The organism is Curtobacterium sp. 1544 (assembly GCF_040544915.1).
GTDB classification, from domain to species: Bacteria; Actinomycetota; Actinomycetes; order Actinomycetales; family Microbacteriaceae; genus Curtobacterium; species Curtobacterium pusillum_C.
In genome coordinates, this window is record NZ_JBEPKX010000029.1 from 1 (window position 1) to 52,663 (window position 52,663).

Genomic DNA, 52,663 nt, shown 5'->3' on the forward strand with positions numbered 1-52,663 from the left:
GGCGCCCGCCTTATCTTCCGGGGGGGGGTTGCGGTTTCCCCCCGGGGGCGGGGGGGGGGGGGGCCGCCCGGGGGGGGCCCCCCCCCCCCCGGCGGGGGGGGGGGGGGGCGCCCCCCCCCCGCGCCTCCAGTCCGTCGCGTGGTGACGGAAGACCGCATCCAGTGAGCAGCAATCGTCGGGTCACGTTCCGCGACTCGACGATTCCTGCTCACTCGATCGCTGCGCCGGCGGCGCCGCCGGCGAGCGCGATGCGGCCGCGGCCGGTGAGGGACACCGGGCCGGGGGCCGCGACGACCGCGTCGAACGGGGCCAGCGGGCCGTCGGGGCCGGTGACCGTGCCGTCGAGGACGACCGCGACCCCGTGCACTTCGAGGTCGCCGTCGAGGGACACCACCGTCAGCGACGGCGTGCCCCGGCCCCGACGCACCATGAGGTTCAGGTCGTACCCCGGGGTCGTGACGCCGACCGCGCGGACGGCGGCCTCGCCGGTGAACGGCACCGTGTCGAACTGCTCGAGCACCGTCCGGCCGCCGTCCACGTCGAGTGTCAGCGGGTGCGGCGAGAGCGACAGCAGCACGCGGTCCACGCCCGGGAGCGACGAGAACGGCGCGTCCGAGCCGATCGTCGCGATGCTGAGCCTGGCGTCGAACGGACCTGCGGCCGGCGTGCGCCAGAGCTCGACGGTCTCACCGAGCCCGTTCGCCCACCGGCTGCGGGGCACGTCGGCGAACCGGACGGTGCCCGTCACAGCTCGTCGTCGTCCATGCTCAGGTGCGCGGTTTCCGGCGCCATCAGGATCGACACGACCATCCCGATCGCCAGGATGCCGGCGAGCACGAGGAGCGTCGGCGTGATGCCCCAGGCGCCGAGGGTGAGCGGCAGCAGGAACGTGCCGATCGCCGAGCCGATGCGACTCACGCCGTTGACGAGCCCGACGCCCGCGGCCCGCACGTTCGTCGGGAAGAGCTCCGGCGGGTACACCTGGTCGAGGTTCGAGCTGGCGGACATCACGAACGTGAACACGAGGAACGCCGGCAGCACGATCCAGAGCGGGGCGTGCTCGCCGAACGAGACGATCGCCAGGGCCACGGCCATGATCCCGAACGTCCAGATGATGAGCGGTCGACGTCCGGACTTCGCGACGAGCCACAGACCGACGAGCCCGCCGAGCAGCAGGAAGACGTTGAGGAGCGCCCCGGCCGCGAAGCCGTCGGCGTCCATGCCGAGGCTCAGCAGGATGACCGGCAGGAAGCTGTAGACGGCGAAGTACGGGATGACCTGTGCGTTGTAGAAGACGGACCCGAAGACGGTGTTCCGGAGGTTCTTGCCGCGGAACAGGTCCCGGTAGCGACCGGGTGTCCGCCGTTCGTGGGCGGCGGCGACCGCGTCGACGTCGAGCCCCTCCGGCAGGAACTTCGCGACGATCGCCCGGGCCTCGGCGAGGCGCCCCTTGGTGATGAGCCATCGCGGGGACTCCGGGGTGCCGAGTCGCAGGACCAGCACGGCGGCCGCCGGGATCGCACCGCTCGCGAGCAGCCAGCGCCAGCCGTCGCCCGTGCCGAGCGTGCTCACCCAGGTGCCGATGAAGTACGCGGCCGTGTAGCCCACGGTCCACGCCACCGTCAGCGTCGCGAGCAGGCCACCGCGGAACCGCGCGGGCACGAACTCCGCCACCAGGGTCGGCCCGAGCGCGTAGTCCGCCCCGACGCCGAAGCCGATGAGCAGGCGCAGGACGAACAGCGTCCCGGGGTCGTGCACGAAGAACTGCGCGGCCGAGGCGACCACGATGAGCACGAAGTCGAGCATGTAGACGAGTCGACGACCGAACTTGTCGCCGAGCCAGCCGCAGGTGATGCTGCCGACGAAGATGCCGATGAGGACCGAGCTCGCGATGAGTCCCGACCAGACGTCGCTCACCGGGAAGGCCTGCGGGATGAGCGTCAGCGCGATGCCGATGCTCCCGAGGGCGTACCCGTCCGAGAAGTTCGCGCCGAACGTCAGCGCGGTGATCCGCAGGTGGAACCGGCTCAGGCGCTCCGGCGGGGCCGCGGTCCGGGGGGACGACGCTGTCATGGTGCTCCGATGGTGTGGGGTGGTCATTCGAGCGGGCCGGTGACGGACTCCGCGGCGGCGACGAGGTCGTCGGACGCCAGGAAGGTGCGGAGGGCCTCGATGTCCCGGCCGAACTCGCGGTCGACGGGGGCGGTGGGGACGAGTCGGCGGACGGCCTCCCGCACGGCACGGAGGGCGGGCGAACCGGACACGCCGACCTCGTCTGCGAGCAGGTCCGCCGCCTGCGCCGCCGCGAGCAGTTCGATCGCCAGCACGTACTGCAGGCGGTCCGCGCAACGGTACGCCTGCTGGGCGGCGAGGTGCGCGTTGCTCACCGGGTCCTCCTGGCCGGCCGACGTGGGGATCGACTCGACCGAGGCAGGAGAGACCTCGCCGCGCATCTCGAGCACGAGCGCGGCGGCCGTGTACTGCGGGATCATCAGGCCGTTGTGCAGCCCGGGCCTGGGCGCGAGGAACGGTGGCAACTCGCTGACGGTGCTGTTCACCATCCGGTCCGTCCGGCGTTCGCTGTGGTGGGCGAGCACGGCGGCGGCGGCCTTCACGGCGTCCATGGCGAGTCCGACCGAGGTGCCGTCGAAGTTGCCGGCCATGACCGCGTCGCCGTCCTCCGGGAACAGCAGGGGGTTGTCGCCGACGGACCCGAGGGACTCGTCGACGATCCGGGCGGCGTCGTCGAACGACCGCCGGACGGACCCGTGCAGCTGGGGGAGCGCGCGGAGCAGGTAGGGGTCCTGCACGCGGTGGTCGCGGTGCAGCTCGGCGATCGCGCTCCCGTCGAGCAGTCGGACGAGGTTCCGCGCGGACGCGGCCTGCTCCGGGTACCGGCGGAGCGCGTGCACCCGCGGGTCGAGGGCACGCGTCGTCCCGCGGAGCGACTCGAACGCCAGCGCCCCGATGACGTCGGCCTGGCGGGCCGCTCGCCGGACGTCGTGCGTGACGAGGGCGGCGACCGCGGTGATGCTCATGATGCCGTTGAGGAGCGTCAGCCCCTCCTTCGCCCGGAGCCGCACGGGAGTCAGTCCGCGGCTGCGCAGCGCCTCGGCGCCGCTCACCACGACACCGTCGACGGTCGCTCGTCCGCGGCCGGTGAGCACGAGGGCGATGTGCGCCTCGAGCGCCAGGTAGCCGAGTGAGCCGCGGCCGGGGACGACCGGCGTCACGTGCGCCTCGAGCAGCGCGCGGAGGAGTTCGAGCGTCTCCAGACGGGTGCCGGACCGACCGGCACCGAGGTGCGCGAGCATCACGACGAGGATCGCCCGGACCTGCTCCTCCGGGATCGGCGCGCCGACCGACACCGCGTGCGAGACGATGATGTTCTCCTGCAGCCGCAGGGCGTCCTCGGGTGCGATGGTCTCGGTGTAGTTGTCGCCGAAGCCGGTGGTCACGCCGTACACGACCGTGCGGTCGTCCAGGAAGCGGGTGACGAGGTCGGCGGCGGCGTCGACGCGTCGGGCGTAGGCGTCGGAGAACCGGACGACGGCGCCGTGCCGGGCGACGGCGACGACCTGGTCGACGGTGAGCGGGTCCTCGTCGAGGAGCACGTCCTCGACCAGCGCGCCGCCGCTCATGCAGGCACCGCCGGGTACACCGCGCGGGACTCCCGGACCAGGTGCTCGCCGATCCGGGCGACGTCGGCCGGGTCGGTGAGCCGGTAGCTCGGGACCAGGCAGGACATCGCGGCGACGACCCGGTGGCCGGCGCGCACCGGGGCGGACACCGCGGTCACGTCCCGCTCGGCACCCTCGGCGACGACCACGTACCCGTCCTCGCCGACGTCGTCGAGCAGGACCCGACCGACGGCGGTGTCGGTGAGCGGGATCGTGCGGCCGACCCAGCCGACGTGCCGGATGGACTGGGTGCCCTCGGCGATGGCGAGGTGCATCGCGGTGTCGCCGACGCCGAACACGCTGAGGTAGCAGGACTCGGTCGTGCCCTGGGCGACCCGGCGCATGGCGTCGCGGGTCTGGGCGACGAGCGCCGTGTTCGACAGGGCTGCGGCGCCCAGCTGCACCAGGTGCGGGCCGGCGGTGAACGCACCGTCGTCGTCACGGCGGACGAACTCGCGGTGCTCGAGTGCTCGGAGGAGGCGGAGCGCGGTGCTCGCCGACAGGTCGGCCCGCCGTGCGGCCTCGGTCAGCGAGATGCCGTCCGCGTCGCACACCAGGCCGAGCAGGACGAGGGCGCGGTCGATCGTCCGCATGCCCTGTCCGCCCGTGGATTGCTCGGTCATGGCTGCCACCCTACGGAACCTGGTTTTCATTGAGTAGCAATGCCGTGTTTCGTTCTCGTGAAATCTGCCGGACTGGAGGCGCGGGGCGGGCCCGCACCGTGCCTCCAGTCCGCTGTGTGGTCACGGGAGACCGCGTCGAGTGAGCAGAAGTCGTCGGGTCACGTCTGCCCACTTGACGATTCCTGCTCAGTCGACGGCGGCTGGGGCCGGCGCCGACGTGCCGAGCCGGCGGGCGAGCACGTCCGCGGTGCGACGGACCTCCGCGAGGAGCGACGGCGGCACGCCGCCGTCCGCGGTCGACGCGTACGTCGACCCGATGCTCGCGACCGGCCACCCCGTGGTGTCGAGCACCGCGACCGCGACCGACGACAGCCCCGGGGTCACGGCTCCGTCCTCCGTCGCGTACCCGGCGGCCCGGATCCCCTCGAGCTCGTGCCGGAGCGTCCGCAGGTCGCCGGGGCCGGTCTCGGTCCGTCGGACGAACGCGGTGCCGGGCGGGTACAGGGCTCGGAGCTGCGCGGTCGGGGTCGCGGCGAGCATCGACTTCCCGGTGGCGGTGAGGTGCGCGGGCAGTCGGACCCCGACGTCGGTGACGAGGGCTCCGCGGTGCCGGGCGCGTTCCTCGACGACGTAGACCACCTCGGCGCCGTGCAGCACGCCGAGGTGGGCGCTCTCGCCGGTGCGGTCGACGAGGGTGGCGAGCAGCGGGGCACCGAGCAGGGTGAGCGGCTGCTGCCGGGTGAAGCCGGAGCCCAGCTCGAACGCCGCGATCCCGAGTCCGTACTTGCGCGCCTCGACGAGGTGCAGGACGAACCCGTGCTCGGTGAGCGACGTCAGCAGTTGGTAGACCGTGGACCGCGGCAGGTCGAGTCGGGTGGCGATCGTGCTGGCGGCGAGCGGGCCGCGCTGTGTGGCGAGGAGTCCGAGCACCCGCAGTCCGGCGTCGAGTGCGGGGACCTTCGGCGAGGGGCTGGGCATGGTGCTCCGATGTCGGCGTCGTTTCCTGTCCGGTATCCCGGACACTATCTGGCGTCGTGGGGTCCGCGCACCCGGGCGTCTCATGTCAGATGGAGGAACGCCGACGGGCATGACCCGACGGATGCCGACGGACCGGCGCCCGGCCGGGCGGCGAGACCAGCGACGAAGGAGCCACCGTGACCGAGACAGCAGCAGACCACGCCGTGACCACCCCGGCCGGATCGGGCCCCCGGACGGTCCGCGCCGCTCGCGGGACGACCCTCTCCGCCAAGAGCTGGCAGACCGAGGCACCGCTGCGGATGCTCATGAACAACCTCGACCCCGAGGTCGCCGAGCGCCCCGAGGACCTCGTCGTCTACGGCGGCACCGGCAAGGCGGCGCGGAACTGGCAGGCGTTCGACGCGATCGTGCACGCGCTCCGCGACCTCGAGTCCGACGAGACCCTCCTCGTGCAGTCCGGCAAGCCCGTCGGGGTGTTCCGCACGCACGAGTGGGCGCCCCGCGTGCTCATCGCGAACTCGAACCTCGTCGGGGACTGGGCGACCTGGCCGGAGTTCCGCAAGCTCGAGGCCGAGGGGCTGACGATGTACGGCCAGATGACCGCCGGTTCGTGGATCTACATCGGCACCCAGGGCATCCTGCAGGGCACCTACGAGACCTTCGCCGCCGTCGCCGAGAAGCGGTTCGGGGGCACGCTCGCAGGGACGATCACGCTCACCGGCGGCTGCGGCGGCATGGGCGGCGCGCAGCCGCTCGCCGTCACGCTCAACGGTGGCGCCGCGATCGTCGTCGACGTCGACCGCGCCCGGCTCCAGCGTCGCGTGGACCACCGGTACCTCGACGAGCTGGCGGACGACCTCGACGACGCGGTCGCCCGGGTCACCGCCGCGAAGGCCGAGCGGCGTGCGCTCAGCGTCGGGCTGGTCGGCAACGCCGCCACGGTGTTCCCCGAGCTGCTGCGCCGCGGCGTCCCGATCGACGTCGTCACGGACCAGACGAGCGCGCACGACCCGCTGAGCTACCTGCCGGAGGGCTACGGCGTCGACGAGTGGGCGGCCCGAGCCGAGTCCGACCCGGAGACGTTCACCGCCGACTCCCGCCGGGCGATGGCGAAGCAGGTCGAGGCGATGGTCGGCTTCCAGGACGCCGGCGCCGAGGTCTTCGACTACGGCAACTCGATCCGCCGCGAGGCCGAGCTCGGCGGTTACGACCGCGCGTTCGCGTTCCCGGGCTTCGTGCCAGCGTACATCCGTCCGCTCTTCGCCGAGGGCAAGGGACCGTTCCGCTGGGCAGCACTGTCCGGCGACCCGGCCGACATCGCCGCCACCGACCGGGCGATCCTCGAGCTGTTCCCCGAGGACGAGAAACTCCGTCGGTGGATCACCGCCGCGGGCGAGAAGATCCAGTACGAGGGCCTGCCCGCCCGCATCTGCTGGCTCGGGTACCAGGAGCGACACCTGGCGGGCCTGAAGTTCAACGAGATGGTCGCGTCCGGCGAGCTCAGCGCGCCGATCGCCATCGGCCGCGACCACCTCGACTCCGGTTCGGTCGCGTCCCCTTACCGCGAGACCGAGGCGATGGCCGACGGCTCCGACGCGATCGCGGACTGGCCGCTCCTGAACGCCCTGCTCAACACGGCGTCGGGTGCGACGTGGGTGTCGATCCACCACGGCGGCGGTGTCGGCATCGGCCGGTCCATCCACGCCGGGCAGGTCATCGTCGCCGACGGCACGGACCTCGCCTCCGAGAAGATCGCCCGCGTGCTCGTGAACGACCCCGGCACCGGCGTCATGCGGCACGTCGACGCGGGCTACCAGCGCGCCGAGGAGGTCGCCCGCGAGCGCGGTCTGCGCGTGCCGATGTGGGAGGTCTGAGCGTGACGGACTCCGGCGCAACGGTCCTGCCCGGACTCGCGGAGATCGCCGAGGTCGGTCGCGACCACGTCCGCGGCGGGTACACGCGGCACCTGCTCGACGACGCCGAACGCACCCTGCGCGACTGGTTCGTCGAGCGCGCGACCCGACTCGGCCTCGACGTCGAGGTCGACCGCAACGGCAACACCTGGGCCTGGTGGGGCGCGGCCGGACCCGACGCCTTCGTCACCGGATCCCACCTCGACTCCGTGCCCGGCGGCGGCGCGTTCGACGGCCCGCTCGGCGTCGTGTCGGCCCTCGACGCGGTCGCCCGCCTGCAGGCCGAGGGACACCGTCCCTCGCGCCCGACCGCGATCGCCGTCTTCGCCGAGGAAGAGGGCTCGCGCTTCGGCGTCGCCTGCCTCGGCTCGCGCCTGCTGAGCGGCGCCATCAGCCCGGAGCGCGCGCTCGCGTTGACGGACGCGGACGGCACCAGCCTGGAGGCAGTGCTCGCCTCAGCGGGCATCGACCCGTCCGGCGTCGGTCCCGATCCGGATCGGCTGTCCGGCATCGGCACGTTCGTCGAGCTGCACGTGGAGCAGGGACGTGGGTTGGTCGACCTCGGTGCGCCGGTCGCCTTGGCGTCGAGCATCCTCGGGCACGGCCGCTGGCGGTTCCGGTTCACCGGGCAGGGCAACCATGCCGGGGCGACGCTGATGGCCGACCGGCGCGATCCGATGGTCGCCGCGGCCGCCGTCATCGCCGGGATCCCGTCGCTCGCCCGGCAGCACGGCGACGCGCGTGCGACCGTCGGTCGGCTCCGCTCGGTGCCGGGTGGGACGAACGTGATCGCGTCGGCGGTCGAGTTCTGGCTCGACGCCCGCGCCGGTGACGACACCGTCACGCAGACCCTGGTCGCCGAGATCAACGCCGCGGCCCGAGCGGCGGCCACCGCGAACGGCTGCGACGTCGAGGTCACCGAGGAGTCCTGGTCGGCCCGGGTCGACTTCCCGGACGGACCGCGCACGGCGATCGACCGGGTGCTCGTCGGTGCCGGCGGTCCCGCGGTCCCCGTGCTGCCGACCGGCGCCGGGCACGACGCCGGCGTGCTGTCCGCGCACGTCCCCTCGGCGATGATGTTCGTCCGCAACCCGACCGGGGTGTCGCACGCGCCCGAGGAGTGGTCCGACGCCGACGACTGCGCCGCCGGCGTGGACGCGCTCACCCGGGTGATGCGGGAGCTGACGTGACCGCCGCGGTGCGTCCGGTGCACTGCGCGACGGCGTTGGTCGACGGCGTGGCGGTGGACGACGTTCGTCTCGGGGTCGGGCCGGACGGGCGGATCACCGCCGTCGACCCCGGCGTCCCCGCGGCACCGGGCGACCTCCGGCTCGGCACCGTGCTCGCCGGGTCGGGGAACGCCCACTCGCACGCCTTCCACCGGGTGCTGCGCGGCCGGACCCACGGCGACGGCGGCGACTTCTGGCAGTGGCGCACGGCGATGTACCGCGCTGCCGGAGCCCTCGACCCGGACTCGTACCGTGCGCTCGCGGTCGGGGTCTTCGGGGAGATGCTCGCCGCCGGGTGGACCGCCGTGGGGGAGTTCCACTACGTGCACCACCGACCCGACGGCACCCCCTACGACGACCCGAACGCGATCGGGCTCGCGCTGGCCGACGCCGCCCGCGACGTCGGGATCCGCCTCACGCTCCTCGACACCTGCTACCTGACCGGTGTGCCCGGCGAACCGCTCGCCCCCGAGCAGCGACGCTTCGGCGACGGCACCGCGGTCGCGTGGCTCGACCGCTGGCACGCCCTCCGGGAGACCGTCGGCGACGATCCCCTCGTGACGGTCGGTGCGGCGGTGCACTCTGTACGGGCGGTGCGTCCCGACGACGTCGCCGTGATCGCCGGCGCACTGCCGGACGACGTCCCGCTGCACGTGCACCTGTCCGAGCAGCCGGCCGAGAACGCCCAGAGCCTCGCGGCCTGGGGTGCCCGGCCGACGCGGGTGCTCGCGGACGCCGGTGCACTCTCCCCGCGCCTGAGCGTCGTCCACGCCACGCACCTCGACGACGACGAGATCGCGCTCCTTGGGTCCGCCGGGGTCACCGCGGTCATCTGCCCGACCACCGAGGCCGACCTCGGCGACGGGATCGGTCCGGCCCGGCGCCTCGCCGACGCTGGCGCCGTGATCGCGCTCGGGTCCGACCAGAACGCCGTGGTCGACCCGTTCCTGGAGGTCCGCGGGCTCGAGGCCGGGGAACGCCTGGCCGCACGGCGGCGCGGCGTCTTCAGCCCCGCCGAGCTCGACGCAGCTCGGAGCACGGCCGGCTACCGGTCGCTCGGCCAGCGCGGCGGCATCGCCGTGGGTGCCTGGTGCGACCTCGTCGAGGTCGACCCGGCGAGCGTCCGGACGACGGGTTCGGCGGTGCCGCAGCTCGTGCTCACCGCGACCGCCTCGGACGTCCGGCGCGTGGTCGTCGGCGGGACCGTGCGCGCCGTCGACGGCAGACTGGCGGACGACCGCGCACCCGCGGACCTGCTGACGGCATGGACGGAGGACCACCGGTGACCAGCGAGCTCATCACCGACATCGGCGAAATGCGGACGCTCGACCCGACGCTCGCCGACGGAGCAGGCGACGCCGCGGCGGCCGCCGTCACCCGGCACGACCAGGCGCTCGTCGTCGAGGACGGCCGGGTGGCGTGGATCGGTGCGCGATCGGACGCCCCGGACGCCGACGTCCGCACGAGCGTGGGTGGGCGCACGGTCCTGCCCGGCTGGGTCGACCCGCACACGCACCTCGTGTTCGCCGGCGACCGCTCCACCGAGTTCGTCGACCGGATGGCCGGCCGGCCGTACGCCGCGGGCGGCATCATGACCACCGTCCGTGCCACCCGCGCGGCCTCGGAGTCCGACCTGCTCGCGGGTGCGCGTGCGAGCGTCGACGGTGCCGCGGCGCAGGGCACGACGACCATCGAGGCGAAGACCGGGTACGGCCTCGACGTCGTGACCGAGGAGCGGCTCGCCCGGATCGCGGCCCGGGTGGCGGACGTCGTGACCTACCTCGGCGCGCACGTCGTCCCGGAGGGGACCGACCGCGACGCCTACCTCGACCTCGTCACCGGACCGATGCTCGACGCGGCCGCCCCGCACGCGCAGTTCGTCGACGTGTTCTGCGAAGCGGGAGCGTTCACCCCGGACGAGTCCCGCCGGGTGCTGCTCGCCGGACGCCGGGCGGGCCTGGGGCTCCGGGTGCACGGCAACCAGCTCGGCGAGAGCGGCGGCGTCGCCCTCGCCGTGGAGCTCGGCGCCGCGAGCGTCGACCACTGCAACCACCTGTCCGACGCCGACGTCGACGCCCTCGCGGGGTCGTCGACGATCGCGACGCTGCTGCCGGCGTGCGACCTGTCGACCCGGGCGCCGTTCGCCCCCGCCCGGCGGCTCGTCGACGCCGGCGTCCGGATCGCCCTGGCGTCGAACTGCAACCCGGGGACCTCGTTCACGTCGTCGATGCAGTTCCAGGTGGCCACGGCCGTCCTGCAGCAGCACTTGATGCTCGAGGAAGCCCTCGCCGCCGCCACCCTCGGCGGCGCCGCAGCCCTCGGGCTCGACCACGGGGACGACGCCGTCGGCAGCCTGCGCATCGGGGGACCGGCCGACCTGCAGGTCCTCGACGCCCCGACCGCCGCGCACATCGCCTACCGCCCGGGCATGCCGCTGACGGTCGCGACCTGGCGCCGTGGTGTCCGGGTGCCGGCGCCGGTCAGCCCCGTGCGATCCGGGTCCGGCCGGTGAGGCCTCGACGAGCCCGCTTCCACCACGCACGCCACGGCAACGAGGTCGCGAGCGCCAGGCCGATCACCACGCTGCCGAACCATCCGACGACGGCTCCGGGGATCGGCACGAGCAGGCTCGTCCACAGCAGCACCGCGAGGATCCCGAGCACGTACGCGGCGCCGGCCTTGAGGTAGCGGAGCCGCTTCAGCCCTGCTGCCTCGTCCAGCCGCGAGGTCAACCGGGCCAGGAAGACCGCCCCGACCCCGATGGCGGCGACCGCGACCGCCGCCTGCTCGAGCGCGCCGAGCCCGTCGCCACCGAAGAGACCAGCGCCGAGGACCCCGGAACCGGACAGGCTGTACACCCCGTCGAGGATCTCGAACAGCATGAACACGACGAGCCCCCGTTCGAAGACCACCGTCGACGCGTAGGCGTGGATCCGCCAGGCGCCGCCCGTCCCCACCGACGCCGTGTCCGACGACGTCAGGCCGCCGAGTGCCCACGCCGCCACCCGCTTCGACAGCAGGTACGCGCCGATGCCCGCGACCCCGCCGAGCACCACCGGCAGGAGCCTCCCGGGGGCCCACCCGGCGTCGACCCCCACCAGCACCGCGGTGAGCACCACCCCGGTGCCGGCGGTGACCAGCGACCAGACGCGAGGGCGCGCGACCCGGGCGAGCCGTGCCTCCAGACGGCCCAGCCAGGACCTGCGCGACGCGCGGTCCGTGTTGAACAGGTACTCCGCGAAGACCAACCAGATGAAGGCGGCGCCGAAGGCGGCGAGGGCCGGCCGGACCTCGGCGAGGTGGGCCGAGAAGGAACCCGGCGCGAAGACCGCCTCGCCCACCGAGCTCGCCGGGTCGGTGGCGTCCCCGACCGCCACGGCGGCCGGTGGGAGCAGCAGGCGCATCGCCAGGACGCCCGCGACGATGCCGAGTGACAGGAACAGCCGTCGTGCGGGGGAGTGCAGGCGGCCGGCGATGCCGGCCATCGGCACGGACGAGTCCGCGGCCATCGCGATCTCGAGGAGCGCGAGCGCCACGAAGGCGAGTGCCGCGGCCGGCCCGAGCACGAACCAGGCGACGGCGGCCGCCGCGACGGTGAGCAGGAGCGGGACGGTCAGGAGCGATCTCGTGGCCATCACCCCATCCAGCACCGTCGGCCTGGGTGGGCAGTGGAGCGCTCCTGGGCATCGGCCTGGAGGCACGGGTCGGTTCCCGCAGAACGGGTGACGGCCCGTCCCCACTTGCGGGGACGGGCCGTCGGGTCACGCGGGCAGGCGGTCGCCTCAGTCGTGGAACGTCTCGATCGAGGCGCCGAGGGAGTTGAGGCGCTCCTGGAGCTGCTCGTACCCGCGGGCGATGATGCCCACGTTGCGCAAGACGCTCTCGCCCTTCGCGGCGAGCATCGCCAGCAGGATGACCACCGCGGGACGGAGCGCCGGCGGGCAGCTGACCTCGGCACCGGAGAAGTGCGTCGGGCCGGTGACGTCGAGGCGGTGCGGGTCGCGCAGGGTGACGCTCGCGCCGAGTCGGGTCAGGTCGAGCAGGTGGATCGCCCGGCCCTCGTAGACCCAGTCGTGCACGAGTGTGGTGCCCTCGGCCATCGCTGCGATGACGACGAAGAACGGCAGGTTGTCGATGTTCAGGCCCGGGAACGGCATCGCGTGGATCTTGTCGATCGGGGCGTGCAGCTCGGACGGGTGCACCGTGATGTCGACCAGGCGGGTGCGGCCGTTCGCGGCGGCGTACTCGTCGGAGACGTCGAAGCGCAGGCCCATCTCGGCCAGGGTCGCGAGCTCGATCTCGAGGAACTCGATCGGCGCGCGGGTCACGGTGAGCGTCGACGCCGTGACGATCCCGGCGGTCAGCAGGCTCATGGCCTCGACCGGGTCCTCGCTCGGCCAGTAGTCCACGACCTCGTCGATGCGGCTCTTGCCCGTGATGCGGAGCGTCGTCGTGCCGATGCCCTCGACCTGTACCCCGAGGAGCTCGAGGAAGAAGCAGAGGTCCTGCACCATGTAGTTGGGGCTGGCGTTGCGGATCACGGTCTCGCCGTCGCGGGCGGCCGCGGCCAGGATCGCGTTCTCGGTGACCGTGTCACCGCGTTCGGTGAGGACGACGGACTTCGCCGGGACGTCCTGGTTCGCCACGCCGACCTCGTACCAGCCGGAGGTCGCCTCGACGTCGACACCGAAGGGCCGCAGCGCGATGAGGTGCGGCTCGACCGTGCGGGTGCCGAGGTCGCAGCCACCGGCGTAGGGGAGCCGGAAGGACTCGTACCGGCCGCTCAACGGTCCGAGGAACATCAGGACGCTGCGGGTGCGACGGGCGGCGTCGGCGTCGATCGCGTCGAGCCGCAGGTCCGACGGGGCGACGATCTCGAGGGTCTCGCCGTCCTCCGACCACGTGACGCTCGCGCCGAGGCTGCGGAGCACGTCGATGATCCGGTCGACCTCGACGATCCGGGCAACCTTGTGCAGGCGGGTGACGCCGCGGTTGAGCAGCGAGGCGCAGAGGAGTGCGACGGCGGCGTTCTTGCTCGAGTTCACGGCGATCGAGCCGCTGAGCTTCCGGCCGCCCTGCACGCGCAGGTGGGCACGCTGCGGGGCGCCGCCGATCGAGACGATCTGCTGGTCGAGGGCATCGCTGATGCGGGTGAGCATCTCGAGGGAGAGGTTCTGCCCGCCCTGCTCGATGCGGTTGATCGCGCTCTGGCTGGTGCCGACGCGTTCGGCGAGCTGCGCCTGGGTCATGCTGCGGCCCTTGCGTGCGCCGCGGATGAGGGCGCCGACCTCGCGGAGGGGTGCGGCGGTGGTGACTGCCGTGGCGGTCGGCGTGACGACGGTGGTGGTGTCGGACATGGCGCCAACGTAACACGGTCATGAGATAAAGACGGGGGTACAACGCCCAGATTTCTCAGGGTTGGGGCGGGAATACACCATCGGTGAGAGTTCCGGCGGGTTGCGGCGGGGGCCGGGTCGGTGGTCGTTGCGCGTGCATCGTGCGACAAGACGGTCGTCGTACGACAGCCGCGGTGTCGCTTCTTGCGTGCGCAACGGTTGCGCGTGCATCGTGCGACAAGACGGTCGTCGTGCGACAAGCGCGGTGTCGCTTCTTGCGCGCGCATGCGCCGGACTGAGGGGCGTGTGGCGGCGAGCGGCGGGCCAGCGGTCGTTGCGCGTGCAACGTGCGACAAGGAGGTCGTCGTGCGACAGCCGCGGTGTCGCTCCTTGCGCGCGCAACACTTCGGTGCGACCGACGCCCCGCCGCGACCGGCACTAACGGCACCGCAGCGCGCGCCGATAGTCCTCAGTGCAGGCCCACGGACGGGCCGCATCCCGCCCCACGGACGGCGGCGGGACGATCGAGAACCAGGACGGGCCATGATCGTCGTCACACGACTGAACGGCAGCGGATTCGCTGTCAACCCCGATCTCGTGGAGCGCATCCAGGAGACGCCGGACACGACGCTCATCATGGTCGACGGTGCCAAGTACATCGTCCGCGAGTCCTTGGCCGACGTCATCGACCTCATCGCCGCGTACCGCGCCCGCATCGTCGGGATGGCCTACGGCACCGACCTGCCGACCACCCGGAACGCGACGGGCCCCCAGCCGACGCTCGCCGCGGTCGCGCCCCTCCGCACGCAGGACGGGGGTCGTTGACGTGGACATCGCAACGATCATCGGCATCCTCGTCGCGTTCGGCGCACTGTTCGGCATGGTCGAGATGGAGCACGTCGAGCTCGCGGGGCTGTTCCTGCCGGCGCCGATGCTCCTCGTGTTCGGCGCCACGATCGGCTGCGGCATCGCGAGCACGACGCTCAAGGACGCGATCTCGAGCTTCAAGGCGGTGCCGAAGGCGTTCACCGGCAAGGTCACCCCGCCGCAGGCCGTCATCGACGACGTGGTGGGGCTCGCCGAGACGGCCCGTGCGAACGGTCTGCTCGCGCTCGAGCAGGAGGCCGACAAGCACGACGACCCGTTCATGAAGAAGGCCCTGCAGAACATCGCGGACGGCACCGACGGCGACGAGCTGCGGATCCTGCTCGAGGACGAGATCGAGTCGAACGCCGCCCCGGTGCGGAGCGCGAGCGCGTTCTTCATGGGCCTCGGCGGGTTCGCCCCGACGGTCGGCATCATCGGGACGGTCGTCTCGCTCACCCACGTCCTCGCGAACCTCGGCAAGCCGGACGAGCTCGGCCCGCTCATCGCCAGTGCCTTCGTCGCAACGCTCTGGGGCCTGCTCACCGCGAACTTCCTCTGGCTGCCGATCGGCGGCAAGCTCCGGAAGCTCGCGCAGCTCGAGGCCGACCGGCAGACGCTCCTGATGGAGGGGCTCCTCGCCGTCCAGGCGGGCAGCCAGCCGCGCCTGCTCGGGGAGCGGCTCACCGCGATGGTCCCGCCGGCCGCCCGTGGTGGGGATGCCAAGGCGAAGGGTGCCAAGAACAAGGGCAAGGGCAGCGACGCCGACCTCGACGACCAGCAGCTGGCGGCCTGACGATGAGCGCGAACCCCAGAGGGCGCGGCCGCGGTCGCTCGAAGAAGTCCCACGACGAGGCAGAACACCCCGACGAGCGCTGGATGGCGTCCTACATGGACATGATCACGGTGCTGATGTGCATGTTCCTCGTGCTCTTCGCCATGTCGACGGTCGACCAGCAGAAGTACATCGCCCTGAAGAACTCGCTCGCGACCGGCTTCGGCGAGGTCAAGTCGCAGAAGGTCGACACGGCGTCCGGCACGGTCGTGACGAAGGACGAGGTCAAGGACGGCTCCGGCTACTCCGTGGACAAGTCCCAGGCCGACCACTCCACGGCGTCGTCCGGCACGAAGGACACCAACGTCGACCCGGCCTCCACCGTGGTCCCGACGACCGCGACGAAGGCCGACGTGGCCGCGGCGCAGAAGGAGCTCGACGACCTCAAGGCCATCGAGGCGGCGATCAAGTCGAACCTGGACAAGGCGGGGCAGACCTCGAACGTGCAGTTCACCGTCGACGCCCGAGGCCTGACCGTCCGGCTCGTCGGCAGCGAGACGTACTTCACGACGAACAGCGCCGACCTGTCCGACCAGGCGAAGCGGGTCATGGACGCCATCGCGCCGGTGCTGAGGACGAGCAGCCACGACGTCAGCGTCGAGGGGCACGCCGACCAGCGGAACTCGACCGCCCCGTACGCGACGAACTGGGAGCTCAGCGCGGCACGGGCGACCGGGGTGCTGCGGGACCTCGTCGAACGCGGTGGGATTCCGGCGGACCACATCCAGAGCGTCGGGTTCGGGTCGAGCCGGCCGCTCGCGAAGGGCGGCACGGATGCGGACCTCACGCTGAACCGCCGGGTCGACATCGTGGTGCTGTCGAACCAGGACCAGGACGTCAGCGCCCTGATGCCCGCACTGGCGAAGGCGCAGGACGGAGCACGACAGGGCTGACACGCACGACACGACCACCGCCCCAGAAGAGGGGGCAGCACTGACGGGTGCTCCACAGCGGACCGATAGACGCACCCGTGACCGAGACCCTGCCAGCGCCCGAGGTGTACGACTTCGCGCGCCCGTCGACGCTCGCCCGCGAGCACGCCCGGGTCCTCGAGCTCGCCTTCGAGACGTTCGCCCGCCAGTGGGGCACGCAGCTGACCGCCAAGGTCCGTGCCGTCAGCCAGGTGACCTGCGAGCAGGTCCAGATGACGACGTACGACGAGTACGCCGCATCCCTCCCCGCCCTCACCGGCATGGTCCTGCTCCCGATCGCCGACGTCACCCCGAAGGGCGTGCTGCAGGTCCCGCTCGACGCCGCCCTCACGTGGGTGTCGCACGCGCTCGGCGCCTCCAAGCCGCTCCCGACGCCGGACCGCACCTTCACGCCCATCGAGCAGGCGCTCGTCCGCAAGATCGTCGAGGACGCCCTCGACGACCTCCGCTACTCGTTCGGCGGGCTGCTCGCGCACGACGTCACGGCGGGCGGGTTCCAGTTCAACTCGCAGTTCGCCCAGGCCGCCCAGAAGGGCGACCTGATGATCGTCGCGTCCTTCACGATCCGCGTGGGGGAGCGGGTCGCTCCCGGCACGCTCGCGTTGCCGGCCGAGGCCGTCCTGCCACAGCTCGGCGAGGCCGCCGCGCACGTCACGCCCGCCGACGCGCGAGCCCTCGTCGACGCGCAACTCGCGAGCGTCCCCGTCGGCGTCAGCCTGCGCTTCGCCCCCGCGACGGTGCTGCCCTCGCAGGTCCTGCGCCTCGCGGTCGGCGACGTCCTGCCGTTGCCGCACCCGCAGCACCGCCCCCTCACCATCGCGGTCGACGGCGAACCCGTCGGCACCGCCGCGGTCGGCGCGAACGGCTCGCGCCTCGCCGGCATCGTCGTCACCACCACATCGGAGCTCCCCGCATGACCGTCACGACCACCCTCCACACGCAGGCGGCCGAGGCCCTCGCCGCGCAGCTCCCGACGGCCGTCCCGTTGACGGTCGTGGCCCAGCCTGGAGGCGCGACCCCCGTCGCCCTCGAAGCGGCCGGTGACGCCGTGGTCGCCTCGTTCGTCGGCGGCCTGTCGGCCGACCTGGTCCTCGTGCTCACGGACCTCGAGACCGTCACCGCCGCTGGTGGCACCGAGCACGGCATCGTCGACGTCACCGACGTGCTGCGCCCCTCGCTCGAGGCGGCTGCGGGAGTCCTCGGCGTCGGCGTCCTCGGCGACGCCCGGCGCGAGTCGGCCTCGGCGCTCCTGGCCGATCCCGACACGGTGGTGTTCGAGCTCACGGCCGGTGGGACGCCCGGCGGGTGGTTCGCCCTGCGCGTCCGCGAGAACGGCACGGTGTCCCAGGCCGCGTCCGCCCCGGCGACGATGCTGCCCGCCGGGAACCTCGGCCGCATCAACAACGTCGAGATGACCCTCACGGTCGAGATCGGCCGCACCCGGATGTCCGTCCGCGACGTGCTCGGCATGGAGCCGGGCGCCGTCGTCGAGCTCGACCGCAGCGCCGGTGCCCCCGCCGACGTCCTGCTCAACGGCCGACTCATCGCCCACGGCGAGGTCGTCGTGGTCGACCAGGACTACGCCGTCCGCATCACGAAGATCCTCGACGTCGCCGAGAGCGTCTGAGCCGCCGACCGTGGACACGCTCGTCATCACCCTCCGCGTCGCGCTCTCGCTCGGCGTCGTGCTCGCCCTCATGTGGGTGCTGCACCGACGCATGGCGAAGAGCGGCTTCGGCGCGGGCAAGACCAAGGGCCGTCGCTCGGCCTCGGTCGAGGTCGTCGCCCGCCAGGGCATCGGCGGCAAGGCGAGCGTCGTCGTGGTCGACGTCGAGGGGGAGCGCCTCGTGCTCGGGGTCTCCGAGCAGGGCGTCAACCTCCTCACCAGCGGGCAGGCGCCGGCACCCGAGCTGACCACCGTGACGGGTCCCGTCCAGCTGCCCGTGCGTCCGACCCCGTCGGCCGACGCGTTCCGTCAGGAACTGGCCGCGCAGACGGCAGTCGAGCCGCGCCTCCAGGCCGACGCGGCGGAGCCGCTCCCGATGCGTCCCCGGAACCGCGACCGGCGTACCGTCCCGACGTCCGCGCAGCTGCAGGGCTCCATCCTGTCGGCCGACACCTGGCGGCAGGCCGCCGCGGCGCTCCGGAACCGGCGGGCCGGGTGACCGCGGCGCGGACCGGACGTCTGATCGCCCTCCTGCTGCTGGGGGTGACGGTCGTGGCCGGCTTCCTCATGCTCACCGCGACCGGTGCCCACGCCGCGGGCGTCGTCCAGCCGACCGCTCCCGCCACCCCGACCGCGCCGTCCACCGGTGACTTCAGCGTCAGCGTGAACGGCCCGGACGGCACGCCCTCGTCGGCCGTCGTGACGCTCATCGGGATCACGCTGCTCAGCGTCGCCCCCGCCCTGATGCTCATGATGACGTCGTTCACGAAGATCTTCGTGGTGCTCGCGATGACGCGGAACGCCCTCGCACTGCAGTCGATCCCGCCGAACCAGGTGCTCGCCGGCCTCGCGCTGTTCCTGTCGCTGTTCGTCATGGCACCGGTCCTCGGGCACATCAACGACGACGCGCTGCAGCCGTACCTGGCCGGGCACCTCGACTTCAACCAGGCCGTCGAGATCGGCACGAAGCCGCTCCGCACCTTCATGCTGCACCAGACCCGCGAGGAGGACGTCGCGCTCATCACCCGCGCGGCCGGTCAGGACAACCCGAAGTCGATGGCCGACGTGCCGATGACGACCGTGATCCCCGCGTTCGTGATCTCCGAGCTGCGGAGCGCGTTCATCATCGGGTTCGTCATCTTCATCCCGTTCCTCGTTATCGACCTCGTCGTCTCGGCGGCGCTGATGTCGATGGGCATGATGATGCTCCCGCCGGTCATGATCTCGCTGCCCTTCAAGATCCTGCTGTTCGTCCTGGTCGACGGCTGGGGCCTCATCATCAAGTCGCTCATCGAGAGCTACCACGTCGTCTAGGACGACGGGACAGGGAACGACATGAACCAGCAGGCCGTCATCGACCTCACGCTGCAGGCGCTCCTGGTGTCGGCGAAGCTCGCCGCGCCCGTCCTCGTGACGTCGCTCGTCGTGGGCTTCGCGATCTCGCTGTTCCAGTCGGTCACGCAGATCCAGGAGGTCACGCTCTCGTTCGTCCCGAAGGCCGTCGCCGTCGCCATCGCCCTGGTGGTGTGCGGCAACTGGATGATCTCGGAGATGGTGGCGTTCACCCACGTCGCCTTCGACATGATCCCGAAGCTCCTCGGGACGGCCTGATGGAACTCGTGATCAACGGCGACCGCCTCGAGGCGACGATGCTCGCGGGCGTCCGCCTCGTCGCGTTCTTCGTCATCGCGCCGCCGTTCTCGTACCGGGCGTTCCCCGCGACCGTGAAGGTGATCCTCGGGCTCGGCCTGGCGATCGGTGTCGCGCCCCGCGTCGCCGAGGGGTACGCGTCGCTCGACACCGGGCCGTTCCTGCTCGCGCTCCTCACGCAGCTCGTCGTCGGGCTCTCCCTGGGGTTCCTCGTGTTCCTGGTCTTCGCGGCCGTGCAGTCCGCCGGCGCCCTCATCGACCTGTTCGGCGGGTTCACCCTGGCGCAGGCGTACGACCCGCAGTCGCAGGTCAACGGCGCGCAGTTCACCCGCCTGTTCCAGATGGCGTCGCTCGCGCTCCTGTTCGCGTCCGGCGGGTACCAGCTCATCGTCGCGGGGCTCGTGCGGTCGTTCGACGCGGTGCCGCTCACGGGGACGTTCGAGCTGGGCGGGCTCGCCTCCGTGCTCGTCACCGCGCTGTCGCAGATGTTCCTGTCGTCGCTGCAGATCGCCGGACCGCTCGTCGTCGTGCTCTTCCTCGCCGACGTCGGCCTCGGGCTGCTCACCCGCGTCGCCCCGGCGCTCAACGCCTTCCAGATGGGCTTCCCGATCAAGATCGGGCTGACCGTCGTCTTCGCCGGCGCCCTCTTCATGGCACTGCCGTCCGTCGTGTCGTCCCTCACCGGCGACGCGGTGGCCGCGATCACGGGACGGGGGTGACCTGGTGTCCGACAGCGGAGAACGCTCCGAACAGGCGACGCAGAAGCGGATGCGCGAGGTCCACCAGAAGGGCCAGATCGGCCGGTCGCAGGACCTCGGCGCGTGGATCGGCGTCGCGGCCGCGGCGCTCATGATGCCCGCGGCCATCGGCAACGCCGCAGCAGCGGGCTCCGACCAGCTCCGAGCAGTCCAGCGGGTCATCGCCGACCCCTCGATCGGCACCATGAACGGTGTCCTCCACGATGCCCTCGGGTCGATCGCCGGCACGCTCGGCCCGATGCTCGGGGTGGTGCTCGTCGCCGTGACGGCAGCCGCGGTCGCGCAGGGCGGCGTGCACTTCCGGAAGCTGACGCCGCAGCCCGAGCACTTCGACCCGATCGCCGGCATCAAGCGGGTGTTCGGCACGCAGGCGCTCTGGAACGGGGCGAAGGCGCTGCTGAAGACCGCCGTCGTGGGCCTCGTCCTCTGGTTCGCCGTGCAGGCGCTCGTCCCCGTGCTGATGACGAGCGGCTCGTTGCCGCTCTCCGCCGTGCTCGACGCCGCTGCGGGCGGTGCCGGGACGCTGCTCCGTGCCGCGATCGCCGCCGGCCTGATCCTCGCCGCCCTCGACGTCTTCGTGGTGATCCGCCGGAACCGGAAGCGCACCATGATGACCAAGCGCGAGGTCAAGGACGAGAACAAGCACAGCGAGGGCGACCCGCTCGTGAAGTCGCAGCGGCGGTCCCGGCAGCTCGCGATGAGCCGCAACCGGATGGTGCAGGCGATCGGCACCGCGGACGTCGTCATGACGAACCCGACCCACTACGCCGTCGCGCTCAAGTACGAGCCGGGCAAGTCCGCGCCGAAGGTCGTCGCGAAGGGTGCCGGTCCCGTCGCCGACGTCATCCGCGCGAAGGCCGAGGAGGCCCGCGTCCCGATCGTCCGCGACGTCCCGCTGACCCGTGCCCTGCACGCCTCGTGCGAGCTCGGGCAGGAGGTCCCCGTCGACCTCTACACGCCGGTCGCCCGGGTGCTGTCGTTCGTGATGGCGCTCAAGGCCCGCGGGGCGGCGGCCGGGTCGCACTCGCCGCCGCGACCGACCACCCCGGACGAGGTCGCCACGGTCCTCGACCCCGCCACGCTCACCGGGGACCTCCGGCCACGCAGACTCCGCAAGAACAGCCCACTCGAAGAGGTACCCGCATGAACCGCAAGGACCTGCCGAAGCTCGTCGTCCCGGTCTTCATCGTCGGCATCATCCTGCTGTTGATCCTGCCGGTGCCGTCGTTCCTGCTCGACTTCCTGATCATCTGCAACATCCTGCTGGCGCTGGTGATCCTGCTCACGACGCTGTTCGTGAAGAAGCCGCTCGACTTCTCGGTGTTCCCGTCGCTGCTGCTCGTCGCCACGCTGTTCCGACTCGGGCTCAACGTCGCGTCGACCCGGCTCGTGCTCGGCGAGGGCTTCGCCGGTGACGTCATCCAGGCGTTCGGCCACGTCGCCGTCTCCGGGTCGATCATCATCGGCGCGGTGATCTTCCTCATCCTCGTCGTCATCCAGTTCGTCGTCGTGACGAAGGGTGCCGAGCGCGTCGCCGAGGTCGGGGCCCGCTTCACCCTCGACGCCATGCCGGGCAAGCAGATGGCCATCGACGCCGACCTGAACGCCGGGCTCATCACCGACGCGCAGGCGAAGGAACGCCGGGCCGCCGTGTCCGCCGAGGCTGACTTCTACGGTGCGATGGACGGCGCCTCGAAGTTCGTGAAGGGCGACGCGATCGCCGGCATCCTCATCATCGTCATCAACCTCGTCGGCGGCATCGCGATCGGCATGCTGCAGAACGGCCTCTCGGTCACGGACGCGCTGTCGAAGTACGGCATCCTGACCATCGGCGACGGGCTCGTCACGCAGATCCCGGCGCTGCTCATGGCCGTCTCGACGGGCATGATCGTGACCCGCTCCGGCGCCGAGACCGAGATCGGGTCGTCCGCGACGACCCAGCTCACGCAGTCCCGGAACGCCCTCGCGATCGCCGGCGTCGCCGCCATCGCCATGGGGTTCATCCCGGGCATGCCGATCGTCCCGTTCCTGCTGATCGGCGCCACGCTGCTGTTCATCGCCTGGCGGCTCGGGCAGCAGACGAAGCGCGCCGAGCAGGACGCGGCGGCGCAGCAGGCGCTCGAGGCCGCCGCACCGAGCGCGGACACCCCCGAGGACCTCATCGAGCAGATGCGCGTGCACGCCCTCGAGATCCTGCTCGCCCCCGACCTCGTCGACATGGTGTCCGGGGCCTCCGACGACCTGCTCGGCCGTGTCCGTGCGCTCCGTCGGAAGATCGCCGTGGACTTGGGCGTCGTCGTGCCGCCGGTCCGCACCCGGGACAGCATCGAGCTCCCGCCGTCGACGTACGCCATCCGGATCGCGGGCGTCGAGGCCGGTCGCGGCACCGCACCGTCGCGCAGCGTCCTGGCGCTCGGCGACCACCTCGACGGGCTGCCCGGGGAGACGACCGTCGAGCCGGTGTTCGGCCTCGCCGGCAAGTGGGTGCCCGCCGAGCTCCGGCACGCCGCCGAGATGACCGGCGCCACCGTGATCGACCGCGTCTCGGTGCTCGTCACCCACCTGCAGGCGATCATCGGCGACAACGCCGCCCGGCTGCTCACCCGCGAGGACGTCAAGGTCCTCACCGAGGGCGTCAAGCAGGTCAACCCCGCGGCCGTCGAGGAGCTCGTGCCGGGCATGCTCTCGCTCGCCGAACTCCAGCGCGTCCTGCAGGGGCTGCTCGCCGAGCGCGTGCCGATCAACGACCTCGGCCGAATCTGCGAGGCGCTCACGCTCCGCGCGAAGGTCTCCACCGACCCCGAGGGGCTCGTCGAGGCCGCCCGTGCCGCACTCGGCCCCGCGCTGCCCGCCCGCTACCTCGACGCCGGCACGCTCCGGGTGATCATGATCGACCCGCTGCTCGAGCAGTCGATGCTCGAGGGGCTCCGTCCGTCGGAGCAGGGCACCCAGATCGTGCTCGACGCGCACCGCATCGAGCAGGTCCTCGGCTCGCTCCGCGACGCCGTCCGTTCCGTCGAGGACCAGGGGATCTCCGCCGTCCTCGTCTGCGCCCCGCAGCTCCGCCCGGCCGTGCACCGGATGGTGTCCGCGCAGTCGAACGGCCTGCCGGTGCTCTCCTACCAGGAGGCCACCGCCGCGGGCTCCACCATCGAGACCGTGGGAGTCGTCCGTGCCGCCGACCCGATTGCAGCGTAACGGCGCGACGCTCGACGAGGTCCGCGACGCCGTCCGGGCCGAGTTCGGCGCTGGTGCCCGGATCGTCGCCGCCGAGCGCGTCACCACGCCGGGCATCGGCGGGCTCTTCCGCAGGGCGCACGTCGAGGCCACCGTCGAGGTCCCCGCGCCCGACGAGGTCCCCACCGCCCGCGTCGCCATCGCCGACGGCCCCGCCACGCGGGTCGGCATCGCGGCGCTGCTCGCCGACGCCGAGGAAGCCGAGGCCCGGATCGCCGGCGGTGACGGCACCGCGTCGACGCGGGCCGACGCGTTCGCGTCGGTGCTGGACGGCTTCGTCGCGGACGGGATCACGGGGAGCGCCCCGCGCCCGGCGCCGGCACTGCCGGAGGTGCCGGAACCCGCTCAGGGTGGGTCGCGCCTCCAGGCCGTCGACGCGTTGATCGCGGATCCCGTCGTCGTCCGGCCTGGAGGCACGGCTCGGCCCGTGCCCGCCGCCGTGCGTTCCGCAGACGGGGACCTGGTGCTCCTGGTCGGCCGACCCAACGACGTCGACGCGGCCGCCGGCATCTTCGCGACCCGCTACGCGCTCCGCCCGACCGACGCGTCGGACCGGCGGAGCGGGATCCTCGCGCGGGCCGAGGGGGTCCGCGACGGCCACGCGCTGCTCGGGGTCGCCGCGTGGGACGACGCCCAGACCGTGGACGGCCTCGGCCCCGACCAGGTGTGGGTCGTCGTGGACGTCGGGCGGAAGCCGGAGGACTCGAGCGCGATGCTCACCGCGGTCGCGGGACGGGTGCACGTCGCCGGGGTCGTGGCGATCGGCGCGGGGGAGACCGCCACGCCGGAGTCGGTCCACCTGCTGGGGGTGCCCGTCCTGTCGCTAGGCTGAGCGGGTGCTGGTACTCACGCGGAAGGTCGGCGAGCGGATCCTCGTCGGTGACGACATCGTCATCACGGTGCTCGACAGCCGCGGGGACGGCGTCCGCATCGGCATCGACGCACCGCGTGGTGTGAAGATCCAGCGCGAAGAGGTCGTGCGTGCGGTCACCGAGGCGAACGAGTCGGCCTCGGCGACGGCGGCGGACGACGACGCCGAGGCGCGGTTGCGTCGTGCGCTGGGGGACCTCGGCGGTACCGAGGCCTGACGCTGGCTGCGGGGCTTGGCGTCGCGCGGCCCGCGTCCCGCGGGAGGTCGGATCGCGCCCCGATACGAACACTGCGCCCCGTTCCTTCGGGGCGCGGTGTTCGTCCGGGGGCGCGGTCCCGTGCTCGGCCTACGGGCGGGGCTTCTTCTCCTGCTCCGGGAGCCGACCGGCCGCTGCCTCCGCGGCGAACCACGCACGCGCCTCGTCCTGCCGCGCCTGCTCCTCGCCGAGGGCGATCGGAGCGCGCACGTGGCCGGGCTCGTAGCCGAACGAGTCGAGCAGCTGCGGGATGACCGGACGGACGCGGGCGACGAGCCGGTCGATGTACGCCGACACCGCACGGGCGCGCTGCGCCGTGATCCGACCGTGCATCAGGTACCAGTCGAGGTGCTGCTCGAGCAGGCCGAGGGCGAACAGGTCGCGGAGCCAGACGAGCACACGGCGGGTGTCGCCCGGCGGGACCTCGTCGATCGCTTCGGTGAACGCGTCCCACTGCATGAGCTCGGCGTGCGCCTTGGCCGCTTCGATGAGCTCGTGCTGGGACCGGTTGAGCAGGAGGGCGCCGCGGGCACGGTCCTTGCCTGCGGACGCCAGGCGGAGCCCGATCTCGGTCACCATCGTGTCCACACGACCGGCGAGCAGGTCGCGCTGCGTCTTCGCGTCCTGCAGGTCGGTCACGGACGCGGCGAGCGAGCCACGGTCGGCGACGGCCTGACCGAGGCGCCGGATGCCGGTGGCGTCGGCGAGCTTCGTCGCCGCCTGGGCCGCGACGAACTTCGCCGTCGACGCCGGGTCCTTCGGGGCCTTCGCGCGGAAGTCCGTCAGGAGGCGCTTCCCGACGAGCTGGAGCAGGACGGTGTTGTCGCCCTCGAACGTCACGTAGACGTCGAGGTCGGCGCGGAGCCCGGTGAGGCGGTTCTCGGCGAGGAAGCCCGCGCCGCCGCAGGCCTCGCGGCACTCCTGCAGGGTGTCGAGCGCGGACCAGGTCGACATCGACTTGAACGCCGCGGCCTGGGTCTCGAGGTCCTCGCGGCGCTGCGGGGTGTCCTCGCGCCCGCTGAAGACGTCGTCGAAGGTGCGGAGGAGCTTCTCGTGGGCGAACGACTGCGCGAAGACCGTGGCGAGGCGGGGGATGAGGCGGCGCTGGTGGCGGCCGTAGTCGAGCAGGACCCCCTCGGTGCCGTCGCCGGTGGGGAACTGGCGTCGCTGGGCGGCGTACGTCAGGGCGATCTGCAACCCGATCTTCTGGGCGACGACCGCGGCACCGTCGAGCGACACCCGGCCCTGCACGAGCGTGCCGAGCATGGTGAAGAAGCGGCGGCCGGGCGACGCGATCGGAGAGGAGTACGTGCCGTCCTCGGCCACGTCGCCGTAGCGGTTGAGCAGGTTCGTGCGCGGGACGCGGACGTGGTCGAAGTGCAGGCGCCCGTTGTCGATGCCGTTCAGGCCGCCCTTGTAGCCGTCGTCCTCGCCGCCGACGCCGGGCAGGAAGGCGCCGTCGGCGTCACGGAGCGGCACGTAGAAGGCGTGCACGCCGTGGTCGACGCCCTGCGTCACGAGCTTCGCGAAGACGACCGCCGCCTTGCCGTGCAGGGCGGCGTTGCCGATGTAGTCCTTCCACGCGCCACGGAAGGGCGTGTGGATCTCGAACTCCTGGGTGTCCGGGTCGTAGGTCGCCGTGGTGGCGATGCTCTGCACGTCGGAGCCGTGGCCCGTCTCGGTCATGGCGAAGCAGCCGGGCACGTCGAACGAGACGATGCCGGGCAGGAACTCGCGGTGGTTCCGCTCGGCGCCGAGGTGGTGCACTGCCGAGCCGAACAGGCCCCACTGCACCCCGGCCTTGATCTGCATCGAGGGGTCGGCGGTGACGAGCTCCTCGAAGGCTGCGAGGTTCCCGCCGTGGTTGCTCTGGCCGCCGAACTCCGCGGGGTAGGGCCGCTGGATGGCGCCGGCGTCGACGAGAGTTCGGAGCTGGTCGAGCGTCCGACCGCGGGCGTCGGCGTAGGGCATGCCCTCGATCTTGTGCATCGCGGGGTCGAGCGCGAGCCGGCGGGAGATGCGTCGGTCCTCCGCCCAGCGACCGAGCAGGTGCTCGGCGAGCAGGTCGACGTCGATGCGGACGTCGGTGTCCGTCCCGCCGGCGGGTGTGCCCGCGGCGGGGTCGCCCGCGGCGTCGGCCTTGGGCGTGTTCGTGCTGTGCACGGGTGCGGTGTCGACCATGGTCGGAGCCCTCCTGAACTGCTCTGTCCGGTGTTGCAGAAGCCACGCTATTCACGGCACCCGTGAGCCGCACGAACGCCGTCCGGGCGGCACAACGAACGGCACCGTGGGATCGTCGCCGGTGGTGGGAACCCTCCAAATCCTGACGAGTGCAATACATGAGCAGGATTCGTCGATTCGGTGCGTCGCTCGCCCGAGGGGCAGACTGTCCGGCATGTCAGGTACCACCGCGCCGGAACGCAAGCGCAGATTCTTCGGGCAGCCGTTCGAGCTGTCCACGCCGTTCGCGGTCGAACTCTGGGAGCGGTTCTCGTTCTACGGGATGCAGGGCATCGTCCTCATCTACATGTACTACTCGGTGGCCAAGGGCGGCCTCGGGATCGACTCGCACGTCGCGACCGGGATCGTCGGCGCGTACGGCGGCGCGGTGTACCTCTTCACGATCCTCGGCGCGTGGATCTCCGACCGGCTCATCGGCGCGGACCGCACCCTGTTCGGCAGCGCGGTCGTCGTGATGTGCGGCCACATCGCACTGGCGCTCATCCCGGGCGTCGGGGGCGTCGGAGTCGGTCTGGTCCTCATCGCCCTCGGGTCCGGCGGGCTGAAGGCCACGGCGACCACGATCGTCGGCGGTCTGTACAGCAAGGACGACGACCGCCGCGACGCCGGCTTCTCGCTGTACTACCTCGGCGTGAACCTCGGCGCGTTCTTCGGTCCGCTCCTGACCGGCTACTTCCAGCTGAAGTTCGGCTTCCACGTCGGGTTCGGCATCGCCGCGATCGGCATGGCGGCCGGCCTCGTGCAGTACGCGATCCGCCGTCGCAAACTCCCCGCCGTGGTCCGGCACGTCCCGAACCCGCTCGAGAAGCGTCGCTACCCGCTCGTCGGCATCCTCGTCGTCGTCGGGCTGGCCATCATCCTGACGGCTGTCCTCACCGGCCTGCTCAACGTCGACAACCTGCCGCAGGTCGTCGTCGCCATCGTGGTGCTCGCCACCATCGCGTACTTCGTCGTGATCCTGTCCAGCGGCATCACGAAGGAGGAGCGCTCGCGCGTCCTCGCCTTCATCCCGCTGTTCATCGGCAGCGCGGTGTTCTGGTCGCTGTACCAGCAGCAGTTCACCGTCCTGACGATCTACTCCGACCAGCGCCTCGACCGCTCCCTGTTCGGCTGGGAGATGCCGGTCTCGTGGGTGCAGTCGATCAACCCGGTGTTCATCATCGTGCTGTCCGGCGTGTTCGCGGCGATGTGGACCAAGCTCGGGCCCCGCCAGCCGTCCACCCCGACGAAGTTCGCGCTCGGCACCGGCATCATGGGCGTCGCGTTCCTGCTGTTCCTGCCGTTCGTCGGCACCGGGCAGAACGGCACGCCGCTGCTCGTGCTCGTCGGCATCCTGCTCGTCTTCACCTTCGCGGAGCTCCTGCTCTCGCCGATCGGCCAGTCCGTCGCCACGAAGCTCGCACCGCCGAAGTTCCAGACCCAGATGGTCGCGCTGTTCTTCCTGTCGGTATCGCTCGGCACGGCCGTCACCGGTGTCCTGTCGCAGTACTACGACCCGAAGAACGAGGCGCCGTACTTCGCGGTCCTCGGCCTCGTCGCCGTCGCGGTCGGCGTCGTCCTGCTCGTCATCGCCAAGCCGGTGCTGAAGCTCATGCGCGGCATCCGGTAGCCTGAGGGAAGCCACATCGGGCCCGGAACCAAGGAGTCACCAATGCTCGAACTCATCGCAGGCGTCATCATCGGCATCGGCGTGCTCGGCGGCGTGGGGGTCTGCATGGCCGTCGCCGCCATGATGAAGAGCGGCTCGGAAGAGTACTGATCCGCCCGGGGTCCTAGGACTCCGGCGTCGGCTCGACCGGCACCAACTGACGACTCAGGACGGTCGCGCGCTCGAAGGGGCCGCGGCCGTCCTTCGTGTACACGGGCTCCTCGAACGCGACCATCCAGGTGCGCTGGGCCCCGCCGATCTGGCTGCCTCCCGGTGCGACGATGACGCCGATCGGTTCGTCGGCCCACTCCTCGCCACCTCGATCGCTGTCGACCACCCGCACGAGGGCGCCGATGCCGAGGCCGGGCGAGTCGTCGGGGCGGGGCTGGGGAGAGCGTCGTCCGAACACGCGCCCACCGTAGCGTGCCCGCCCGGGGCTGCGCCCCGAAGCCGCGCGCCGGACTGCCGCGACGGAATGCCACGCCGAGCGGGCGGAACACGCCGCGCGCGCATCACCAAGCGGGCCACATTCGTCACGGTCACGTGCCGAGAGGGACCAATCGGGCCCGCTCGCGCGCGGCGGTCGGACGGAACCACCGACGGTCTGGAGGCGCGGGGCGGGACCGCGCCGTGCCTCCAGGCCGGTGGCTGAGTGGGCAGGACACGCCGCGCGTGTTCCGTCGAGGGGGCTGAAGTGGCTGCATTCGACCGGCGAGCGTGACGAATACCGCCCACTCGGCGCGGCCGCGCGTCAGCCCGCGTCGGGCGCGACCCGCGCGATCTCCGTGATCGACGAGTGGCCGGTCTCCGGGTGCTTCCGCATCGACAGGAGCCGCTCCATCGACGGCTCGAGCGCCGTCACCTTGTCGAGCGGTGCACTCACGACGAGCTGGAACCCGAGCCGGAGCCACGCGGTGACGGCTCGCCCGGCGAACTCCGAGTCCGCCTTGATGAAGGCCTCGTCGAGGAACACCGGGGCGAACCGCGGCCGGGGCCGGGTCTCGTCGCCGAGCTGGTAGCGGAGCGCCGCCCCGACGATGAACGCCACGAGCTCCTGCGTCTCGCCGCCGGACTTGTCGCCGAGCGACGAGTACACGCCCAGGTCGGCCCCGGACGTGTCGTACCGCACGGCCGTGATCTCCATGTGCCGGCGGACGTCGAGCACGGCGTCGCGCTGGGTCGTGCGACCGCGGGCGGCATCCGGGTCGGGGCGGATGACGGCCATGAAGCGTCGGAGCCGGCGGAACCGGGTCTCGAGCACGTCGTCGGTCAGCTCGGTGTCGATCGAGGCGGAGAGCGCGCGGAGTTCCTTCCGGAAGGAGACGACGTCCTCGCGGGTGACCCGGCGGATCTGGATCTTCAGACGGTCGCGGTTCGCGCCGAAGGGCAGCTCGCGCAGGATCTCGTTGACGGGCTCGAGCCGCTCCTCGATCTCGACGACGGCGCGGTCGAAGGCACCCGCGAGCGGGACGAGGTCCTCGCCGCTCCACTGCGACAGCCGACGACGCCACTCGGTGCGGCGGGCGTGCAGGCCGGTCGCCACTATCTGGTCGAGGATGGCGTGGTAGTCCGGGTACGAGGCGACCCCCGTGCCGAGGTTCGGGTCCGGCCAGGCGTCCTGGTACCGCTGGAAGGTGAGCGTCAGGGCGTTCGATGCCGACGCGGCGCCGTCGAGGGCCTGCGACAGCCGTTCCTCGAGGCGACGCCGCAGTCGGCGGGTTGCATCGTCGAACCCGTCGACACCGTCCGGGGCCCCGACCTCCTCGAAGGTCTCGGCGAGCAGGCGCTCCTGGGCGTCGTCCGGAACGCTGTCCGGCAGGGACTCGAAGCGCGACAGGATCTCGGCGGCGGCGTCCTGCCCGTCGACGAGCACGGCGTGGCGCTCGTCGAGGCGGCTCACCGACAGTCGCGCGGCGCTCCGACGGTCGGACGCCTCGTCGAGCCCCTTCCGCAGGCGGGCGACCGAGGTGCGCAGGGTGCGGAGCCCGTCGTCGGCGGCGAGCAACGCCTGGCGCTCCTCGTCGAGGCGTGCGAGGGATGTCTCGACGCCGTCGACGTCGAGGGCGTCCCACGTGACGTCGACCACGTGCTGGTGCGCGGCGCGGAGGGTGTCGAGCGCCGCGATGTCCTGCGCGACGTCGGTACGGCGGGCCTCGAGCGTTGCGAGGTCCTGCGCGATCGACGCGAGCTCGTCCTCGACCGAGGCCACGCGTGCCTCGTTCGTGAAGCCGATGACGTTCGCCTGGCGGCGGTCGCCGTGCGCGCCACGACGACCGTCGCGGAGCTGTCCGGACTCGGTGACGCGTCGACCGCCGCCACCGAGCTCGTCCGCGGACGAGACGCAGCGGGCGTCGGTGCGGTCGGACTCGATGCGCTCCCGCACCCAGGTGCTGAACGGCGACGACTTGATCGCGAGCTTGCCGGACACCATCGCCGGGTCGCCCTCGAGGTCCAGGTGCGGACCGGTGGGCACGCCCTCGAACTGCACGCGGACGGGCAGGCGCAGCGAGTCGATCGCGGCGCTGAAGTCGTCCAGTCGGTCCTGGTCGACGAGCAGCGTGCGGGCGACGGGGGCCAGGACGGACTCGATGGCCGTGCGCCAGCGCTCCTCGCCGGGCAGGACGTCGAGCAACTCCGCGACGAACGGCAGCGAGTCCGGGTCGATGCCGGCGGCTCGGGCCATCGCGAGTCGGGCCTCGTGCATCGGCAGCGGCATGGCGCCCTGGCGGTGCTCGAGCGACTGCCGTTCCTGGCGCAGGGACCGCTCGCGGTCGAGGAGCGGGTACTCCTCGCGCGTCAGGGCGTCCCGACGCTCGTCCAGGTCAGAACGCGACGCAGCGTACCGACCGAGGAAGTCGTGGGCGGCACGCTGCACGCCGGTGAAGTCCGACTCCGACGCCACCGAGACCCCGAGCACGGCCGTGCGCTCGTCAAACGTCGCACGGGTCCGGACGACGGCGTCGCGCTCGCGGGTGCGGCGTTCGATGCGGTCCTCGAGCTGCGCCAGTGCGTTGCCGCCCTGGTCGCGCAGGCGCGCCTCGGCGTCGCGCAGTTCGATCTCGACCGCGGCGTGCCGGGCCTCCGCCGCGGCGACCTCGGCGCGGGCCGCCGTGCGTTCACGCCCGTTGCGATCGACCTCGGCGTCGAGCAGCGCACGCTTGCGCGAGGCGGTCCAGTGCGCGAACGGCGAGACCTCAGCGCCGGTGGCGATGCCGTCGAGCGCCGCGGCCGCTGCCGTGGCGCGTTCGATCTCGGCGTGCAGCTCGGTGATGGGGGAGAGGATGCGGACCTTGCGCTCCTCGGTGTCCATCGCCTCGTACGCCTCGTCGAGGGCGGAGAAGTGCGCGAGCGCCCGGTCCGCTGCCTCGTACGTGCCTGGCGTCTCGAGCACGAGCGACTTGTACAGGGCGTCGACGGTCGGCAGGTGCTGCCCGGCCTGGATGCGCGCGAGCAGGCGCATCGCCCGGTTGCCGCCGCCGGAGTCGCCGATCCCGAGCCTGGTCTGCAGCGTGTACGCGAGCTCCTGGTAGGTGTCGCGGATCACGAGCCCGGGCACGCGCCCGGTCAGCTCGAGGTGGTGGAACCGTGTCGGCACGAACTCCTCGAGCCGCCGGAGGTCGAACGTGTCGTCGACCGTCGCCATCGTCATCTGGATGTCACCGACACCGCGGGCGCGCTTCGGCACGATGTACGCGCGGAGCACCGTGAACCGGCGCTCGTCGTCGTTCCGGAAGGTCACCGCGGCGGCGCCCCACGTGGTCTGGTCGTCGCCGCGCAGGTTCACGTCGCGCAGCGCGCCGGACTCGGGGTCGCGGCGGGTGTCCACCTTGCCGCGCAGGTACGTGAGCAGGTTCCGCTGGTCGGCGCTGCGCGCACGCCCGGTCGTCGCGTCGTTCGAAGCGCCGTTGAACGGCACGTCGGACGGCATCATGACGGCCAGGTAGGCGTCCATGAGCGTCGACTTGCCGGTGCCGGACGCGCCGGAGATGAGCGTCGCGGTGCCGGACAGCTCCACCTGTCGGTGGCCGTGGAACCCGCCCCAGTTCACGACCTGCATCGACTCGGCGCGCCACTGCGCCACCGTGTCGAACAGGGCGGTCAGCCCGAAGGAGTCGGTCGCGGTGTCGGTCATGCGTCCGTCTCGCCTTCGTCGTCGGTGTCGGTCTCGTCGGCCTGGAGGCGCGGGTCGTCCCCGTCGATCGGGTCGCCTTCGGTCGTGGTCGCGTCGGGCGTGGTCGCGTGGTCCTGCGCGGTGGTCGTCCGGAGCCACGTGTCCAGTTCCAGCAGCCGCTCGAGGGGGAGCAGCACCTCGACCACGCTCGCGACCCGGAACCGGTCCGGGTCGGAGGTCTTGATGAGCACGCGCGCCGTCACCAGACGCTCGATCGCCTTCGCGACCCGGCCCTCGTCACGCGTGCGGTCGGTGGCGGTCGCTGGGCGGAACCCGGCGACGTGCCCGAGGATCTCGCTCCGGTCGACGACGACCTGGTCCGGACCCGGTCGGGTGTCCGCCCGCAGGCGCATCCGCAGGTAGACGAGGACGATGGTCTCCTCGCGCGTGTACGGCACGTCGCGCAGCAGCGTCGGGAACCCGCGACGCTGGCTCTCCGAGCGGGCCTGACGCTTCCAGGCGACCTCGCGGTCGCGGTCGACGTGCAGCTCGAGGAACAGGTCGTTGAGGCGCGAGCGCAGCTGGTACTCGGCGTCGAGCACGGCCCGCCACTCGTCGGCGTGCGTCCGCGCGCTCACGTACGAGTTGCGGAGCAGCGCGACGAGCGCGCGGCGCTGGCGGTCGTCGAGCCGGCCCTCGTCGCCCTCGAAGAGGGCGAAGCTGCTCTCGTCCCGCTCGTCGTCGTGCGTGACGGTGGTGGGGTCGTCGACGGTGACCGTCTCGTCGACCGGTGCCGGCGTCGTGTCGCTCACCGCGCCTCCTGTGCGTGTTCGTCGTTGGTCGTGTCGGGGGTGCCCGCTCGGGGGTCGGCGTCGAGCGCTGCGGTCGGCATCCGGAAGGCGACCGGGCTGCCGTCCGGCCGCACCGTGCGGTGCTCGGCGACGTGCGCGGCGGACTCGAAGTCCTCGTGCCCGGTGAGCAGGTGGGCCAGGCCGAAGAGCTCGACCGGGCGGCGCTGCTCGTCGGGCAGGCCGTGGAAGGCGTCGACGCTCGAGTCGGCCTCGGCGAACCGGAGGGCCGCGCGGAGCTCGGTGAGCAGCGGACCACCGTGCCGGCGGAGCATCTCGACGTCGAGGTCCTCGAAGACGTCGTCGTCGGGTTCCTCGATGGGTGGCGGCACCGACTCGGCATCCGGGTCGTAGAAGCGTTCGCGGAGGGTGCCGACCTCGGCCGTCGCGGGCAGCAGCCCGAGCGGCAGGCGGTCACGTGCCGACCCCTGGTCCATCCAGGTGGCGAGCCCGCGGTTGATCGACCGGATGACGGCGTCGAGCTCGCGGTCCCGGACGACGTCGTGCGCGACGATCTGGTCGCGGAGCGTCGCCGTGAGCTGTCGACGCTGGGCGAGCACGTCCTCGATGCCCTGGCGGAGGATGCTCACCGTGTTCCGGAACGCCCGACGCTCACCGGCGCCGAGGGAGTCGGCGAAGGGGTGGGCCAGGATCGTCGCGATGTCGTCCCGGAGCCGCAGGAGCAGAGCGTCGTCGCGGAGGAGCTCGAACGCCCCCTCGAAGGCGCGGCCCTCGGGCGTGGCCTCCATGAGGTTGTCCGTGCGGACGAGGTAGTCGTCGAGGATCTCGCCGATCGGGCGGACCTCCTGCCGGAAGTCCTCGACGATCGAGCGGTGCATCGTCGCCACGGCTTCCTCGACGCGCTTGAAGTCGCTCGGCAGCTGGCGGATGAGGTCCGAGATGTTCGTGTACCCGTCGCGCATGCGGGCGTCGTCCACGGTGTCGACGTCGCCCTGCTCGAGCCGTTCGCGCTCGGCCCGGAGCTCGGCGATCTGCGCGTCGATGCGGCGGATCTGCACGTCCGGGTCGGGTTCGGCGCGGGCGGCCCACCGGTGCACGGCGTCGACGATCATCGCGAGGCGGCTCTCGCTGATCAGGGCCCGGTCGGCGGACAGGGCGTCGACGAGGGACAGGGCCTCGAGCGCGTGGCTCGTCAGGGAGTACTGCTCGTCGCCGTCGGGGGAGTTTGACCGGACGAGCCACTGCGCCGCGACCCACTCACGGCAGAGTGCACGGCCGTTCGGTCGGGCGTCCTTGTCGGTCTGTTCACCCCCGGCCTGTTCGCTCGCGGGCACGCGCGCGCCGGTGGCCTGCAGCCGCGCGACGTGCTCCTCGACCTGCAGGTGCATGCGGTCAGCGGGGACGTACTGGACGTCGCGATCGAACACCGTGCGGAACACCGCGAGGACGGTGGCACTGGTCGGGCGGGACATCAGCCGCAGGGTCGGACGGTCGAGGACCGCCCGGACTCGGGCGAACTCGAGGTCGACGTCGGTCATGTGCCCCTTCGTCCGGTCGGGTCGGCGGTGTGCCGGTCTGGCTGTCGAGATGACAAGAGCCCGACGCGGTTGCGCCGGGCTCTTGTCGTTGGTGTTCTTGCTTGTGGGCGATACCAGACTCGAACTGATGACCTCTTCGGTGTGAACGAAGCGCGCTACCAACTGCGCCAATCGCCCCCTGCACTGTTCGTGCGGATCGATACTAGCGGATGCCGCGGGCTCTGCCGAACACGGCGCGCGTCCCGGGTGTGGCGCACGGTTCGAGTGTGCGGCGCCGTCGCACGGTGCGAGGGGTGGCGCACCCTGCGGAACCGCTCCGATCCGCATGAACACGGGGGACACGCCCGGTGAACGAGAAGGATTTTGGTGGAAGCCACCTGGTTCGTATAGAGTTTACGTCGTCGCCGCGACAGCGGGTCGGACAAATGCGGATGTGGCGCAGTGGTAGCGCATCACCTTGCCAAGGTGAGGGTCGCGAGTTCGAATCTCGTCATCCGCTCGAGTGTGGTTCTCCTCGGAGGGCCACGACTCACCAGAGGGTATCCCACCGTTCGGGTACTCACGGAGACGTGAACCTCGATGGTGGGGTGGCCGAGAGGCTAGGCAGCGGCCTGCAAAGCCGTCCACGCGGGTTCGAATCCCGTCCCCACCTCCAGACTTCGTTTCGGCGGAGACTTCTGGGCGATTGGCGCAGCGGTAGCGCGCTTCCCTGACACGGAAGAGGTCACTGGTTCGATCCCAGTATCGCCCACCACCAGAAAGCCCCCGGCAGGACCACAGGTCCCGCCGGGGGCTTTCGTCGTACCCGGGGTCGTCACCGGTGCGCCGCGTGCACGTTCAGTGAGCGGAAATCGTCGAGTGAGCGGCGGCGACTCGACGTCTTCTGCTCAATCGATCGCGCACCGGATGACCGGCCGCGCCCGCCTCAGACCTCGCTCGGCGGCCCGGACTGCCAGCGGACCCAGGCCTCGAGCTGCGCCTTCGCACTCTCCAGGCTCGTGTGGAACCCGGTCATGTCGTCGTCGACCAGGTGGACGACGTACCGCGACCCGAAGGTCACCGTGCCGATCACGTCCACCCCGCACCGTCCCTGCCAGGTCCGGTCGTCGAGCGCGACCCACCGGACCGCTTCGGTCTCGGGGTGGGTGGTGCTGGAGAGGGAGGTCATGGTGCTTCCGGTCGCTGGACGATGAGATCGTGCCGGCGGCCATGGGCTGGGGTCACCTACTTGAACGGTAGCCCGTCGCGGCTGGTAGCCGCCGCGGCTCGCGCAGGCGTCAGTCGGAGAGCCCGAGCCGCCGGAGCCCGCGCCGGCACGCCGCGACGTACGCCCGGTACTGGTCCGGCCGCCGCTGGCGTGCCCACCGGGTGACGTCGACGAGGTGCAGCGCGGTCATCGCCCGCAGCGTGCGCAGGTCCTCCGGCTCGCCGAGTCCTGCCGCCGCGGCGAACGCGCCGAACTCCTGCTCGGACACCTCGCCGTCCAGGTGCCACCAAGCGAACACCCGTCGTGCATCCGTCCACGGCGTCGGGCCGACCTCGGCAGCACCCCAGTCGATCACGACGGGCGCCGCGTCGGGTCCGCGTGAGAGCAGGTTCCGCGGCGCGAGGTCGCCGTGTGCGAGACCGTGCTCGAACGCGCGGACGCCGAGCGGTCGGAACGCCGCACGCAGCGCAGACGCCGACGTGTACGCACCGGCCTGGAGGAGCGGGTCGTCCCCGTCGAGCGATCGCACGTTGTACGCGACGTGCGCCCGCCACGCCGTGGTCGGGTCGTTCCCGCAACGCGAGTACAGGGACGCGGGCGCCCCGTCGAGCGCGATCGTGCCGATCGTGCGCGCCGCTGCACCGAGCCGCCGCCAGGGATCCGTGATCGGTCGTGAGTCCGGTTCGACGTACTCGGACACCACGAACGGTGTGCCGTCGTGGTGTCCGTGTCGGAGCACCCGCGCGACCGCGATGCCGACCCGTTCGGCCGCTGCGGTCGCCCAGGCCTCGACCGGGAACTCGTCCTCGCGGAGGGGATCGACCGGGATCCGGACGACGACGTCGCCGCCGGTCGCGCGACGGACCCGGACCGTGTGGTTGACGGAGCCACCGGTCAGCGGCTCGACGTCGGACCGGGACGCGCCGAGCTCCTGCAGCACGGCGTCGAGCGCGATCCGAACCCGCACGTCGTCGTCCACGCGACCATCGTGGCGCGTCCACCCCGGTGTCAGCGGAAGCGTTCGACCATCGGGCAGGCGAACGGGTCGGCGGCGGCGAGTCCGACCTCGTTGAGGTAGCGGACGACGATCGCGTACGAGTGCACGAGGTTCGTCTCGGTGTACGGGACTCCCTGCTCCGTGCAGTACTGCCGGACGAGGACGCGTGCCGCCCGGAGGTTCGGCCGGGCCATGCTCGGGAACAGGTGGTGCTCGACCTGGTGGTTGAGTCCGCCCATGAAGAACTCGACCCACCGGCCGCCGCTGATGTCGCGGGACGTGAGCACCTGGCGGGAGAAGAAGTCCACCCGCTGCCCGGGTTCGATGATCGGCATGCCCTTGTGGTTCGGCGCGAACGCGATCCCCATGCAGAACCCGAACACCGCCAGCTGCACCCCGAGGAACGCGAACGCGATCCCCAGCGGCAGCAGCCAGAACACCGCGCCGACGTAGAGCACGAACCGGCCGACGAAGACCGAGCCCTCCGCCCAGCGGTGCCTGACTGTGCCCCGGCTCGTGTAGGTCCGGATCGACTGCCAGTGCAGGTTGACCCCCTCGACCAGGAGCATCGGGAAGAACGCGTAGCCCTGCACCCGCACGAGGACCCGGAGGAACCCGGTGCGACGCGCGGCGTCCTCCGGCCGGAACGAGATCGCGTCGAAGGAGATGTCGGGGTCCTTGCCCACCGTGTTCGGGTTGGCGTGGTGCCGGGTGTGCTTGTTCATCCACCACGCGTAGCTGATGCCGGTCAGGAAGGTCCCGACGTAGCGGGCGGCACGGTCGTTCCAGTCGTGGGACGCGAACACCTGCCGGTGCGCTGCCTCGTGCGACAGGAACGCGAACTGGGTGAACAGGAGCCCGAGCACGCCGGCCACGACGAGCTGCCACCAGGAGCCGCCGAGCAGGGCGAACGCTCCGCCGGTGACGGCGAGCATCGCGGTGAGGACCCCGACGAGTCCCCAGTACCAGCCGGTCCGGCGGCCGAGCAGCCCGGCGGTCCGAACCCGCACGAGCAGTGCTGAGTAGGTCGAGGTGGTGTCGACCCGGTCGCCGCGCGGTGTGGTCTTCCGGTAGCCGTCCGGTGTCGTGGTGACCTCGCGCATGGTGTCCTCCTGGGTCGAGCTGTGGCGCTGCAACCGGGGACCGGGGCTACGTGGTGCACCCGAGCGTACGCGCGCGCTCGGGGCCCGGTGGGGTCGCCGCTCAGGGAAGGACGAGGCGGCGCTCGACGACGGCGCGGGCGACGTCGGCGAGGAGTTCCTGGTGCGATCGGGCGTACCCGCGGAGCATGGCGAAGGCCTCTTCCATGTCGACGTGGTGCGTGTGCGCGACGAAGCCCTTCGCCTGTTCGATGACGACGCGGCTGTCGAGCGCCCGCTGGAGCTGCTGCTGCGCGAGGTTCGCGTGCTCGAGCGTCCGCTGCTGCAGGATGCTGATCGTCGCGACGTCGGTGAGCGCCTGGGCGGCCAGGGCGTCCTCGCGGTTGAGCGCCCCCTCGGTCTCCCGGAACAGGTTGAGCGACCCGAGGGTGGTCTCCCGGAGCCGCATCGGGATCGAGTGGACGGAGGCGTACCCGGACTCGGCTGACGCGGCGGCGAACGTCGGCCAGCGCCGCTCCATCTCGGCGTGGTCGCGCACGGACACCGGTCGCCCGGTGGCGAAGCACTCCACGCACGGGCCCTCGCCGGCGTCGAGCTGCAGCAGCCCGAGGAAGCTCGAGCGCTCGCTCGTCGAAGCGAGGACCTCGAGCTCCTGCGCCTGGTTGACGAGGAGGATGCCCGCTGCGGAGGCGTCGAAGATCTCGACGACGCCGTCCACGAGGTTCTGCAGGAGGTCCACGACGTCGTAGTCGTCGACGAGGGTGTCGGTCAGGGCGACGAAGGTGTCGACGAGCCGCTGCTCGCGTGTCGGTGCCATGGTGCGTGCTCCCTAGGTCTCGGAACCGTACGGCCGGGCGAGGTCGAGTCGGCGTGCGATGAGGTCCGCGGCGACGTCGCGGACGGTGCGTTCGGTGGCGTAGGCGTGTGCCTGCAGGACGAGCAGGGCGTCCTGCACGCTCAGTCCGAGCTGCGCCGCGGCCATGCCCGTCGCCTGGTGCACCTCTCGTCTGGAGTATCGTCCCGTTTCCATGTCCGCGCGCCCATCGGCGGCGGCGGCGAGGAGGGCGTCACGGAGGACCCGGCGTGCGGCGACCTCCGTCAGCTGCACGGCGCCGCGCACCTGGCCGGCGGTCAGGAAGCGCTCCTCGTCCACGGTGAGGTCGACTGCACCGACCGGGATCGTCCCGATCCGCATCGGGAACGAGAACACGGCACCGACCCCGGCACGCAGGAGTTCGTCGAGCGCAGCGGGCCAGCGTGCCCCGGTCGTGGTGGCGAGATCGGCCTCGAGCACGGGGGAGCGGGTGGTGAGGGCCTCCCAGCAGGGCCCCTCGCCGAGGTCGATCTGGATCTCGTCGACGCGTTCGGCGAGGGCGTCGCTCGCGCAGACCGTCGCGGAACCGAGCGGATCGCCGAGCGTCGAGATCCCGACACCCGTCACCGGCAGGGTCGCGAGGAACGGGGGACACATGTCCGTGCCGTCCGGCGCGGCCTGCATCGACGATGCAGCCGCAGTGAATTCCGTCATCGGGAGCACCGTTCCTGAGGGGTGGCTCCCGACGCTAGCGCACCGACGTGGCCTGCGGGACGAAGTGGATCCGCGAGGCGGCACGTGTCACGTCCTGGGCACGGGCGGTGCGGTCGTCGAAGTCGGCCCGGGCGGCGTCCCGTGCGACCTCCTTCTCGAGCAGGGAGGCACGGCTGATCGTGTCGACGATCGTCGCGATGGCGCCCGACAGTCCGCGTTCGAGCTGGTCGAGGTTCGTGTGGCCGATGACGAGCCGACGGTCCTGCACGTCGAGCGAGACGTCGGGGTAGCCGGCCGCTGCGAGCTGGGCGTGTCCGTCGGCGCCGCGGATCCCGGTCGTCTCGGCGGCGTCCGGGCGCCGGTTGAAGACGGCGGGGACGTCGTAGAACTTCGCGGCCTGCGGGGTGCCGAGGTCGCTGGGGAGCCCGGAGGCCACCACGCTCGTGAGTGCCAGGGGCACGGTGGCCGCCTCGGATGTGTTGGTCATGGGGTCTCCCTCGGCGGTTCCCCAGGGCGGCCGAGGGATTCCGCGGGCACACCCTGGTGACACCGTGGCGCCAGTGTGGGGCCACGCGATGTGAGCGCTCACAGTCTCGCGATCACGCCGATCGCGTCGCGGCGTACAGGTCGCGGAGGAGGGCTGCCTCGGCGGCGTGGTGCACGAGTTCGTCGACCACGTGCAGCACGAGGGACAGTCTCGAGTCGTCCGCGTACGGCCCGGCCACCGACCCCAGCGGGTCGACCGCCGTCGTCCCGAGGCCGCGTGCCAGGCCGGCGAACGCCGCACTCGCGTCCGCGACGGCAGTGACCGCAGCGTCCGCTCCGGTGGCCGCACCGACGGTCGGGGCGCCGGATGCATCGGCGCCGAGCCAGCTCCGGTTCCGCTCCTCGCCGAGCGCCGCCGCGACGTGGTCGAGCCGCCAGCGGATGGTCACCAGTCCGTCCCCGAGGACGGGTTGCCAGTTCCACTCGTCGTCCGTGAGTCCCGCCATGCGGTCCTGGAGGCGCGTGGTCGCGTGCTCCAGGAGGCCCACGACGTCCTCGACCGCGCTGGTCATCCCGCGTCGACCGGCCGGTAGACCGCGATCGGCGGCGCCTGGTCGTCGCCGTCGTCGTGGCTCTCGCCGGAGGCGAGCCACGTGCGACCCTCGTGCTCGATCGTCGTCGGCAGGTCCCCGTGCACGAGGATCCGCACCGCCGGCTCGTCACCGTCGACGAGGTCTGCGCCGTGCGCCTCGGACCCGCCCGGGTTGTCGTGTACGTAGCTCATGGTCCGATCGAACTCCCGTGGCCTGGTAGAGTTCTTCCGTACGCGGATGTGGCGCAGTGGTAGCGCATCACCTTGCCAAGGTGAGGGTCGCGAGTTCGAATCTCGTCATCCGCTCGGAAGAAGCAAGGCGAAGGCCCCGGTCGGAGACGACCGGGGCCTTCGTCGTACCGCGACGGGCATCGCGGCCGGTGGGGCGGCCGACGAGCGCAGGATTCGGGTTCCCGCGCTCGTCGAACGCAGGGCCACCGTGCCCTCGGGTGCTGCGGATGGGTGGTCCGCGCGTCCCGACAGAGCATCCGGAGCGGCGGCCCCGTCGGATGGGGCGGCGGGGGAGCCGTGCGGTTTCCCGCACACTTCTCGCACGGATCGGGTGGAGCTCTTGTGCTCAGTCGATCGACGTGCTCGCGGCCCGCGTACCGGGGAACCCCACCCAACGGCGGTCCGGGCCGTCGACCACCGTGACGAGGACCGTGTCGCAGTCCCGGCACCGTGCGACGGACCCCATCGGGCTCGTGTGGACGCGGGTCCGGGCGAGGAGGCCCGTGGAACCGCACCCGGCGCACCGGAGGAGGGCGCCGGTGGCTTCGGGGCCGAGGAACTCCGCGAGGACCCCGGCCAGCGCGTTCCCGTCGACGACGGTAGACATCAGCTGCCCCCGAACCGTTCGGCGCGGATGTCGGTGGTGTCGTGTCCGAGTTCGCCGAGCCACCGCAGGACCTGCTCGACGAACGGCGTCGACCCGCACACGTACACGAGGGCGCCGGTGTCGGGCGGGAACACCGCTGCGGCGAGGGCGTCTCGCGTGAGTCGTCCCGCCGGGGCCGCCGCACCGTCGGGCGCCCGGCGGCTGTACACGATCGTGGTGTCGACGCCGGCTGCCTCGGCGCGGCTGAGCTCCTCGCGGAAGAACACGTGCTCCGGCGTCCGCACCGCGTAGAGGAGTCGGAACGGAGCGGGGTCTCCGGCCTCGGCGTGGGCTCCGGCGATCGCGGCGAGCGGGACGATCCCCGAGCCGCCCGCCACGAGCTGCACCGGACGGTCCGACACGCCCGGGCGCCAGACGAACCAGCCACCGAGCGGACCGTGCACCTCGAGCGCGTCGCCGACCTCGACGGCGTCGACCAGGAACGGCGAGACCTCCCCGTCGTCGACCCGGTCGACGGCGAGCACCACCGACGTCGGGTCGCCGGACGACGCGATCGAGTAGGAGCGGGACGCCTGGTAGCCGTCCTCCGCGGTGAGCCGCAGGTCGAGGTGCTGCCCGGGGTCGTTGCCGGGCCACGTCGGGACGTCGAGGACGATGCGGCGCGCGTTCGGGGTCTCGGGGGAGACGGCGGCGACCGTCGCGGCGTGCCAGGCCGGCCGCCTGCGGGCCGCAGCCGACGCGGGCGGGGTGATCCGTGCCTCCAGGCCGGTGTCGGGGAGCGTCACCAGTACCGCTCCTCCTTCCACGGATCGCCGTGCAGGTTGTAGCCCGCGTTCTCCCAGAAGCCGGGCTCGTCGTCGGACTGCATGACGATCCCGCGGACCCACTTGGCGCTCTTCCAGAAGTACAGGTGCGGCACGAGCAGGCGGGCCGGTCCGCCGTGCTCGGGTTCGAGTGGGGCGCCGTCGGCCTCGAACGCGATCCAGGACTGCCCGTCGAGCAGCTCGTCGAGCGGGACGTTCGTGGTGTAGCCGCCGAAGCTGTGCACCATGCAGTAGTCGAGCGAGGTCTCGACGTCGGCGAACAGACGGTCGAGCGGGACACCGCGCCACGGCATGTCGAGCTTCGTCCAGTGCGTGACGCAGTGGATGTCGACGGTGACGTCCTCCACCCCGAGGGCCTGCACCTCGTCCCAGGACCACGTGTGCAGCCCGGACTCGGTTCGGATCGAGAAGCTCCACTCCGCTGGTTCGATCTCGGGGGTCGCCCCGGCGGACAGGACCGGCCAGTCCTGCACGAGCGTCTGCCCGGGCGGGATCCGGGAGTCGTCCCGTTCGTGGCGTCGACCGCCGAAACCCCTCGTGAACGTCGCCATTGGTGCTCCTCGCTCGCGTGCCGGTGGTCCGATCCTGCTCCGCCCGGGGCGCGCTCGTGTAACGGCTTGGTAAACGTTCGGATCGCCGACGGAGGACGGCGCTTCCGCGGACGGGCGCGGATCGACGGCGGATCGGCGGTCGGGCGGGCACGTCACAGGACTTGGGACCCGGCCCGATCCCCTCTATCGTTCACCGGAACGATTACCAGGAGGGGTCACCCCGAATGCAACCCATCGTCCCCGAACCCCGGAATGCCCGCGGCCCGAGCCGTCGAGCGCTCCTGACCGGCGCCGCCGGACTCGCCGGCCTCGGCCTGCTCACCCTGACCGGGTGCAGCTCCGGCGCCTCGGCCGGTACGACGTCGCTGCCCGAGGCCGCTGCCACCGGCACGGCCCGCAACGGCGGTCGGCTCCGGATCGCGCGTCCGGCGGCCTCGGCAGCCGAGACCCTCGACTCCGCCAGCTCGCTGTCGGCGTACGAGTACCTCGGCGCGCTCTACAACCGGCTCGTGAAGCTCGACCAGCAGGGGCAGACGGTCCCAGACCTCGCCGAGGAGTGGTCCGCGAACACCGACGGCACCGAGTGGACCTTCCGCCTCCGCCGCGGTGTCCGGTTCCACGACGGCTCCCGCTTCAGCGCCGACGACGCCATCGCCAGCATCCGGCACATCCTCGACGAGAAGACCGGCAGCCCGCAGGCCGGGGTGCTCGGCGAGGTCATGGACGCGGAGTCGATGTCCGCGGTCGACCCGTACACGCTCAGATTCGCGCTCACGAAGCCGAACGCCGAGTTCCCGTCGCTGCTCACCGCCTACCAGTGCTACATCGTGCCCGCCGGTGCGATCGCCGACATCGGCCGGACGGGCATCGGGACGGGTCCCTTCCGGCTGTCGTCGTTCACCCCGGCCGGCGCCGGCAGCGTCGAGGCGTTCGACGACCACTTCGCCGGACGCCCCGCGCTCGACGGCATCGACTTCTACTCGATCCAGGACACGACGGCCCGGGTGAACGCGCTGCTCGCCGGGCAGATCGACCTCATCTCGCAGACGAACCTCGACTTCGCGACCGCCCGGGTCGTCGCGGCCTCGGACCGTGCGACGATCGCCCGCTCGAAGAACGCGCAGTGGTACACGATCCCGATGCTCGCGACTTCGGACGAGTTCCGCGACCCGCGGGTGCGGCAGGCCATGAAGCTCGCGTACGACCCCCGCACGATCGTCGACACCGCACTGCAGGGCACCGGGTCGGCCGGCTGGGACAACCCCGTCCCGCCGCAGCTCGCCGCGTTCGTGGACGACCACCGGGAGTACGACCCGGACAAGGCGAAGGCACTGCTCAAGGCCGCCGGTGCCGAGGGGTTCCGGACCTCGATCTACACGTCGAGCTACGAGTCGGTGTTCACCCCGATGGCGGTCGCCTACCGGGACGCCGTCGCCGACGCGGGCGTCCGCCTGACCGTGAAGAACGCCAGCTCCGACTCGTACTACACGCAGATCTGGATGCAGAAGCCGCTCATGGTGAGCTACTGGTTCACGGGCCGCCCGATCGACCAGCTGCTCAACCAGATCTTCCGCTCCGGCTCGTCCTACAACGAGAGCGCCTGGTCGAACGAGCGGTTCGACCGGCTCCTCGACGACGCCCGTGCCGAGATGGACGACGCGAAGCGCCTGACGCTCTACCAGGACGCCCAGCGACTCGTCGTCGAGGACGGCGCGGACATGACCCCGATGTTCGGCGACCGCCTGGTCGGGCTGTCCCGCGACGTCGTGAACTACTCGGAGTACGGCTTCGAGTTCGACTACCTCCGGATCGGACTGCGCCGATGAACGTCCTCGTCCCCGTCCTCCGCCGACTCGGCATCGCCGTGCTCACGGTGGTGCTCGCCTCGCTGTTCGTGTTCCTCGCCGTGCAGGCGCTGCCCGGCGACGTCGCGCAGCAGCTCCTCGGGCAGAACGCCACACCCGACGCGGTCAAGCAGCTCCGGGAGTCGCTCGGCCTCGACCAGGACGTCTGGTTGCGCTACCTGCAGTGGCTCGCCGGTGCGGTGCACGGCGACTTCGGCACCTCGCTCGTGAGCGGCGAACCCGTCGCCCCGACGCTGTTCACGGCGTTCCGGAACAGCATGCTCATCGCGATCCCCGCGATGGTGGTCGGCGTCACGCTGTCGCTCACCCTCGGGGTCGTCGCCGGTGTCCGCCGCGGCCGTGCGTCCGACCGGGTGATCTCGATCGTCAGCCTCATCGTGATGAGCGTGCCCGAGTTCATGGTCGCGACCGTGCTCGTGCTGCTCTTCGCGATCGGGCTGCCGCTGTTCCCCGCCGTCGTCCTGCGCGGCAGCGACGCCACGGTCGGGGAGCTGTTGCCGACGATCTGGCTGCCGATCATCGTGCTGACCCTGGCGATGGCCGCCTACATCGTCCGGACCGCCCGGTCGTCGACGATCGACGTGATGGCCTCCGAGTTCGTGACCACCGCGGAGCTCAAGGGCCTGACGATGCGCCGGGTGGTGTGGAAGCACGCGGTGCCGAGCGCCCTGCTGCCGACGCTCAACGTGGTCGCGCTCAACGTGGCCTGGCTGCTCGGTGGTGTGGTCGTCGTCGAGAACGTCTTCAACTACCCGGGGATGGGCAAGCTCATGCTCGAGTCCGTCTTCAACCGGGACCTGCCGACGATCGAGGCGATCGCGCTCCTCAGTGCCCTCATCTACGTCGTGTGCAACCTCGCGGCGGACCTCGTCGCCCTGGTCCTCGACCCGAAGCTGCGCACGCGACAGCGCCGGACGCGCACCCGGACCCGCACGCGCAGCACGCGCTCCGCCCGGAAGGCAGCAGCATGACCGCCATCGCACCGCGTTCCCGGAACGTCATCGGCGCAGCCGTCGCCCCGCTGCGCAGCTCGACCGCGCTGAGCATCGGCCTCGGCCTGATCGCGATCCACCTCGTGCTCGCCGTCCTCGCCCCGGTCATCGCCGGCCACGACCCCGTCGCGACCGACTCGTCGAACGTGCTCGCCGGTCCGGAGTGGACGCACTGGCTCGGCACGGACCAGTACGGCCGCGACATCCTGTCCCGCACGCTCAACGGCGGGCGGTACGCACTGCTCGTGACCTTCCTCGCGACGACCATCGCGGTCGCGGTCGGGACCGTCCTCGGCTGCGTCACGGCGTACGCCGACAACTGGTTCGACGAGGTCGTCATGCGGATCGTGGACGCGCTCCTGAGCGTGCCGTCGATCCTGGCACTGCTCGTCGTCGTCACGGTGTTCGACGCCGGGCTCTGGGTGATCGTGCTCGCGGTCACGGTGGTCTACGCGCCGGCGGTCACCCGGGTGGTCCGTGGCGCCGCCAGGACCGTCATCACGCAGGACTACGTCACGGCCGCCCGGGCCCGCGGCGAGCGGTCGATGTCGATCGTGTTCCGGGAGATCCTGCCGAACGTCCTCGACGTCGTGCTCGTCGAGTACGCGATGCGGGCGTCGTGGATCGTGCTGCTCGTGGCGTCGCTGTCCTTCCTCGGCTTCGGCGCGAACCCGCCGACACCGGACTGGGGCCTGATGGTCCAGGAGAACCGGACCGCCCTCACGGTCGTCCCGCTCGGCACGCTCGCGCCGATCGTGGCGCTGGCGACCCTGGTGGTCGGCCTCAACCTCGCGGCCGACGGGCTGAGCAAGTCGCTCGGTGTCGACCGCGCGACGAAGGGAGTCAGCGCATGAGCGTCGTCCAGGTCGACCGCCTCGCGATCTCGTACACCGCCGGCAAGCGGTCGGTGCCGGTGGTCCGCGGCGTCTCGTTCGCCATCGAGGCGGGCCGCACCCTCGGCCTCGTCGGGGAGTCCGGCAGCGGCAAGTCCACCGTTGCCCGCACGCTCCTCGCGCACCTCCGCACCGGGTCCACGATCGAGCGCGGCACGGTGCACGTCGACGGCGAGGACGTGTTCGCGCTGTCGCCGTCCGGCCGCCGTGCGCTCCGTGGCGGCACGGCGAGCGTCGTCGCGCAGAACGCCGGGCAGGCCCTCACCCCGTCGATGCGCGTCGGCGAGCAGATCCGCGAGGCCCTCCGTGCCCACCGCGAGCCCGACGGCCCCGAGCGCGTGCTCGAGCTCGTCCGGCTCGTGCGGCTGCCGGCACCGGAGACGATCGTCCGCCGCTACCCGCACCAGCTCTCCGGCGGCCAGCAGCAGCGCGTCGCGATCGCGATGGCCGTGGCGGCCCGGCCGCGCGTGCTCGTCCTCGACGAACCCACCACCGCCCTCGACGTCGTCACGCAGGCGGCGGTCCTCGACCTCATCGCCGACCTCGGTCGCGAGCTCGGCATGGCCGTCCTCCTCGTCAGCCACGACCTCGGCGTCGTGTCGGCGATGGCGGACGAGATCGCCGTGATGCGGGACGGCGAGGTCGTCGAGCACGCCGCCACGGCGGCGCTCTTCGCCGCCCCGCAGCACGAGTACACGCGCGCCCTGCTGGCCGCAGTGCCGGACGGGCGACGGCCGGGAGGAACGGATCGCCTGCCCGAGAAGGCGACCGTCTCGCAGACGGTCCCCTCCAGATCGACCGGCACCGTGCCTCCCGACCCGCTCGTCCGTCCCGTGGTGACCGCCGACGACCTGGTGATCCGCTACGGACGCGGCCTGCCGGCCGCCGTGGACGGCGTCTCCTTCACGATCGCACCGCGCGAGACGCTCGCCGTCGTGGGGGAGTCCGGCAGCGGGAAGTCGACGCTCGCGACGGCCCTGGCCGGCCTGGTGCCGGCCGAGTCGGGCACGTTCTCGTTCGACGACGGCACGGTGAGCGGCGACCTGCGCGAGCCGATCGCCGGGCGGTCCCCGGAGCTCCGCCGTGCGGTGCAGCTCGTGTTCCAGAACGCCGACACCTCACTGAACCCGCGTCGGACCGTCGGCGCGGCGATCGCCCGGCCGCTCAAGCTGTTCACCGGTTCCTCGTCGCGGGAGCGGGTCGGCGAACTGCTCACCCAGGTCGGCCTCGGGCCGGAGTTCGCGGACCGGCTGCCGGCGCAGCTGTCCGGCGGGCAGCGGCAGCGCGTCGGCATCGCCCGCGCGCTGGCCGCCGAGCCGCGCCTGGTCATCGCCGACGAGATCACCACCGCGCTCGACGTGCAGGTGCAGGAGGGGATCCTCGCGCTGCTCGCCGACCTGCAGCGGTCGCGCGGGCTCAGCTGCCTGTTCATCAGCCACGACCTCGCCGTCGTGCGCGGCGTGGCGGACCGCGTCGCCGTGATGACCGGCGGCCGGATCGTCGAGATCGGCCCGACCGAGCGGGTGTTCGGCGGCCCGAACCACCCGTACACGACCACGTTGCTCGCGGCGACGCTCGAACCGGGCAGCACCGAGCTGCCCGACGTCGGCGACGGGGTCCCGCGCTGGCGGCACGCCGACGGTTGGACCGACCGCGGCGACGGACACCTGACCCGGAACTGGGAGGACGCATGACCGGCTTCACCGCGCTCGGGGAGGACCCGGTGCTCCCCGACGGTGTGACCGTCCGCGACGAGTGGATCCCGATGCCGGACGGCGTCCGGCTGCACACCCGGATCTGGTCGCCGACGGCACCCGACGGGCCCGTGCCGGTCCTGCTCGAGTACCTGCCCTACCGGCTCGACGACTGGACCGCGCCCCGCGACTCCGAGCGCCACCCCTGGTACGCCGCGCACGGGTACGCGTCCGTCCGGGTGGACATCCGCGGCACCGGATCGTCCGACGGCTTCTTCGACGACGAGTACAGCGAGCAGGAACTCCGCGACGGCGAGGCCGTGATCGCCTGGCTCGCCGACCAGGAGTGGTCGACGGGCGCCGTCGGCATGTTCGGCATCTCGTGGGGCGGCTTCAACGCGCTGCAGCTCGCCGCCCGGGCGCCCGCCGCGCTCAAGGCGATCGTGACGGTGTGCTCGACGGACGACCGGTACGACAACGACGTGCACTACGTCGGCGGTGCGGTGCTCGGCATCGACATGGCGGCGTGGGGCGCGACGATGTTCGCGTTCAACTCGCGGCCACCGCGGCCCGAGGTCGTCGGCACGGACTGGGTCGCGCGGTGGCGCGAGCGGCTGGAGTCGAACCGCCCGATGACGCCGGTGTGGCTCGCGCACCAGGAGCGCGACGACTACTGGCGGCACGGGAGCGCCGCCGAGGACTACGGGAACATCGGCGCCGCGGTCCTCGCCGTCGGTGGCTGGGCCGACCCGTACCGCGACGCCGTGCTCCGGCTCGTGGCGAACGTCGACGCGCCGGTCAAGGGCATCGTCGGCCCGTGGTCGCACCAGTACCCCGACCGCGGGCTCGCACCCGGGCCCTCGATCGGGTTCCTGCAGGAGACCCTCCGCTGGTGGGACCGCTGGCTGCGCGGGGTCGACACCGGCGTCGAGCAGGAACCCGCGCTCCGGGCGTGGATCAACGAGGGCGAGCCGCCGGCGACGTACTACGAGTCCCGTCGGGGTCGGTGGGTCGGCGCCGAGGCCTGGCCGTCGTCCGCCACCACGACCCGCACGGTTCCGCTCGCCCAGCTGCGCGGTGGAGCGGACGGCGCGGTCGTCGTCCGGTCGCCGCAGCACACGGGTGCCGATGCCGGCCGGTTCTTCCCGTTCGGCAACGCCACCGACCTGCCGCCGGACCAGCGCGCCGAGGACGGCCGCTCGGTCTGCTTCGACCTGCCGCTCGACGAACCGGTCGACGTGCTCGGCAACGTCCTCGTGCACCTCGCCGTGACGAGCGACCGGCCCCGGGCCACCGTGACCGTGCGCCTGTGCGACGTGGCTCCGGACGGCTCGTCGACCCTCGTGACCCGGGGCGTGCTGAACGCCGCGAAGCGGGACGGGATGGACCGGAACGATCCGCTCGAACCCGGCGTCCCGGCGTCGCTGGCGGTGCGGCTCGTGTCGACCGGGCACCGGTTCACCGCCGGACACCGACTCCGGATCGCCGTGTCGACGTCGTACTGGCCGTGGGTCTGGCCGCACGGCGTCGCGCCGACCGTGACGATCGACCCGGCCGGCTCGCACGTCGAGCTCCCGGTGTGGACGCGGAGCACCGACGACGGCGTGCGGTTCGAGCAGCCGGAACGCTCCGAGCCGCTCGCGATCGAACGGGTCGCGCCGACCGAGGTGCTGCCGCAGCGCACCGTCAGCCACGACGTCGAGACGGGGGAGTGGACGCTCGACGTCGACCCCGGGTACGGCGGCGGACGGGTGTACCCGGACGGCCTCGTGTTCAGCGAGGACGCCCGCGAGACCTACCGCATCCGTTCGGACGACCCGGGGTCCGCCGTGGCCACGTCGCGCTGGGCGATCGGGCTGGCGAAGCCCGAGTGGGCAGCACGGCTCGAGACGTCGTCCGAGGTCACCGCCGACGCCGAAGCCTTCCACGTCCGGAACACCGTCCGCGCCTGGGCCCGGGACGGTGGGGCAGACGCCGACGAGGTGCTCGTCACCGAGCACACCTTCGCCGACGACGTCCCGAGGACCTCGGCGTGAGCAGCACGGGGCCGGCCAGGGTCCGGCAGCGTCCCGAGGTCCGCCGCGCGATGATCGTCGAGGCAGCGCGGGCCGTGATCGTCCGGAACGGCGTCGGCGCGACCGGGCTGCGGGACATCGCGGCGGAGGCCGGGGTCTCCGTCGGCACCGTGACGTACCACTTCGGCAGCGTCGCGGAGATCCTCAACGAGGTCGTCGTGCTCGAGACCGAGCGCTTCTACGGGGCGATCGTCGCCGCGGTCGACGCCGAGCCCGACCCGGTGGCGGGCCTCCGGATGCTCGTCGAGCCGCTGTTCGGCGACACCGAGCAGGTCCGGCAGCACTGGCGGATCTGGTCGGACTACTGGACCGCGGTCGTGCGGCGGCCCGAGGTCGCGGCCGAGTACGCCGAGCGCATCCGCGTGTGGGAAGCCTGCCTGGTCCGGGTCGTCCGCCGCGGCACCGCGTCCGGCGTGTTCGTGCCGGCGGAGGCGCCCGAGGTCGTCGCGCTCAAGCTCGCGGCGTACAGCGACGGCGTCGCGACGCAGATCGCCCAGGGCGTGCCGGACCTGACGAACGCGGTGGCGCTCCGGTGGATGTGGACGTTCCTGTCGCACGAACTCGGGGTGTCAGCTGCGGGTATCGGTGGAAGCGGCCCTGAACCCTTGTGATGAGGTAAGGCTTGCCTTACCGTTGGGGCATGGCACGGACCCGGCGACAGCCCAGCGAACGCATCCTCATCGCCGGCGGCGTCGACGACCTCCCCGAGATGACCCGCATGCTCGAGGACCTGCCCGAGAACGCCTACGGCCAGGTCTTCGTCGAGGCAGCCCTCGCCGAGCAGGTCCGCACCCTGCCGGCGCCCCCGCGCGTGACGGTGACGTGGCTGCTGCGGAGCGCCCGTACCTCGGCGGTGGCACCCCTCGTCTTCGCCGACCACGGCGAGGCCCTCGCGCACGCCGTGACCGGGTGGGCCGCCGAGTGGTGCGTCGCCGACTGCGAGCCGCGCACGAGCGTCTGGATCGGATGCGCGGACAGCCCCTGGGTCGAGCGCGCGCGGTCGGTCGTGCAGATCGAACTCGCCGACGCGGGGTTCGACACGCTCGTCGGCTGACAGGTTAGGTCAGCCTCCGCTTCCTTGCGGCATACAAAAGAAGCGGGCACTGTTGTCACCATCGGTTGCACGCCACTGGACAGGACAGGCCCAGCGGCCCGGTGTAGCCACGAGGCAGGAGGAAACGACATGACCAACACCACCAGCACCACGCCCACCACGTCCCCGTTCTCGACGACGCCGGAGCTCGCCGCTGGGGTGGCGCAGTTCCTCACCCCCGTCGTGATCGACCTCGAGGCGCTCGTCGTCAACGGCAAGCAGGCGCACTGGCACGTCCGTGGCCGCAACTTCGTCGGCGTGCACGAGCTCCTCGACACCATCGTCGAGCACGCCCAGGAGTGGGCCGACCTCGCCGCGGAGCGCATCGTCGCCCTCGGCCTGCCGGTCGACTCCCGCATCGCCACCGTCGCCGCGAACACCACGGTCCCGCCGCTGTCCCAGGGCTTCCAGAACTCCGACGTGACCATCACCGAGGTCATCGCCGAGATCGACGCCGCGCTGCTGCAGGTCCGCCGCGCCGTCGAGGGGCTCGACGAGGTCGACCTCAACAGCCAGGACGTCGTCATCGAGATCGAGCGCGGCCTGACCAAGGACCGCTGGTTCCTGCAGGCGCACCTGGCCGCGTAGACGCGACCGAGAACCGGACGGGAGGCGGGGGGGGCCGGGGGCCCCCCCCCCCCCCGCCGGGGGGGGGGGGGGCGGGGGGCGGGGGGGCGGGGGGGGGCCGCGGGTGGGGGGGGGGGGGGGGTTTGGGGGTGCCGCGCGCGGGACATGTGGGGGGGGGGGCCAGGG

49 protein-coding genes and 5 tRNA genes are annotated in these 52,663 nt (G+C 72.1%); 30 read left to right on the plus strand and 24 right to left on the minus strand.

Going from position 1 to position 52,663, the window contains the following annotated elements; all coding sequences use genetic code 11:
• Nucleotides 1-208 precede the first annotated feature (208 nt).
• The 5 genes from ABIC61_RS14790 to ABIC61_RS14810 form a co-directional block, all read right to left on the minus strand.
• A complete protein-coding gene (locus ABIC61_RS14790; RefSeq protein ID WP_354030535.1) occupies nucleotides 209-748 on the minus strand; it encodes a HutD/Ves family protein in 540 nt (179 codons plus the stop codon).
• A complete protein-coding gene (locus ABIC61_RS14795; protein ID WP_354030536.1) occupies nucleotides 745-2,073 on the minus strand; it encodes an MFS transporter in 1,329 nt (442 codons plus the stop codon). Before ABIC61_RS14795 ends, ABIC61_RS14790 begins: the two co-directional genes overlap by 4 nt.
• A gap of 23 nt (nucleotides 2,074-2,096) precedes the next feature.
• Nucleotides 2,097-3,641, minus strand: a complete 1,545-nt coding sequence (locus ABIC61_RS14800; protein ID WP_354030537.1) for an HAL/PAL/TAL family ammonia-lyase — start codon at nucleotides 3,639-3,641, stop codon at nucleotides 2,097-2,099.
• Nucleotides 3,638-4,303: an IclR family transcriptional regulator gene (locus tag ABIC61_RS14805; RefSeq protein WP_144750015.1), complete on the minus strand. Its 666-nt coding sequence runs from the start codon at nucleotides 4,301-4,303 to the stop codon at nucleotides 3,638-3,640. Before ABIC61_RS14805 ends, ABIC61_RS14800 begins: the two co-directional genes overlap by 4 nt.
• A gap of 186 nt (nucleotides 4,304-4,489) precedes the next feature.
• Nucleotides 4,490-5,281 (minus strand): IclR family transcriptional regulator, encoded by a 792-nt coding sequence (locus ABIC61_RS14810; RefSeq protein WP_354030538.1) that lies wholly within the window; start codon nucleotides 5,279-5,281, stop codon nucleotides 4,490-4,492.
• 176 nt (nucleotides 5,282-5,457) lie between these two features.
• Between ABIC61_RS14810 and hutU the strand changes: the two genes are divergently transcribed.
• The 4 genes from hutU to hutI are packed head-to-tail and all read left to right on the plus strand — an operon-like array spanning nucleotide 5,458 to nucleotide 10,935.
• Entirely contained in the window at nucleotides 5,458-7,155 is a 1,698-nt protein-coding gene (hutU, locus tag ABIC61_RS14815; RefSeq protein ID WP_354030539.1) for a urocanate hydratase, read from the plus strand.
• A gap of 2 nt (nucleotides 7,156-7,157) precedes the next feature.
• Entirely contained in the window at nucleotides 7,158-8,384 is a 1,227-nt protein-coding gene (locus tag ABIC61_RS14820; protein ID WP_354030540.1) for an allantoate amidohydrolase, read from the plus strand.
• Entirely contained in the window at nucleotides 8,381-9,709 is a 1,329-nt protein-coding gene (locus ABIC61_RS14825) for a formimidoylglutamate deiminase (RefSeq protein ID WP_354030541.1), read from the plus strand. Before ABIC61_RS14820 ends, ABIC61_RS14825 begins: the two co-directional genes overlap by 4 nt.
• Before the next feature lie 29 nt (nucleotides 9,710-9,738).
• Nucleotides 9,739-10,935 carry an imidazolonepropionase gene (gene hutI / locus ABIC61_RS14830; RefSeq protein WP_354030571.1) on the plus strand — a complete coding sequence of 399 codons (1,197 nt, stop codon included), beginning with the start codon at nucleotides 9,739-9,741 and terminating at the stop codon, nucleotides 10,933-10,935.
• On the opposite strand, the gene ABIC61_RS14835 is transcribed toward hutI, so the two are convergent.
• Both ABIC61_RS14835 and ABIC61_RS14840 read right to left on the minus strand, forming a co-directional pair.
• Nucleotides 10,904-12,058, minus strand: a complete 1,155-nt coding sequence (locus ABIC61_RS14835; RefSeq protein ID WP_354030542.1) for a DUF475 domain-containing protein — start codon at nucleotides 12,056-12,058, stop codon at nucleotides 10,904-10,906. The two genes, hutI and ABIC61_RS14835, sit on opposite strands and share 32 nt — an antisense overlap.
• Nucleotides 12,059-12,205: 147 nt before the next feature.
• Nucleotides 12,206-13,780 carry a helix-turn-helix domain-containing protein gene (locus ABIC61_RS14840; protein ID WP_186321875.1) on the minus strand — a complete coding sequence of 525 codons (1,575 nt, stop codon included), beginning with the start codon at nucleotides 13,778-13,780 and terminating at the stop codon, nucleotides 12,206-12,208.
• Nucleotides 13,781-14,302: 522 nt separating this feature from the next.
• On the opposite strand from ABIC61_RS14840, the gene ABIC61_RS14845 reads away from it, so the two are divergent.
• From ABIC61_RS14845 to csrA, 13 genes are all read left to right on the plus strand, one after another.
• Complete coding sequence (locus ABIC61_RS14845; protein WP_354030543.1) at nucleotides 14,303-14,584, plus strand: flagellar FlbD family protein; 282 nt, start codon at nucleotides 14,303-14,305, stop codon at nucleotides 14,582-14,584.
• 1 nt (nucleotide 14,585) lies between these two features.
• Nucleotides 14,586-15,419, plus strand: a complete 834-nt coding sequence (locus tag ABIC61_RS14850) for a motility protein A (protein WP_354030544.1) — start codon at nucleotides 14,586-14,588, stop codon at nucleotides 15,417-15,419.
• Between the two features lie 2 nt (nucleotides 15,420-15,421).
• Nucleotides 15,422-16,351: an OmpA/MotB family protein gene (locus ABIC61_RS14855; RefSeq protein WP_354030545.1), complete on the plus strand. Its 930-nt coding sequence runs from the start codon at nucleotides 15,422-15,424 to the stop codon at nucleotides 16,349-16,351.
• Between the two features lie 77 nt (nucleotides 16,352-16,428).
• On the plus strand, nucleotides 16,429-17,307 hold the full coding sequence (locus ABIC61_RS14860; RefSeq protein WP_144750003.1) for a flagellar motor switch protein FliM: 879 nt from the start codon (nucleotides 16,429-16,431) through the stop codon (nucleotides 17,305-17,307).
• Entirely contained in the window at nucleotides 17,304-18,017 is a 714-nt protein-coding gene (fliN, locus tag ABIC61_RS14865) for a flagellar motor switch protein FliN (protein ID WP_354030546.1), read from the plus strand. The genes ABIC61_RS14860 and fliN overlap by 4 nt, the downstream gene beginning before the upstream one ends.
• A gap of 10 nt (nucleotides 18,018-18,027) precedes the next feature.
• Nucleotides 18,028-18,555: a FliO/MopB family protein gene (locus ABIC61_RS14870; protein ID WP_354030547.1), complete on the plus strand. Its 528-nt coding sequence runs from the start codon at nucleotides 18,028-18,030 to the stop codon at nucleotides 18,553-18,555.
• Nucleotides 18,552-19,370, plus strand: coding sequence for a flagellar type III secretion system pore protein FliP (gene fliP / locus ABIC61_RS14875; RefSeq protein WP_144749997.1), 819 nt, complete (start codon nucleotides 18,552-18,554; stop codon nucleotides 19,368-19,370). Before ABIC61_RS14870 ends, fliP begins: the two co-directional genes overlap by 4 nt.
• 21 nt (nucleotides 19,371-19,391) lie before the next feature.
• Complete coding sequence (gene fliQ / locus ABIC61_RS14880; protein ID WP_144749995.1) at nucleotides 19,392-19,667, plus strand: flagellar biosynthesis protein FliQ; 276 nt, start codon at nucleotides 19,392-19,394, stop codon at nucleotides 19,665-19,667.
• Nucleotides 19,667-20,425, plus strand: coding sequence for a flagellar biosynthetic protein FliR (locus ABIC61_RS14885; RefSeq protein ID WP_144749993.1), 759 nt, complete (start codon nucleotides 19,667-19,669; stop codon nucleotides 20,423-20,425). The genes fliQ and ABIC61_RS14885 overlap by 1 nt, the downstream gene beginning before the upstream one ends.
• A gap of 4 nt (nucleotides 20,426-20,429) precedes the next feature.
• Entirely contained in the window at nucleotides 20,430-21,611 is a 1,182-nt protein-coding gene (locus ABIC61_RS14890) for an EscU/YscU/HrcU family type III secretion system export apparatus switch protein (RefSeq protein WP_354030548.1), read from the plus strand.
• Nucleotides 21,608-23,662: a flagellar biosynthesis protein FlhA gene (locus tag ABIC61_RS14895; protein WP_354030549.1), complete on the plus strand. Its 2,055-nt coding sequence runs from the start codon at nucleotides 21,608-21,610 to the stop codon at nucleotides 23,660-23,662. Before ABIC61_RS14890 ends, ABIC61_RS14895 begins: the two co-directional genes overlap by 4 nt.
• Nucleotides 23,637-24,533, plus strand: a complete 897-nt coding sequence (locus tag ABIC61_RS14900) for a hypothetical protein (protein ID WP_354030550.1) — start codon at nucleotides 23,637-23,639, stop codon at nucleotides 24,531-24,533. The genes ABIC61_RS14895 and ABIC61_RS14900 overlap by 26 nt, the downstream gene beginning before the upstream one ends.
• A gap of 4 nt (nucleotides 24,534-24,537) precedes the next feature.
• Entirely contained in the window at nucleotides 24,538-24,789 is a 252-nt protein-coding gene (csrA, locus tag ABIC61_RS14905; RefSeq protein ID WP_144749986.1) for a carbon storage regulator CsrA, read from the plus strand.
• Nucleotides 24,790-24,918: 129 nt separating this feature from the next.
• Here csrA and ABIC61_RS14910 read toward each other — a convergent pair whose 3' ends face one another.
• Nucleotides 24,919-27,009, minus strand: a complete 2,091-nt coding sequence (locus tag ABIC61_RS14910) for an acyl-CoA dehydrogenase family protein (protein WP_354030551.1) — start codon at nucleotides 27,007-27,009, stop codon at nucleotides 24,919-24,921.
• A 214-nt stretch (nucleotides 27,010-27,223) separates the two neighbouring features.
• Here ABIC61_RS14910 and ABIC61_RS14915 point away from each other — a divergent pair, with 214 nt between their 5' ends.
• Nucleotides 27,224-28,678 carry a peptide MFS transporter gene (locus ABIC61_RS14915; RefSeq protein ID WP_354030552.1) on the plus strand — a complete coding sequence of 485 codons (1,455 nt, stop codon included), beginning with the start codon at nucleotides 27,224-27,226 and terminating at the stop codon, nucleotides 28,676-28,678.
• A 163-nt stretch (nucleotides 28,679-28,841) separates the two neighbouring features.
• On the opposite strand, the gene ABIC61_RS14920 is transcribed toward ABIC61_RS14915, so the two are convergent.
• From ABIC61_RS14920 to ABIC61_RS14940, 5 genes are all read right to left on the minus strand, one after another.
• On the minus strand, nucleotides 28,842-29,126 hold the full coding sequence (locus tag ABIC61_RS14920; RefSeq protein WP_354030553.1) for a hypothetical protein: 285 nt from the start codon (nucleotides 29,124-29,126) through the stop codon (nucleotides 28,842-28,844).
• Between the two features lie 342 nt (nucleotides 29,127-29,468).
• Complete coding sequence (locus ABIC61_RS14925) at nucleotides 29,469-32,849, minus strand: ATP-binding protein (RefSeq protein ID WP_354030554.1); 3,381 nt, start codon at nucleotides 32,847-32,849, stop codon at nucleotides 29,469-29,471.
• Nucleotides 32,846-33,640, minus strand: a complete 795-nt coding sequence (locus tag ABIC61_RS14930; protein ID WP_144749978.1) for a DUF4194 domain-containing protein — start codon at nucleotides 33,638-33,640, stop codon at nucleotides 32,846-32,848. Before ABIC61_RS14930 ends, ABIC61_RS14925 begins: the two co-directional genes overlap by 4 nt.
• On the minus strand, nucleotides 33,637-35,175 hold the full coding sequence (locus tag ABIC61_RS14935) for a DUF3375 family protein (protein ID WP_354030555.1): 1,539 nt from the start codon (nucleotides 35,173-35,175) through the stop codon (nucleotides 33,637-33,639). The genes ABIC61_RS14930 and ABIC61_RS14935 overlap by 4 nt, the downstream gene beginning before the upstream one ends.
• 104 nt (nucleotides 35,176-35,279) lie before the next feature.
• Nucleotides 35,280-35,352, minus strand: a tRNA-Val gene (locus ABIC61_RS14940).
• A 250-nt stretch (nucleotides 35,353-35,602) separates the two neighbouring features.
• Between ABIC61_RS14940 and ABIC61_RS14945 the strand changes: the two genes are divergently transcribed.
• From ABIC61_RS14945 to ABIC61_RS14955, 3 genes are all read left to right on the plus strand, one after another.
• Nucleotides 35,603-35,674, plus strand: a tRNA-Gly gene (locus ABIC61_RS14945).
• 82 nt (nucleotides 35,675-35,756) lie between these two features.
• Nucleotides 35,757-35,830, plus strand: a tRNA-Cys gene (locus tag ABIC61_RS14950).
• A 24-nt stretch (nucleotides 35,831-35,854) separates the two neighbouring features.
• Nucleotides 35,855-35,929: transfer RNA gene (locus ABIC61_RS14955), tRNA-Val, on the plus strand.
• 171 nt (nucleotides 35,930-36,100) lie between these two features.
• Here ABIC61_RS14955 and ABIC61_RS14960 read toward each other — a convergent pair.
• The 8 genes from ABIC61_RS14960 to ABIC61_RS14995 all read right to left on the minus strand — a co-directional run bounded on the left by ABIC61_RS14960 (nucleotide 36,101) and on the right by ABIC61_RS14995 (nucleotide 41,277).
• Nucleotides 36,101-36,343: a hypothetical protein gene (locus ABIC61_RS14960; protein WP_354030556.1), complete on the minus strand. Its 243-nt coding sequence runs from the start codon at nucleotides 36,341-36,343 to the stop codon at nucleotides 36,101-36,103.
• Nucleotides 36,344-36,452: 109 nt separating this feature from the next.
• Complete coding sequence (locus ABIC61_RS14965; RefSeq protein WP_354030557.1) at nucleotides 36,453-37,361, minus strand: phosphotransferase family protein; 909 nt, start codon at nucleotides 37,359-37,361, stop codon at nucleotides 36,453-36,455.
• Between the two features lie 29 nt (nucleotides 37,362-37,390).
• Nucleotides 37,391-38,482: a fatty acid desaturase family protein gene (locus ABIC61_RS14970; protein WP_354030558.1), complete on the minus strand. Its 1,092-nt coding sequence runs from the start codon at nucleotides 38,480-38,482 to the stop codon at nucleotides 37,391-37,393.
• A gap of 100 nt (nucleotides 38,483-38,582) precedes the next feature.
• On the minus strand, nucleotides 38,583-39,296 hold the full coding sequence (locus ABIC61_RS14975) for an ANTAR domain-containing protein (RefSeq protein ID WP_354030559.1): 714 nt from the start codon (nucleotides 39,294-39,296) through the stop codon (nucleotides 38,583-38,585).
• A 12-nt stretch (nucleotides 39,297-39,308) separates the two neighbouring features.
• On the minus strand, nucleotides 39,309-40,007 hold the full coding sequence (locus ABIC61_RS14980; protein ID WP_144749966.1) for a GAF and ANTAR domain-containing protein: 699 nt from the start codon (nucleotides 40,005-40,007) through the stop codon (nucleotides 39,309-39,311).
• 34 nt (nucleotides 40,008-40,041) lie between these two features.
• The gene (locus ABIC61_RS14985) at nucleotides 40,042-40,494 is read right to left on the minus strand and encodes a hypothetical protein (RefSeq protein WP_354030560.1); all 453 of its coding nucleotides are present in this window, start codon (nucleotides 40,492-40,494) and stop codon (nucleotides 40,042-40,044) included.
• Nucleotides 40,495-40,606: 112 nt separating this feature from the next.
• Nucleotides 40,607-41,065, minus strand: coding sequence for a DinB family protein (locus ABIC61_RS14990; RefSeq protein ID WP_354030561.1), 459 nt, complete (start codon nucleotides 41,063-41,065; stop codon nucleotides 40,607-40,609).
• The gene (locus ABIC61_RS14995; RefSeq protein ID WP_144749960.1) at nucleotides 41,062-41,277 is read right to left on the minus strand and encodes a hypothetical protein; all 216 of its coding nucleotides are present in this window, start codon (nucleotides 41,275-41,277) and stop codon (nucleotides 41,062-41,064) included. The genes ABIC61_RS14990 and ABIC61_RS14995 overlap by 4 nt, the downstream gene beginning before the upstream one ends.
• Nucleotides 41,278-41,319: 42 nt before the next feature.
• On the opposite strand from ABIC61_RS14995, the gene ABIC61_RS15000 reads away from it, so the two are divergent.
• Nucleotides 41,320-41,391: transfer RNA gene (locus tag ABIC61_RS15000), tRNA-Gly, on the plus strand.
• A gap of 271 nt (nucleotides 41,392-41,662) precedes the next feature.
• Here ABIC61_RS15000 and ABIC61_RS15005 read toward each other — a convergent pair.
• The 3 genes from ABIC61_RS15005 to ABIC61_RS15015 are packed head-to-tail and all read right to left on the minus strand — an operon-like array spanning nucleotide 41,663 to nucleotide 43,298.
• Nucleotides 41,663-41,923: a DUF6510 family protein gene (locus tag ABIC61_RS15005; RefSeq protein WP_354030562.1), complete on the minus strand. Its 261-nt coding sequence runs from the start codon at nucleotides 41,921-41,923 to the stop codon at nucleotides 41,663-41,665.
• Nucleotides 41,923-42,708: an FAD-binding oxidoreductase gene (locus ABIC61_RS15010; RefSeq protein WP_354030563.1), complete on the minus strand. Its 786-nt coding sequence runs from the start codon at nucleotides 42,706-42,708 to the stop codon at nucleotides 41,923-41,925. The genes ABIC61_RS15005 and ABIC61_RS15010 overlap by 1 nt, the downstream gene beginning before the upstream one ends.
• A complete protein-coding gene (locus tag ABIC61_RS15015; RefSeq protein WP_144749955.1) occupies nucleotides 42,705-43,298 on the minus strand; it encodes a molybdopterin-dependent oxidoreductase in 594 nt (197 codons plus the stop codon). Before ABIC61_RS15015 ends, ABIC61_RS15010 begins: the two co-directional genes overlap by 4 nt.
• Nucleotides 43,299-43,522: 224 nt before the next feature.
• Here ABIC61_RS15015 and ABIC61_RS15020 point away from each other — a divergent pair, with 224 nt between their 5' ends.
• The 8 genes from ABIC61_RS15020 (at nucleotide 43,523) to ABIC61_RS15055 (ending at nucleotide 52,498) form a co-directional block, all read left to right on the plus strand.
• On the plus strand, nucleotides 43,523-45,124 hold the full coding sequence (locus tag ABIC61_RS15020) for an ABC transporter substrate-binding protein (protein ID WP_354030564.1): 1,602 nt from the start codon (nucleotides 43,523-43,525) through the stop codon (nucleotides 45,122-45,124).
• On the plus strand, nucleotides 45,121-46,134 hold the full coding sequence (locus ABIC61_RS15025) for an ABC transporter permease (RefSeq protein WP_354030565.1): 1,014 nt from the start codon (nucleotides 45,121-45,123) through the stop codon (nucleotides 46,132-46,134). The genes ABIC61_RS15020 and ABIC61_RS15025 overlap by 4 nt, the downstream gene beginning before the upstream one ends.
• On the plus strand, nucleotides 46,131-47,009 hold the full coding sequence (locus ABIC61_RS15030) for an ABC transporter permease (RefSeq protein WP_354030566.1): 879 nt from the start codon (nucleotides 46,131-46,133) through the stop codon (nucleotides 47,007-47,009). The genes ABIC61_RS15025 and ABIC61_RS15030 overlap by 4 nt, the downstream gene beginning before the upstream one ends.
• Nucleotides 47,006-48,742 (plus strand): dipeptide ABC transporter ATP-binding protein, encoded by a 1,737-nt coding sequence (locus tag ABIC61_RS15035; RefSeq protein WP_354030567.1) that lies wholly within the window; start codon nucleotides 47,006-47,008, stop codon nucleotides 48,740-48,742. Before ABIC61_RS15030 ends, ABIC61_RS15035 begins: the two co-directional genes overlap by 4 nt.
• Entirely contained in the window at nucleotides 48,739-50,778 is a 2,040-nt protein-coding gene (locus tag ABIC61_RS15040) for a CocE/NonD family hydrolase (protein WP_354030568.1), read from the plus strand. The genes ABIC61_RS15035 and ABIC61_RS15040 overlap by 4 nt, the downstream gene beginning before the upstream one ends.
• Nucleotides 50,775-51,428 carry a TetR/AcrR family transcriptional regulator gene (locus tag ABIC61_RS15045; protein ID WP_354030569.1) on the plus strand — a complete coding sequence of 218 codons (654 nt, stop codon included), beginning with the start codon at nucleotides 50,775-50,777 and terminating at the stop codon, nucleotides 51,426-51,428. Before ABIC61_RS15040 ends, ABIC61_RS15045 begins: the two co-directional genes overlap by 4 nt.
• Nucleotides 51,429-51,457: 29 nt before the next feature.
• Nucleotides 51,458-51,871: an SIP domain-containing protein gene (locus ABIC61_RS15050; protein WP_079236002.1), complete on the plus strand. Its 414-nt coding sequence runs from the start codon at nucleotides 51,458-51,460 to the stop codon at nucleotides 51,869-51,871.
• 129 nt (nucleotides 51,872-52,000) lie between these two features.
• On the plus strand, nucleotides 52,001-52,498 hold the full coding sequence (locus ABIC61_RS15055) for a Dps family protein (protein WP_354030570.1): 498 nt from the start codon (nucleotides 52,001-52,003) through the stop codon (nucleotides 52,496-52,498).
• The last annotated feature ends 165 nt before the right edge of the window (nucleotides 52,499-52,663 follow it).

What these genes read in the sequence shown, in the direction of transcription:
- ABIC61_RS14795 (WP_354030536.1), bottom strand. Translation starts at nt 2,073, where the DNA reads ATGACAGCGTCGTCCCCCCGGACCGCGGCCCCGCCGGAGCGCCTGAGC.
- ABIC61_RS14800 (WP_354030537.1), bottom strand. Translation starts at nt 3,641, where the DNA reads ATGAGCGGCGGCGCGCTGGTCGAGGACGTGCTCCTCGACGAGGACCCG.
- ABIC61_RS14805 (WP_144750015.1), bottom strand. Translation starts at nt 4,303, where the DNA reads ATGACCGAGCAATCCACGGGCGGACAGGGCATGCGGACGATCGACCGC.
- ABIC61_RS14810 (WP_354030538.1), bottom strand. Translation starts at nt 5,281, where the DNA reads ATGCCCAGCCCCTCGCCGAAGGTCCCCGCACTCGACGCCGGACTGCGG.
- hutI (WP_354030571.1), top strand. Translation starts at nt 9,739, where the DNA reads ATGCGGACGCTCGACCCGACGCTCGCCGACGGAGCAGGCGACGCCGCG.
- ABIC61_RS14835 (WP_354030542.1), bottom strand. Translation starts at nt 12,058, where the DNA reads ATGGCCACGAGATCGCTCCTGACCGTCCCGCTCCTGCTCACCGTCGCG.
- ABIC61_RS14840 (WP_186321875.1), bottom strand. Translation starts at nt 13,780, where the DNA reads ATGTCCGACACCACCACCGTCGTCACGCCGACCGCCACGGCAGTCACC.
- ABIC61_RS14845 (WP_354030543.1), top strand. Translation starts at nt 14,303, where the DNA reads ATGATCGTCGTCACACGACTGAACGGCAGCGGATTCGCTGTCAACCCC.
- ABIC61_RS14855 (WP_354030545.1), top strand. Translation starts at nt 15,422, where the DNA reads ATGAGCGCGAACCCCAGAGGGCGCGGCCGCGGTCGCTCGAAGAAGTCC.
- fliN (WP_354030546.1), top strand. Translation starts at nt 17,304, where the DNA reads ATGACCGTCACGACCACCCTCCACACGCAGGCGGCCGAGGCCCTCGCC.
- fliQ (WP_144749995.1), top strand. Translation starts at nt 19,392, where the DNA reads ATGAACCAGCAGGCCGTCATCGACCTCACGCTGCAGGCGCTCCTGGTG.
- ABIC61_RS14885 (WP_144749993.1), top strand. Translation starts at nt 19,667, where the DNA reads ATGGAACTCGTGATCAACGGCGACCGCCTCGAGGCGACGATGCTCGCG.
- ABIC61_RS14895 (WP_354030549.1), top strand. Translation starts at nt 21,608, where the DNA reads ATGAACCGCAAGGACCTGCCGAAGCTCGTCGTCCCGGTCTTCATCGTC.
- ABIC61_RS14910 (WP_354030551.1), bottom strand. Translation starts at nt 27,009, where the DNA reads ATGGTCGACACCGCACCCGTGCACAGCACGAACACGCCCAAGGCCGAC.
- ABIC61_RS14915 (WP_354030552.1), top strand. Translation starts at nt 27,224, where the DNA reads ATGTCAGGTACCACCGCGCCGGAACGCAAGCGCAGATTCTTCGGGCAG.
- ABIC61_RS14925 (WP_354030554.1), bottom strand. Translation starts at nt 32,849, where the DNA reads ATGACCGACACCGCGACCGACTCCTTCGGGCTGACCGCCCTGTTCGAC.
- ABIC61_RS14935 (WP_354030555.1), bottom strand. Translation starts at nt 35,175, where the DNA reads ATGACCGACGTCGACCTCGAGTTCGCCCGAGTCCGGGCGGTCCTCGAC.
- ABIC61_RS14960 (WP_354030556.1), bottom strand. Translation starts at nt 36,343, where the DNA reads ATGACCTCCCTCTCCAGCACCACCCACCCCGAGACCGAAGCGGTCCGG.
- ABIC61_RS14970 (WP_354030558.1), bottom strand. Translation starts at nt 38,482, where the DNA reads ATGCGCGAGGTCACCACGACACCGGACGGCTACCGGAAGACCACACCG.
- ABIC61_RS14975 (WP_354030559.1), bottom strand. Translation starts at nt 39,296, where the DNA reads ATGGCACCGACACGCGAGCAGCGGCTCGTCGACACCTTCGTCGCCCTG.
- ABIC61_RS14980 (WP_144749966.1), bottom strand. Translation starts at nt 40,007, where the DNA reads ATGACGGAATTCACTGCGGCTGCATCGTCGATGCAGGCCGCGCCGGAC.
- ABIC61_RS14985 (WP_354030560.1), bottom strand. Translation starts at nt 40,494, where the DNA reads ATGACCAACACATCCGAGGCGGCCACCGTGCCCCTGGCACTCACGAGC.
- ABIC61_RS14990 (WP_354030561.1), bottom strand. Translation starts at nt 41,065, where the DNA reads ATGACCAGCGCGGTCGAGGACGTCGTGGGCCTCCTGGAGCACGCGACC.
- ABIC61_RS14995 (WP_144749960.1), bottom strand. Translation starts at nt 41,277, where the DNA reads ATGAGCTACGTACACGACAACCCGGGCGGGTCCGAGGCGCACGGCGCA.
- ABIC61_RS15005 (WP_354030562.1), bottom strand. Translation starts at nt 41,923, where the DNA reads ATGTCTACCGTCGTCGACGGGAACGCGCTGGCCGGGGTCCTCGCGGAG.
- ABIC61_RS15015 (WP_144749955.1), bottom strand. Translation starts at nt 43,298, where the DNA reads ATGGCGACGTTCACGAGGGGTTTCGGCGGTCGACGCCACGAACGGGAC.
- ABIC61_RS15020 (WP_354030564.1), top strand. Translation starts at nt 43,523, where the DNA reads ATGCAACCCATCGTCCCCGAACCCCGGAATGCCCGCGGCCCGAGCCGT.
- ABIC61_RS15025 (WP_354030565.1), top strand. Translation starts at nt 45,121, where the DNA reads ATGAACGTCCTCGTCCCCGTCCTCCGCCGACTCGGCATCGCCGTGCTC.
- ABIC61_RS15030 (WP_354030566.1), top strand. Translation starts at nt 46,131, where the DNA reads ATGACCGCCATCGCACCGCGTTCCCGGAACGTCATCGGCGCAGCCGTC.
- ABIC61_RS15035 (WP_354030567.1), top strand. Translation starts at nt 47,006, where the DNA reads ATGAGCGTCGTCCAGGTCGACCGCCTCGCGATCTCGTACACCGCCGGC.
- ABIC61_RS15040 (WP_354030568.1), top strand. Translation starts at nt 48,739, where the DNA reads ATGACCGGCTTCACCGCGCTCGGGGAGGACCCGGTGCTCCCCGACGGT.
- ABIC61_RS15050 (WP_079236002.1), top strand. Translation starts at nt 51,458, where the DNA reads ATGGCACGGACCCGGCGACAGCCCAGCGAACGCATCCTCATCGCCGGC.
- ABIC61_RS15055 (WP_354030570.1), top strand. Translation starts at nt 52,001, where the DNA reads ATGACCAACACCACCAGCACCACGCCCACCACGTCCCCGTTCTCGACG.